At 68.0% G+C, this 57671-nt stretch carries 44 protein-coding genes and 4 tRNA genes (2 of these 48 only partly in view); 28 read left to right on the top strand and 20 right to left on the bottom strand.

Annotation, left to right across the window (positions count from 1 at the left end; translation table 11 throughout):
• The 3 genes from ACFSVL_RS06915 to ACFSVL_RS06905 form a co-directional block, all read left to right on the top strand.
• Positions 1 to 4101, top strand: the 3' portion of a protein-coding gene (locus ACFSVL_RS06915) for a LamG-like jellyroll fold domain-containing protein (RefSeq protein ID WP_378301490.1). The gene continues 111 nt to the left of window position 1, outside the view; only the last 4101 of its 4212 coding nucleotides appear in the window; its start codon lies off the left edge, out of view; its stop codon occupies positions 4099 to 4101.
• A 103-nt stretch (positions 4102 to 4204) separates the two neighbouring features.
• On the top strand, positions 4205 to 10966 hold the full coding sequence (locus tag ACFSVL_RS06910) for an RHS repeat-associated core domain-containing protein (RefSeq protein ID WP_378301488.1): 6762 nt from the start codon (positions 4205 to 4207) through the stop codon (positions 10964 to 10966).
• 1161 nt (positions 10967 to 12127) lie between these two features.
• Positions 12128 to 12418, top strand: coding sequence for a hypothetical protein (locus ACFSVL_RS06905; RefSeq protein ID WP_378301486.1), 291 nt, complete (start codon positions 12128 to 12130; stop codon positions 12416 to 12418).
• Between the two features lie 737 nt (positions 12419 to 13155).
• Here ACFSVL_RS06905 and ACFSVL_RS06900 read toward each other — a convergent pair.
• From ACFSVL_RS06900 to ACFSVL_RS06885, 4 genes are all read right to left on the bottom strand, one after another.
• Positions 13156 to 13231 (bottom strand) — tRNA-Lys (locus ACFSVL_RS06900).
• 134 nt (positions 13232 to 13365) lie between these two features.
• Positions 13366 to 13833 carry a hypothetical protein gene (locus ACFSVL_RS06895; protein ID WP_378301484.1) on the bottom strand — a complete coding sequence of 156 codons (468 nt, stop codon included), beginning with the start codon at positions 13831 to 13833 and terminating at the stop codon, positions 13366 to 13368.
• A 114-nt stretch (positions 13834 to 13947) separates the two neighbouring features.
• A complete protein-coding gene (locus ACFSVL_RS06890; RefSeq protein WP_378301482.1) occupies positions 13948 to 14355 on the bottom strand; it encodes an acyl-CoA thioesterase in 408 nt (135 codons plus the stop codon).
• Positions 14349 to 15629, bottom strand: a complete 1281-nt coding sequence (locus ACFSVL_RS06885; RefSeq protein ID WP_378301480.1) for a hydroxyacid-oxoacid transhydrogenase — start codon at positions 15627 to 15629, stop codon at positions 14349 to 14351. The genes ACFSVL_RS06890 and ACFSVL_RS06885 overlap by 7 nt, the downstream gene beginning before the upstream one ends.
• Positions 15630 to 15753: 124 nt before the next feature.
• On the opposite strand from ACFSVL_RS06885, the gene ACFSVL_RS06880 reads away from it, so the two are divergent.
• The 8 genes from ACFSVL_RS06880 to ACFSVL_RS06845 all read left to right on the top strand — a co-directional run bounded on the left by ACFSVL_RS06880 (position 15754) and on the right by ACFSVL_RS06845 (position 25552).
• Positions 15754 to 17397: a thiamine pyrophosphate-binding protein gene (locus tag ACFSVL_RS06880; RefSeq protein WP_378301478.1), complete on the top strand. Its 1644-nt coding sequence runs from the start codon at positions 15754 to 15756 to the stop codon at positions 17395 to 17397.
• 231 nt (positions 17398 to 17628) lie between these two features.
• A complete protein-coding gene (locus tag ACFSVL_RS06875; RefSeq protein ID WP_378301476.1) occupies positions 17629 to 17961 on the top strand; it encodes a hypothetical protein in 333 nt (110 codons plus the stop codon).
• Between the two features lie 211 nt (positions 17962 to 18172).
• Entirely contained in the window at positions 18173 to 18376 is a 204-nt protein-coding gene (locus ACFSVL_RS06870) for a cold-shock protein (protein WP_009071749.1), read from the top strand.
• 180 nt (positions 18377 to 18556) lie between these two features.
• On the top strand, positions 18557 to 18778 hold the full coding sequence (locus tag ACFSVL_RS06865) for a heavy-metal-associated domain-containing protein (RefSeq protein ID WP_378301474.1): 222 nt from the start codon (positions 18557 to 18559) through the stop codon (positions 18776 to 18778).
• Positions 18779 to 18923: 145 nt separating this feature from the next.
• On the top strand, positions 18924 to 19979 hold the full coding sequence (locus tag ACFSVL_RS06860; protein ID WP_378301472.1) for an ATP-NAD kinase family protein: 1056 nt from the start codon (positions 18924 to 18926) through the stop codon (positions 19977 to 19979).
• Positions 19980 to 20070: 91 nt separating this feature from the next.
• Positions 20071 to 21459: a hypothetical protein gene (locus ACFSVL_RS06855; protein ID WP_378301471.1), complete on the top strand. Its 1389-nt coding sequence runs from the start codon at positions 20071 to 20073 to the stop codon at positions 21457 to 21459.
• Positions 21456 to 22424 (top strand): glutamate ABC transporter substrate-binding protein, encoded by a 969-nt coding sequence (locus ACFSVL_RS06850; protein WP_378301469.1) that lies wholly within the window; start codon positions 21456 to 21458, stop codon positions 22422 to 22424. Before ACFSVL_RS06855 ends, ACFSVL_RS06850 begins: the two co-directional genes overlap by 4 nt.
• An 83-nt stretch (positions 22425 to 22507) precedes the next feature.
• Complete coding sequence (locus tag ACFSVL_RS06845) at positions 22508 to 25552, top strand: tetratricopeptide repeat protein (protein ID WP_449224363.1); 3045 nt, start codon at positions 22508 to 22510, stop codon at positions 25550 to 25552.
• A 379-nt stretch (positions 25553 to 25931) separates the two neighbouring features.
• Here ACFSVL_RS06845 and ACFSVL_RS06840 read toward each other — a convergent pair whose 3' ends face one another.
• Positions 25932 to 26510: a PaaI family thioesterase gene (locus ACFSVL_RS06840; RefSeq protein WP_378301467.1), complete on the bottom strand. Its 579-nt coding sequence runs from the start codon at positions 26508 to 26510 to the stop codon at positions 25932 to 25934.
• A 204-nt stretch (positions 26511 to 26714) separates the two neighbouring features.
• Here ACFSVL_RS06840 and ACFSVL_RS06835 point away from each other — a divergent pair, with 204 nt between their 5' ends.
• Entirely contained in the window at positions 26715 to 28076 is a 1362-nt protein-coding gene (locus ACFSVL_RS06835; RefSeq protein WP_378301465.1) for an MFS transporter, read from the top strand.
• 363 nt (positions 28077 to 28439) lie between these two features.
• On the opposite strand, the gene ACFSVL_RS06830 is transcribed toward ACFSVL_RS06835, so the two are convergent.
• The 4 genes from ACFSVL_RS06830 to ACFSVL_RS06815 form a co-directional block, all read right to left on the bottom strand.
• The gene (locus ACFSVL_RS06830) at positions 28440 to 28952 is read right to left on the bottom strand and encodes a hypothetical protein (RefSeq protein ID WP_378301464.1); all 513 of its coding nucleotides are present in this window, start codon (positions 28950 to 28952) and stop codon (positions 28440 to 28442) included.
• Positions 28953 to 28957: 5 nt separating this feature from the next.
• Entirely contained in the window at positions 28958 to 29503 is a 546-nt protein-coding gene (locus tag ACFSVL_RS06825) for a SigE family RNA polymerase sigma factor (protein ID WP_378301462.1), read from the bottom strand.
• Positions 29504 to 29510: 7 nt separating this feature from the next.
• The gene (locus ACFSVL_RS06820; protein WP_378301460.1) at positions 29511 to 29825 is read right to left on the bottom strand and encodes a hypothetical protein; all 315 of its coding nucleotides are present in this window, start codon (positions 29823 to 29825) and stop codon (positions 29511 to 29513) included.
• A 157-nt stretch (positions 29826 to 29982) separates the two neighbouring features.
• Complete coding sequence (locus ACFSVL_RS06815; RefSeq protein WP_378301458.1) at positions 29983 to 31188, bottom strand: L,D-transpeptidase; 1206 nt, start codon at positions 31186 to 31188, stop codon at positions 29983 to 29985.
• 460 nt (positions 31189 to 31648) lie between these two features.
• Here ACFSVL_RS06815 and ACFSVL_RS06810 point away from each other — a divergent pair, with 460 nt between their 5' ends.
• Positions 31649 to 31852, top strand: coding sequence for a cold-shock protein (locus ACFSVL_RS06810; RefSeq protein WP_003097368.1), 204 nt, complete (start codon positions 31649 to 31651; stop codon positions 31850 to 31852).
• Between the two features lie 1259 nt (positions 31853 to 33111).
• Here the strand turns inward: ACFSVL_RS06810 and ACFSVL_RS06805 are convergent.
• Entirely contained in the window at positions 33112 to 33531 is a 420-nt protein-coding gene (locus ACFSVL_RS06805) for a hypothetical protein (protein WP_378301456.1), read from the bottom strand.
• 451 nt (positions 33532 to 33982) lie between these two features.
• On the opposite strand from ACFSVL_RS06805, the gene ACFSVL_RS06800 reads away from it, so the two are divergent.
• The 5 genes from ACFSVL_RS06800 (at position 33983) to ACFSVL_RS06780 (ending at position 36832) form a co-directional block, all read left to right on the top strand.
• Positions 33983 to 34234 (top strand): hypothetical protein, encoded by a 252-nt coding sequence (locus ACFSVL_RS06800; protein ID WP_037807458.1) that lies wholly within the window; start codon positions 33983 to 33985, stop codon positions 34232 to 34234.
• 341 nt (positions 34235 to 34575) lie between these two features.
• Positions 34576 to 34648 (top strand) — tRNA-Glu (locus ACFSVL_RS06795).
• Positions 34649 to 34662: 14 nt separating this feature from the next.
• Positions 34663 to 34736 (top strand) — tRNA-Asp (locus ACFSVL_RS06790).
• Between the two features lie 31 nt (positions 34737 to 34767).
• Positions 34768 to 34841 (top strand) — tRNA-Phe (locus ACFSVL_RS06785).
• A gap of 251 nt (positions 34842 to 35092) precedes the next feature.
• The gene (locus ACFSVL_RS06780) at positions 35093 to 36832 is read left to right on the top strand and encodes a glycoside hydrolase family 9 protein (protein WP_378301454.1); all 1740 of its coding nucleotides are present in this window, start codon (positions 35093 to 35095) and stop codon (positions 36830 to 36832) included.
• 308 nt (positions 36833 to 37140) lie between these two features.
• Here ACFSVL_RS06780 and ACFSVL_RS06775 read toward each other — a convergent pair whose 3' ends face one another.
• Positions 37141 to 37974, bottom strand: coding sequence for a serine protease (locus ACFSVL_RS06775; protein WP_378301453.1), 834 nt, complete (start codon positions 37972 to 37974; stop codon positions 37141 to 37143).
• A gap of 167 nt (positions 37975 to 38141) precedes the next feature.
• On the opposite strand from ACFSVL_RS06775, the gene ACFSVL_RS06770 reads away from it, so the two are divergent.
• Positions 38142 to 38942 carry an arylamine N-acetyltransferase family protein gene (locus ACFSVL_RS06770; protein ID WP_378301451.1) on the top strand — a complete coding sequence of 267 codons (801 nt, stop codon included), beginning with the start codon at positions 38142 to 38144 and terminating at the stop codon, positions 38940 to 38942.
• Here ACFSVL_RS06770 and ACFSVL_RS06765 read toward each other — a convergent pair.
• Both ACFSVL_RS06765 and ACFSVL_RS06760 read right to left on the bottom strand, forming a co-directional pair.
• Positions 38936 to 41647 carry a sensor domain-containing protein gene (locus ACFSVL_RS06765; protein ID WP_378301449.1) on the bottom strand — a complete coding sequence of 904 codons (2712 nt, stop codon included), beginning with the start codon at positions 41645 to 41647 and terminating at the stop codon, positions 38936 to 38938. The two genes, ACFSVL_RS06770 and ACFSVL_RS06765, sit on opposite strands and share 7 nt — an antisense overlap.
• Before the next feature lie 116 nt (positions 41648 to 41763).
• On the bottom strand, positions 41764 to 42630 hold the full coding sequence (locus ACFSVL_RS06760) for a rhomboid-like protein (protein ID WP_378301447.1): 867 nt from the start codon (positions 42628 to 42630) through the stop codon (positions 41764 to 41766).
• 148 nt (positions 42631 to 42778) lie between these two features.
• Between ACFSVL_RS06760 and ACFSVL_RS06755 the strand changes: the two genes are divergently transcribed.
• Positions 42779 to 43309 carry a hypothetical protein gene (locus ACFSVL_RS06755; protein ID WP_378301445.1) on the top strand — a complete coding sequence of 177 codons (531 nt, stop codon included), beginning with the start codon at positions 42779 to 42781 and terminating at the stop codon, positions 43307 to 43309.
• Positions 43310 to 43361: 52 nt separating this feature from the next.
• Here ACFSVL_RS06755 and ACFSVL_RS06750 read toward each other — a convergent pair whose 3' ends face one another.
• Both ACFSVL_RS06750 and ACFSVL_RS06745 read right to left on the bottom strand, forming a co-directional pair.
• Positions 43362 to 44780, bottom strand: coding sequence for a pyridoxal phosphate-dependent decarboxylase family protein (locus ACFSVL_RS06750; RefSeq protein WP_378301443.1), 1419 nt, complete (start codon positions 44778 to 44780; stop codon positions 43362 to 43364).
• Between the two features lie 243 nt (positions 44781 to 45023).
• Positions 45024 to 45464 (bottom strand): pyridoxamine 5'-phosphate oxidase family protein, encoded by a 441-nt coding sequence (locus ACFSVL_RS06745; RefSeq protein ID WP_378301441.1) that lies wholly within the window; start codon positions 45462 to 45464, stop codon positions 45024 to 45026.
• A gap of 87 nt (positions 45465 to 45551) precedes the next feature.
• On the opposite strand from ACFSVL_RS06745, the gene ACFSVL_RS06740 reads away from it, so the two are divergent.
• Positions 45552 to 46121, top strand: coding sequence for a TetR-like C-terminal domain-containing protein (locus tag ACFSVL_RS06740; protein WP_378301439.1), 570 nt, complete (start codon positions 45552 to 45554; stop codon positions 46119 to 46121).
• Here ACFSVL_RS06740 and ACFSVL_RS06735 read toward each other — a convergent pair.
• On the bottom strand, positions 46078 to 47418 hold the full coding sequence (locus ACFSVL_RS06735; RefSeq protein WP_378301437.1) for a nucleobase:cation symporter-2 family protein: 1341 nt from the start codon (positions 47416 to 47418) through the stop codon (positions 46078 to 46080). The genes ACFSVL_RS06740 and ACFSVL_RS06735 overlap by 44 nt on opposite strands.
• Positions 47419 to 47492: 74 nt before the next feature.
• Here ACFSVL_RS06735 and ACFSVL_RS06730 point away from each other — a divergent pair, with 74 nt between their 5' ends.
• The gene (locus ACFSVL_RS06730) at positions 47493 to 48614 is read left to right on the top strand and encodes a 5-methyltetrahydropteroyltriglutamate--homocysteine S-methyltransferase (protein ID WP_378301435.1); all 1122 of its coding nucleotides are present in this window, start codon (positions 47493 to 47495) and stop codon (positions 48612 to 48614) included.
• The gene (locus ACFSVL_RS06725; RefSeq protein WP_378301433.1) at positions 48611 to 48919 is read left to right on the top strand and encodes an NIPSNAP family protein; all 309 of its coding nucleotides are present in this window, start codon (positions 48611 to 48613) and stop codon (positions 48917 to 48919) included. Before ACFSVL_RS06730 ends, ACFSVL_RS06725 begins: the two co-directional genes overlap by 4 nt.
• Here the strand turns inward: ACFSVL_RS06725 and ACFSVL_RS06720 are convergent, their stop codons facing one another.
• Positions 48920 to 49591: a MerR family transcriptional regulator gene (locus ACFSVL_RS06720; RefSeq protein WP_378301432.1), complete on the bottom strand. Its 672-nt coding sequence runs from the start codon at positions 49589 to 49591 to the stop codon at positions 48920 to 48922. It abuts the gene before it with no gap.
• 87 nt (positions 49592 to 49678) lie between these two features.
• Here ACFSVL_RS06720 and ACFSVL_RS06715 point away from each other — a divergent pair, with 87 nt between their 5' ends.
• The 4 genes from ACFSVL_RS06715 (at position 49679) to ACFSVL_RS06700 (ending at position 54017) form a co-directional block, all read left to right on the top strand.
• Positions 49679 to 50758: an erythromycin esterase family protein gene (locus ACFSVL_RS06715; RefSeq protein ID WP_378301430.1), complete on the top strand. Its 1080-nt coding sequence runs from the start codon at positions 49679 to 49681 to the stop codon at positions 50756 to 50758.
• Between the two features lie 66 nt (positions 50759 to 50824).
• On the top strand, positions 50825 to 52048 hold the full coding sequence (locus ACFSVL_RS06710) for an NAD(P)/FAD-dependent oxidoreductase (RefSeq protein WP_378301428.1): 1224 nt from the start codon (positions 50825 to 50827) through the stop codon (positions 52046 to 52048).
• Between the two features lie 12 nt (positions 52049 to 52060).
• Positions 52061 to 53233, top strand: coding sequence for a 4-hydroxybenzoate 3-monooxygenase (locus ACFSVL_RS06705; protein ID WP_378301427.1), 1173 nt, complete (start codon positions 52061 to 52063; stop codon positions 53231 to 53233).
• 61 nt (positions 53234 to 53294) lie between these two features.
• Complete coding sequence (locus ACFSVL_RS06700; RefSeq protein ID WP_378301425.1) at positions 53295 to 54017, top strand: Clp protease N-terminal domain-containing protein; 723 nt, start codon at positions 53295 to 53297, stop codon at positions 54015 to 54017.
• A 54-nt stretch (positions 54018 to 54071) separates the two neighbouring features.
• Here the strand turns inward: ACFSVL_RS06700 and gndA are convergent, their stop codons facing one another.
• Together gndA and ACFSVL_RS06690 are read right to left on the bottom strand one after the other, a co-directional pair.
• Positions 54072 to 55508 (bottom strand): NADP-dependent phosphogluconate dehydrogenase, encoded by a 1437-nt coding sequence (gndA, locus tag ACFSVL_RS06695; RefSeq protein ID WP_378301423.1) that lies wholly within the window; start codon positions 55506 to 55508, stop codon positions 54072 to 54074.
• A gap of 56 nt (positions 55509 to 55564) precedes the next feature.
• On the bottom strand, positions 55565 to 56482 hold the full coding sequence (locus tag ACFSVL_RS06690) for an MBL fold metallo-hydrolase (protein WP_378301421.1): 918 nt from the start codon (positions 56480 to 56482) through the stop codon (positions 55565 to 55567).
• Between the two features lie 283 nt (positions 56483 to 56765).
• Between ACFSVL_RS06690 and ACFSVL_RS06685 the strand changes: the two genes are divergently transcribed.
• A complete protein-coding gene (locus ACFSVL_RS06685; protein ID WP_037712135.1) occupies positions 56766 to 57620 on the top strand; it encodes a helix-turn-helix domain-containing protein in 855 nt (284 codons plus the stop codon).
• Here ACFSVL_RS06685 and ACFSVL_RS06680 read toward each other — a convergent pair.
• Positions 57580 to 57671: the 3' portion of a glycosyltransferase gene (locus tag ACFSVL_RS06680; protein ID WP_378301419.1), read on the bottom strand. The gene runs 1063 nt beyond the window's last position; only the last 92 of its 1155 coding nucleotides appear in the window; its start codon lies beyond the right edge, outside the window; the stop codon is at positions 57580 to 57582. The two genes, ACFSVL_RS06685 and ACFSVL_RS06680, sit on opposite strands and share 41 nt — an antisense overlap.

Genomic DNA, 57671 nt, shown 5'->3' with positions numbered 1-57671 from the left:
GTCGCCTCCGAGACCACGGAGACCTCCAAGACCGTCGCGAACCCGGACGGTTCGTGGTCGTTGACCCAGTATGTGCATCCCGTGCGGGTCAAGCAGGGGAGCGGCTGGGTTCCGATCGACACGACGCTGGTGCGGAAACCCGACGGTTCGATCGGCCCGAAGGCCGTCACCGTGGACGTCAGCCTCAACCCGGGCGGCAGCGGTTCCGCGGCGAAGCCGATCGTCCAGGCCGGTGAAAAGGACACCGCGGTCGGTCTGAAGTGGACCGCCGACCTCCCGGTCCCCACGCAGTCCGGCGACACCGCCACCTACTCCGAGGTCCTTCCCGGCGTCGACCTGACCGTGAAGGCCGCCACGGAGGGATACACCGAGAACCTCGTCATCAAGACTCCCGAGGCGGCGAAGAACCCGCAGTTGCGGGAAGTGCCGTTCGGGCTGTACACGCACAACGCCACCGTTTCCGTGAAGGAAGGCGACGGCCGCGGCACCCCGGCCCAGGCCGCGCCCACAAACGGGCTTGAGGTCAAGAACTCCAGCGGTGCCGTCGTGTTCGCCGGCGACGCGTCGCGGATGTGGGACTCCTCCGGCGCGGGCTCGGCCGCCGAGCAGCACCTGGGCGAGGGCGGCGGCCGGCGCGAAGCGGTAATGGGCTTCACGCTCACTCCGGACAAGGTGACGATCAGCCCGGACGAAGCGTTTCTCGCCGACCCGAAGACGAAGTACCCGGTGTCCCTTGACCCGGACAACTGGTGCACGTCCTGTGGCATTCAATCGCACGTCGTGGTGCAGTCGGGGTATCCGGACGCGCACAACTGGAACGCGTCGACCGGGGATCTGTCGAACCTGAAGGCCGGGTACGAGGACTACGACAACGCGAGGACGTCGCGGTCGTACATCCAGATGAACACCTCGGTCCTCGGCGGCAAGGTGATCAAGTCCGCGACTCTGAACACCACGATCCAGCACAGCTACAGCTGCAGTCCCCAGCCGACCGGTCTGTGGGTCTCGAACCCCGCCGATCCCGGCACGACCTGGAACCTGCAACCGGGCTGGTCGTACTGGGTGTCGGACATGAACGTCGCGAACTGCCACGACGACTCCAACGTCATCGGCCAGTTCAACGCGCTCCGAGCGGCGCAGGACGCGGCAGCGAACTACTGGCAGAGCACGTGGTTCGTACTCGCGGCACGGGACGAGGGCACCACCGCGGCGTGGCGCCGGTTCGATCTGAACCCGTATTTCCAGGTGGACTACAACTCCCGCCCGAACGCGCCCTGGAACCTGACGATGCAGCACGGCACCTCGAAATGCGTCCAGGGCGAGAACCGGCCGTGGATCGCCACGAAGACGCCGCAGCTGGCCGGGTCGGTGTCCGACCCCGACGGCGGCACGCTCTACGCCGGGTTCGCAGTCGGAGCCGGGACCGCAGGCCACAGCACGAACGTCCACGACAACCGCGGCAACCTCGTGACGGTCGGCACGCCGGGCCCGAATCAGGCGGCGACCGCGCAGTTCGCGGCCGTTCCCGGCGGATGGATCACGGGGGACGGGATCTACAACTGGTCGATGCAGGTCAGTGACGGCGAGCTGGCGTCGGCCTGGGTGGGCAGTTGCGAGTTCACTGTGGACTCGATGGTGCCGCGGGCACCGTCGGTGCGCATGACCGGCACGCTTCCCGAGCACCAGAACGACAGCGTGCATTTCAGCGTCTCGGTGGACATGGCCACTCCCGGGTTCTACGACATCGGCCGTTTCATCTACACCACCGACGGTTCCGAGCCGCAGCCGCAGGGTTCGCCCAGTGTCACTGCCACCCGAGGCACGGATGCGAACGGCAACCCGATTGCGACGGCTGACCTGAACGCGCTGGCCATCAACGGCAACCAGAACTACATCAAGGTCAAGGCGGTAAACAAGGCAGGCACCCCGGGCCCGGACGCCACCTGCTTGGCCAGCGGCAACCTCGAGGCCGCTTCGTGCTCCTTCCACGTGCTGCCCTACACCCCGTCCGTCGGCTTGGCGGGAGCCTGGCCGCTCGACGAGATGGGCGGCCGGGTCCTGGCCGACACCGCGAACACGACACCGGACAACGACGGCCTGGCGGTCCACACCGCGAGCTTGAACGGCGGTGGCGACTGGGTCGCCGGCTACGACCACGGCAACGCCTGGACCCATCCGGACACCGGCGGTTACAGCGAAGGCACCAAGGGCGCGCTGACCCTGGACGGTTCCAGCGGCTACGTCAACACGAACGGCCCGGTGCTGGACACGACGAAGTCGTTCAGCGTGGGTGCGTGGGTCAAGTTGGCCAACACCAACGGTTTCCAGACCGTGGTCTCCCAGGACGGGAACCAGGGCAGCGGGTTTTATCTGCAGTACTCCAAAGCAGACAACGCGTGGGCGTTCAGCATGCTGGCCGCCGACCAGGCCAATGCCGGGCCGATCCGGGCGAAGTCGACGAAGCCGCCGGTGCTGGGCGTGTGGACGCATCTGGCCGGCACTTACGACGCTTCGACGGGAACGATGACCCTTTATGTCGATGGCGTCAAACAAGCCACCAATGTCGCCAGGAGCTGGGCTTCCTCCGGAAACTTCGTGATCGGTGCGGACAAGTACAACGGGGCCCGAATCGAGTTCCTGACGGGGCAGGTGGACGACGTCCAGGCGTGGCAACGGGTGCTGTCCGCACAGGACGCGCACGACCTGGCCAACGCCGCGGCCCCGCTGGCGAAGTACGGTCTGGCGGAAGGCTGCACCGACGTCCTCGGCACGACTGTCCCGTCGCTGCAAGGCAATTGGGCCTTCGATGATGGCACCGGCAGCACTGCCACCGACTCGAGCAAGTTCGGCAACACCATGACCCTCAACGGCGGCTATGGCTGGACGACCGGCAAGACCGCGGGCGCTGTCCACTTCGACGGTTCCACCGGCTACGGCTCCGCCGCTCCGGCGGTGGACACGGCGAAGTCGTTCACCGTGTCCGCATGGGCGAAGCTGGACGACGCGAACGGCTACTACACGCTGTTCACCCAAGGCGGGAAACACGCGGCAGCGTTCCAGTTGCGCTATTCGCCCGACGTCAACCGTTGGGTTTTCGGGATGACCACGGCTGACGACGACACCGTCGACAACTACCACTGGGCATTGGGGAACCAGCCGCCGCAGGTTGGGACCTGGACACTGCTGACCGGGGTCTTCGACCAGTCGTCGATGCGAGTCCGGTTGTACGTCAACGGAAAACTCGAAGGGCAGAACACCCTTCCCACCGCCTGGAGCGCCACGGACGCCTACACGGTCGGATCGAACCTCGGCACCGGGAACTTCTTCAAGGGCTCGGTCGATCAAGTCCAGGCGTGGAGCCAGGTCCTGACCGACGACCAGGTCGCGTCGCTCTACGGCCACCGCTACTTCGACACGATCAGCAGGGCGACCGGAACCGGTTCCGGCGGCGTCAGCCTCGCGTCGAGCGACAACGCGTGCGCCGCGCGGTTCGACGTCTCGGGAACGGGACAGATCGACGCGGGCCGGCCGGCGAACCTGCGCACGGAGAAGTCCTACACCGTCGAGGCGTGGGCCTACCACTCCTGGACCGCCGGTGACGTCGCCGCCCACGGCGCGATCGACACGAGCGGACGCGCGGTGGTCGGAATGGACGACGCGCAGTTTTCCGCGGAACTGCTCGGCTACCACAGCTTGCCCGACGCCAACGGCGTTCAGCATCCTAAGTGGACGATGCTGATCAGTTCGTCAGCAACGGGACCTGGCGCGTGGTGGGCGGTCAGCGACGCCGACGCAGTCGACAACACCTGGGCGCACCTTTCCGCCACGTACGACGCGTCGACCGGAACCATGGCGTTCTACGTCAACGGCGTGAAACAAAACACCTATTTGAACACGAGCGGCGGCCAAGGCGTCGTCAGCCGGCCCAGCACGGGTGATCTGTTCATCGGGCGCGGTGTGTGGAACGGGACGCGGTCCGATCAATGGTACGGCGGTGTGGCCGGAGTGCGCGTGTATCAAGGACTTCGCACGGCCAAGGATCTCCTCGAGGACGCCAAAACTGATGACCCCGGCGTGACTTTCGGCATCCGCAATCTGTAGTCGATCAACAGTCTTCTTCTTTCGTGTTGCACCTGTGCAGACAAGGGTGATGAGCATCATGAGCGGCTCGAGACGGGCTTTTCGGATCAAGACATGGTCGCGCGTGACGGCTGTCGCGATCGCCGCGATCATGCTGGCCTCAAGCCAGGACGCGGTCGCGGCACCGACCGGCTGGCACGGGCTGGGCTGGGATCTGCCCGCCCTGCAAGCCGAACGCTCGGTGAAGGGCACCGACGCCAAGACGCTCTCCGGCAACGCGCCGGCAAAAACCGCGTCGGCACCCGTCCCAGCGGTGCACTGGCCCGCCGCGGGCAAGGCCCAGGTCGATCTCCCGGCCACCGCGCAGGGCGGTAAGTCGCCGAAGAGCATGGCGGCGGGGAACCAGGTGTCGGTGACCCGCGGACACGGCCGCGACAGCCGGACCGGTGCCTACTCCGCGACGGCGGCCAGTTCGCCGCAGAAGCACGACGCGGCCCGGGTCGAGGTCAGCACAGTCGATCACGCGGTGGCCGACAAAGCGGGTATCCGAGGCACCTTGGTGCAGGTCACGCCGGTGTCGGGTGATACGTCCGGGCCGGTCGAGGTCGTCCTGGACTACCGGTCGTTCGCCGGTGCCTACGGTGCTGATTTCGGCCGTCGGCTGCGGTTTGTGCAGTACCCGTCCTGTGTGCTGAGCACGCCCGAGAAACCCGAGTGCCGCAAGGGAACGCCCGTCGATTCGGTCAACGATGCGAAAGCCGGGCAGCTCGCCGGCGAAGTCGCCCTTGCTCCGACGGCGACGGTGCTCGCGGCCACTCCGGACACCTCCAGCGGCGGCGGCGACTTCAAGGTGACGAAGCTGTCCCCGGCCGGGTCGTGGACCGCGGGGGAGCCCTCGGGCGAATTCAACTACTCGTACCCGCTTTCCGCACCGGCGGGCCCGGGCGGGCCGGCTCCGTCGGTGTCGTTGCAGTACTCCTCCGGGGCCGTGGACGGCCTGACGTCGGCGACGAACAACCAGGCGTCGGAAATCGGCGACGGCTGGAGCGTGAGCGGCGGCGGATACGTCGAGCGGTCCTACAAATCATGCTCCGAGGACCTCGGCGGTAACAACGGGCAGACCAAGACCGGCGACCTGTGCTGGGCGACCGACAACGCGCGGCTGTCACTGGCGGGCAAAACCACCGAGCTGGTGAAGGACACCGCCACCGGTGCCTGGCGTCTGCGGACGGACGACGGTTCGCGCGTGGAGAAGGTGAACGGCGCGAGCAACGGCGCTCAAGGCGGCGAGCACTGGAAGGTCACCACGGTCGACGGCACCCAGTACTTCTTCGGCCTCAACCACCTGCCGGGCTGGCAGGCCGGCAATCCCGAAACCCAGTCCACGTGGACCGAGCCGGTTTTCGGCAACAACCCCGGCGAACCCTGCAACGCGGCGACGTTCGCCGCGTCGTGGTGCCAGCAGGCGTGGCGCTGGAATCTCGACTACGTCGTCGATCCGCGCGGAAACGCGATGACGTTCTACTACCAGCCGGAAACCAACTACTACGGGCTGAACCTGAACACCACCAGCCCCGGCACCTCCTACGTCCGCGGCGGCTACCTGCAGCGGATCGAATACGGCTTCAACACCCGCGTCGCGGGAGTGTTCACGCACGCACCCGCGCAGATCGTGTTCGGCACGACCGAACGCTGCCTGCCCGGCGGCGCCATCACCTGCGATCCGGCCCAGCTCACCACCGCCAACGCGGCGTCGTGGCCGGACGTGCCCGCCGACCAGCTGTGCGCGCAAGGCGCGAACTGCACCAACGTGTCGCCCGCGTTCTTCTCCCGCCGCCGCATCACCGCGATCAGCACGCAGGTCACCGACGGCGGTGCCGGCTGGAAGACCGCGAACCAGTGGACGCTGGCCCAGTCCTTCCCCGCCAGTGGCGACGGCTCCAGCCCGGCGATGTGGCTGGACTCGATCACGCAAACCGGCAAGGCAGGCGGCTCGATCAGCCTGCCGCCGGTGAGCTTCCATCCCAAGGCCCTGGCGAACCGGGTCGACGCCAGCAACAACTACACCGCGCTGACCCGCAACCGGATCGACGCCGTCACCAACGAAGAGGGCGGCGTCACCGCGGTCAAGTACGCCGACCCGCAGTGCGTCCCCGGCAAAACCATGCCGGCGAACCCGGAAACGAACACGCTGGCCTGTTACCCGACGTACTGGACACCGGGCGGCGCGACCGAGCCGGTGCTGGACTGGTTCAACAAGTACCTGGTCACCGACGTCACCGAAGACGGCCGCACGACGCTGTCCCAGCAAACCCTGACCCACTACGACTACGTCGGCGGCGGTGCCTGGCACTACGACGAGAACTACCTCGCCGACCCGAAAAACCGCACTTGGTCGCTGTGGCGCGGCTACGGCGCAGTGAAGACCACCGTCGGGCAGGCCACCAGCGATCCGTCCGGTCCTCCGGCGGTCACGCAGACCCTGTACCTGCGCGGCATGGACGGAGACACCCTCCCCGGGGGCGGTAAGCGCAGCGCGTCGATGACCGACAGCCTCGGCGAGTCCATCCCGGACAGCAAGCCAGTGCCTGGTTTCGCCCGGGAATCCCAGACCTACCTCGACGGCAAGGTCATCGCCACCACGATCAACGACCCGTGGATCTCCGCGCCGAGCGCGACCAACACCGACGGCACCCAAGCCTTCTACACCGGCACCGGAACCACCCGCACCCGCACGTGGATCGCCGCGGCCAACACCTGGCGCACCACTCGCACGAGCACCACCTTCGGCAACTACGGTTTGGCCACCCAGGTCGAAAACGACGGCGACATCGCCGATCCGAACCAGGCCACGTGCACCCGCAGCACCTACAGCCAGAACACCGCGGCGTGGCTGATCAACTACGTCAACCAGGTCCAGACGACCGCCGGCACCTGCGCCACCCCCGCCAGCAGTGCCACCATCGTGTCCGACACCCGGTCCTATTTCGACCACCAGCCGTTCGGGGCCGTGCCCACGGCCGGCAACGTCACCCAGACTGACACGGTCGACTCCTGGCCGGCCGACGGCGCGGAACACTTCCTGTCCCCGGCCACCCGCACCGACTTCGACAACTACGGCCGCGCCGTGTCCGTGACCGACGCACTGGGCCTGACCACCACGACGGCCTTCACACCGGCCACCGGCGGCCCCGTCACCCAGGTCGTGACCACCACACCGCAGGTGAGCGCCACCGACACGACCAAGTTCACCTCGACCCGGTACCTCGACCCGATCACCGGAGCCCTCACGGCCGCGGTCGACCACAGCGGACTGCGCACCGACGCGGCGTACGACGCGCTCGGCCGGCTGACCGCGGTCTGGCCACCGGGACACAATAAGAGCGTCAACGCCCCGGCCAAAACCACCTACAACTACACCGTCAGCAACACCGGACCCAGCGTCGTCGCCACGAACACGCTGCTGTCCAGCAGCAAATACGCGACGAGCTACGCACTGGTCGACGGACTCGGCCGCACCGTGCAAACACAGGCCCCGACGTCGTATTCGCAGGGCGGCCGTGTCGTCACGGACTCCTACTACGGCTCGCACGGCCAGGTGTGGAAAACCCACGACGCCTATTGGAACGGCGATTCCGGACCCGTGGGCACCCTGTTGACCGTCAAGGACAACACCGTCCCGAGCACGACAGTGTCCACATTCGACAGTGCCGGCCGCGCGACGGCCTCGGCGTACCAGCTGTACGGCGTCGAACAATGGCGCGGCACCACTGTCTACGACGGCGACCGCACCACCTCGATCCCGCCCCGCGGCGGCACGGCCAGCAGTGTCGTCACCAACGGCCTTGGCCAGAAAGTCCAGCTGGCGCAATACAAAGACCCCGCCCACACCAACCCCGGCGACCCGGCCGACGTCACCAGTTACGCCTACACCCACGCCGGCCTGCTCGCCTCGACCACTGACTCAACCGGGCACAACTCCTGGAAGACCAGCTACGACCTGCTCGGCCGGAAAACGTCCGCCACGGACCCGGACACCGGCCTCAGCCAGTACACCTACGACAACGGCGGACGGATGCTGACCAGCGCCGACGCCAGCGGCCGCACCTTGGCTTACGCCTACGACAACCTCGGCCGCAAAACCGCCGAATACAAGGATTCCCTCAGCGGAACCAAGCTGGCGGCGTGGACGTACGACACGGTGCTGAAGGACAAGCCCACCGCCTCCAGCCGCTACGCCGGCGGCAAGACCTACACCAACACCGTCTTCGCCTATGACAACGCGGGCCGGGTCACCAACTCCCGGTTCACTGTCCCGCTCGGCGAAACCGGATTCGGCGGCAACTACTCGTTCTCCTGGCGCTACGACCCGCTCAGCGACGTCCTGCGGTCCTTCGGCAGCCCGGCGCAGGGCGGTTTGCCCGACGAGTCCATGCTGACCGGCTACGACGCGCTGGACCAGCCCGTCACCTTGCAGGACGCGGCAGACAACGGCACCGGCACCCTGCTGGTCTCCGAGACCGACTACAACCCCTACGGGCAGGTGCTGCGCACCAACTACCAAGACCCGACCCTGCCCAACCAGATCGCCGTCACCCACACCTACGCCGACGGCACCAACCGGCTGGCCACCACCCTGGCCGAACGCGCGACCAAGACGAACTTCATGATCGCCAACCGGTTCTACAGCTACGACCCGGCAGGCAACATCACCTCCATCGCCGACACTCCCCAAGATGCCCAGTCCGACACCCAGTGCTTCAGCTACGACTACCTCCAGCGCCTGACCCAGGCATTCACCCCCTCCGCGGGCAACTGTGCCACCACACCGAGCGCCACGGGCCTGGGCGGAGCCGCGCCGTACTGGACCTCCTGGACGTACGACACCACCGGCAACCGCCTCACCCAAACTCAGCACGGCGCCGCCGGTGACACCACGTCGAAGTCGACCTACCCCAACGCCGGGCAGCCGCAACCGCACGCGATCCAGGCACTGGACACGACCGGCCCCAACGGCAGCAGCCACTCCGCCTACACCTACGACCCCTCCGGCCGCACCCTCACCCAAGGACCCGCGGGTGCGGGCCTGACCTTCACCTACGACGCCGAAGGCCACATCGCCACCGCCACCGACGCCAGCGGCAAGGTCTCCAGCTACACCTACGACGCCGACGGCAACCTCCTGCTCACCAAGGACCCGACTGGCACCACCCTGACCCTCAACGACCTGGAACTGTTCCGCGGCACCGGCACGTCCACCACGGTCGGCACCCGGTTCTACACGTTCAACGGCGCACCCGTCGCCGAACGCGACGCCAACGGCGGCCTGACCTGGTCGATGACCGACACCCAGAACACCGCCTACGCCACCGTCAAGGCCGACAACCTCGCCGTCACCCAACGCTGGCAGGACCCCTACGGCGTGGCCCGCGGCCCGGCTCCCTCCCTATGGCCGGACAAACACGGCTACCTGGGCGGATACCGGAACACGACCGGCCTGACCCACCTCGGCGCCCGAGAGTACGACCCGGCGCTCGGCCGGTTCACCACGGTCGACCCGGTGCTGAAGACCGACGACCCGCAGCAGATGAACGGCTACTCCTACGCCAACGACAACCCGATCGGACTGACCGACCCGTCCGGCCTGTGCCCCGGCGTCCCCGACGGCGCGTGCCGCCGGCCCGACGGCTCGATCGGCGGCGGCGACGCCTGCCGCAACGGCGGCTGGAGCTGCGACAAGAAGGACAACAACACCTGCGGCTGCCGGGCAGCCCAGCAGCACCCTGCCAACCACGGCGCTCCCGCGTCGTCCGGCGGGCACCGCAAGGCCGCGCCGAAACAGCACGGGGCATCAGGCGGCGGTGGGTCCGGCGGAGGTGGCGAGAAGAAGAGCGAGGGGAACTGGTTCACGAATGCATTGAGTGACATCGGGGAAGCCTTTTATGAGGGCTCCGGGTTGAAGGACGTGGTGGACGGCTGCTTCCGCGATCCCGCAGTCGTCGGGTGCATCAAGGGCGTGCTCGAGGTCGGGGTGTGGTTCGTCCCCGGCGGTGCCGCGGCCAGAGGCACCGAACTCGCCGTCTCCGGAGGTGCTCGCTTTCTCGAGGGCGAGGTCGGCGCGGAAGGCCGTGCTGTCGCTGAAGATCTCGCGGCAGGTTGCCGCAACAGCTTCGCCGGATCCACCCCGGTGCTCATGGCCGACGGGACAATGAAGCCGATCGAGCAGGTGAAGGTCGGCGACAAGGTCCGCAACGCACAGCCCGACAATGCCGACACTGAAATTCACACTGTCACTGCTCTGCACATCACCGACACCGATCGCGACTTCGTCGACGTCACCGTCGCCACTCCTGGCGGTCCCGAGAAGATCACCAGCACCGCGCACCACCGATGGTGGGATGTCACCACCCACAGTTGGACCGACGCCACCGACCTCCGGCCCGGTGACCTTCTCGACACCCCCGGCGACGGCCACGCCGCCGTCCAAACCCTCAACCGCTACACCAGCAGCATCCGCACCTACAACCTCACTATCGACACCACCCACACGTACTACGTACTTGCTGGCACGACGGCAGTTCTGGTACATAACACGAACCCGGGTTGCGACTGGCGAGCTGATGACGCTGCCGATATTGCGGGTGGTCACGCAAACAAAAAGCATGGAGGCGAGTTCCCCGGAATGTCAGCTTCCGATCTGGAAAGGCATGTGGAAGACGTCATGACGAACCCGCTCGATACCAAGGACCTCGCGAGAAATAGGAAGGCATACCTTGGTCAGGATGGGGAGACAATCGTAATCCACGACCCGAGTCACAAAGATGGGGGGACCGTCTTTCGCCCTAGCGCGGATAAGGTGGACGGGTATTGGCAGGGATTGCAATGAGCACAGGGAGCCTGGATCCGGGCCCTGCTCCGAAACTGTCCGGGCAGGAGCGCGATCTGCTCCGGCGTGGCCTGCTGGAGTGGAGCGGGCCCGCTCGCGGCACGGAAGAGTTCGCCGTTGCCATGGGGTTCTCGGGTATGGATGACCTCCTTCGAGAAGGTGGGCGAATTCGTGAAAAGCTGGCCGCTGACGAGCCGCTGGAGCCGATAGATTGGGCACGTGCACTCCTGTCAACGGAAATTGCCTTTATTAGCGACGTAGTCGGGTCAGGTCACGACTGGTCAATAACCACGGGATTCTCTGACGAGGAGACAGTCGGGATGCTGCGATCGATTCAGCAGAAGCTGGCCAGTACGGTATTTCCGATAATAGGAAATGTTCTTGGAACCCGATCGGGGGGCCAGTAGAGTTTCAGTTCCGGTGCGAGGTCTACAATCCGTAGTGGTGCCTGATTCCCTGGTTCATTCAGGCGACTACGGCTTTCGCGAGTGTCAGATCAGCTTCGGTACGCTGGTCGCGACCCAGTCGAAAGTAAAAAGTCGACCTTTGGCGACTCGGCGGTCATCAGAGGATACGCTCCGCAGTCAGGTTAGAGATGGAGTGGTCTTCCTTCAGTCGTTGATGAGGGAAGAGCGAGGGCTATGTGGGCATGCCGGTGTTCCATATGGTGGAGCGATGTCGACCTCGAGGGTGGCTATCTGACAGCGTCGCATCAGATCCGGCAGGTCGGCGCGACGGTCGAGGTCGACGTGCCGAAAAGCGACACCAGCAACCGCGTGATCGCTCTCGATCACGGCACCGCCGCACTGCGGCGAGCCTGTCCCTTGCTGCGGGCGCGGACCTCAAGACCGAGGGGCGAGGGAGGGCGAGGCACCGAGCTTCGTTCCTCGCCCGAATGACTACAAGGTTGACCCGGCTACAGGTTTCGTCAAGGAAACGCATGGCGTGCCCGTCTTCGACCACCCGGAAAGCATTTCCGGAAAGGGGTTCGTGCCACATATCATAGACATGAGCAGTGTGTCTGATTCTCTTCGAATTATCCAGCGAGGGAAAGATCCTAGACACTTCGAGATTGTGCCAGCGCCAGGTGCTAACTTAACACCTGAGCGGTATGCTGATGTGCTGTCTCATGTTCGAACCAGGTGAGCGAGGGGTCGCTAGATGATCCAGTACAGGTTGAAATTCCCGGAATACTTCGATGGTTACGAAGTCGAGACTGAAGCTAAAGGCTACTTGGTTGACGTTGTGGTCTCGACAGGGAAGGCGACATTCACCCTAACTATCTATGACCCTGCGCGACTGGCTCAGGAAATCGCTGACGAGTTGTCTTCGGGTGGATATTTTTCACTCTCGAACGTTCTTGTGGTTCCAGCGGTTACTAAGGCGGAGATTTTGCGAGCGGTTGACAGTCTGGCGAGGACTGAATTTAGCGGATTGAATCCCATTCCGTGAACTATGCCTCGTCATGGGGCGATTTCTCGCTGGGCAGGGGAGGTCGAAGTAAACTTCTTACGCTCGACGCCTATATTCAACGGTTGGGAGGGTCGCTGCAAAGCGTTCTGCGCGCGGAATTCGGCAGGCAGTTGCACCAGGTGCATGATAATAGTGCAGGGCAAGAGAATGACCCGGGGTTAAGTATGCTTGGAGGAGTGAATGGATTAGTCGGTCGTGTAACCAACCGCAAGCACAGGAAGCTAGCTGGTTCGTTTGTGTCATGCGAGGATCCTGTTGGCCCCGTCAATGCTGATTATCCAAGAGAGCGATTTTGGTTAAAGTTCCATAGCGAAGAATGTCTGCAGTAAGGCTGGGATCGAGTACGTTGCGGGACTGCATGGCCTTCTGCGGCTGCATCGTCTGTGTTCAGGCCTAGCCTGGGCTGCCACGGGATCGCAGGGAGTCGGGGCTGCCGTCGCGCAATGTGGACGACTTCTCTGGCCGGTTACGGCACACCTCGATCGTTGCAGCCAGGTTGGTCCGCGCGGTCGTCGGCCCGGGTGTCGTCGGCGGCAGCCTCGGCCGCCGTCGGGTGCCGTGGCGCAGGGCACCTACCCGATCGCAAGACCGGAGGGCCTGCTCGCCGCGAGAGTTCTGGAAGGCTCGTTGGAAAGCCCATCCCAGCCCAAAACCGGAGTAAAACCGGGGAGCTGATCTTGACCGCAGGTCCGAGACAAGTCGCTGACCTGGGATTTTGGTGGGCCGCCTGGGGCTCGAACCCAGAACCTACGGATTAAAAGTCCGCAGCTCTACCAATTGAGCTAACGGCCCGTGCCCTCAGTCTAGCGGGCACCGTCCGGCCCCGCGCTCACCGGCCCGGCCCCTGCTCCGGACCTGCGTGCGGACCCTTCTCAGACCCGGCCCGGCCCGGGAGCCCGACCCCGGCCCAGACACCACCACCCGGGTCAGTCCTGCGTGATCACGCTGAAGTGCGCGGACGTGGTCAGGTCGTTGCCGGGCCAGTAGACGCCGATCGGCGTGCGCGACGCGTCGGACGGCAGGTGCATCTCCAGCGCCTTGACCGAGTTCGGGCCGGGCTCGGTGGTGGTCGGGATGACCGGCGCGCCTTCGCTGGAGTCCGAAGTGGTCGGTACGCCCAGCGGCGCATTGGCGTTGTCGTAGAAGACGGTGTTGTAGGGAGCGCCGCTGAGCGTGCAGTGCGTGTTCGGAGTGGCCGCGGAGTAGTGCAGGACGTCGGCGTGGTGTCCGGCTGCGTGGTCGGTGGCCGGGGTCGCGGTGACCGTCACGTCGGCGTCCGTGCAGAACGGCGTTTCGGCTGGTGACGCGTTCGCGGCGGTTGCGGTGAGGGCGGCGGCCCCGCCAGCGATCGCGAGGGCGGCGGTGGCGGCGAGGGTGCGGCGAAGAGCGATCATGGCGAACTCCTGGTGATTGTTTGACCGAACTTTCTACTACTCAGCCAGACGCTCACCATCAGCCGAAGGTGTGCCCGCAGTGCCGTTTCGCACATGCGGGCAACCCCGGCGAGCCTAGGACGTCAAACTTTCCAGTGCTTCCCGCAGCTTCCCGGACACTTCCACCGGCCGCCGGGACCCACGGTCCACGAATACGTGCACGAAATGCCCCTCCGCCACCAAGGTCTCCGCGGCCGTGTACATCCCGATCTCGTACCGCACGCTCGACCGGCCGAGATGTGCCACCCGCAGCCCGATCCGCAGCGTGTCCGGGAAAGAAACCGAAGCGTGGTAAGCACAACGCGACTCCACGCACAGCCCGATCACCGGCCCGGACTCGATGTCCAGGCCGCCGCGTTCGATCAGCCAGGTGTTAATCACCGTGTCCATCAGCGAGTAGTGCACGACGTTGTTCACGTGCCCGTAGACATCATTGTCCTTCCAGCGCAACGGAACCGTCTGCCAATGCGGGTAGCTCACCACAGCTGCACCGAATCACGCAGAATGCCCGCCAAGTCCTGTTCGGACGGGGTGCGCGGTGCGGTCGCGAGCAATCGTTGCTGCTTAAGGGTTCCTTCGACCAGGGCGTCCACATCGGACTCGGTGTAGCCGACGGCGCCGATCCCGGCGGGCAGGCCGATCTCGCGCATCAGCATGGTCAGTACGGCGGGCAGGTGATCGGCGAAGTCGCCGGACCATTCGAAGTCCGGGGCCAGCAGGCGGGCGACTCGCTGGTGGCGTTCCGGGTTCGCGGCGAAGGTGAACCGGAACGCGGCGGGCGCGGTGAGCGAGACGGCCATGCCGTGCGGCACCATCGCTTCGTCGCCGGGGTAGCCGTCGGGGTGGAAATCCCGGACCTGTCCGGCGATCGGGTACGCGTTGGCGTGCGGGATGTGCACGCCGGCGTTGCCGAAGCCGAGTCCGGCGAACGTCGCGGCCAGCGCCATCGCCTCGCGCGCGGGCAGGTCGTCGCCGTCGCGGACCGCGGCCGGCAGGGCCCACGACAGCAGCTGCAGCGACTTTTCCGCGAACATGTCCGCCAGCGGGTTCGCCCCGCAGTACGGGACCCGCTCCTCCGGGCGCTTCCGGCCGAACTCGGTGTAGGGCTTGGCGGTGTAGCTCTCCGCGGCGTGGCACAGGATGTCCATCCCGGCCGCCGCGGTGACCCCGGCGGGCTGGCTGACCGTGAGCCGCGGGTCGACGACGGCCAGCGCCGGCCGCAGTCGCAGGTGGCTGATCCCGCTCTTGACCCGCAGCGACAGCACGTCCAGTACGCACACCGTGGTGCTCTCCGACCCGGTCCCGGTCGTCGTCGGCACCGCGACCAGCGGCTTCAGCGGGTTCGCCGGCGCGCGGCCGCCGCCGACCGGTGCGTTGACGTAGTCCATCAGCTCGCCGTCGTTGCTGGTCAGCAGGTTGGCGGCCTTCGCGGTATCAATACTGGAGCCGCCGCCGACCGCCACGAACGCGTCGTACGGGCCGGTGCCGCGGGCGAAGTCGACCGCCTTCTGGAGGCTGACATCGGTGGGCTCGACGTGTACGCCGTCGAAGATTTCGGCTGCGATCCCGTAGCCGCGGATGCCCTCGGCGATCCGCTCGGGCCAGCCGGTGGCCGCGACGACCGGGTCGGTGACCACGAGCACGCGGCGCGCGCCGTACTGGGTCAGATCGTATCCGATCTCGTCGCTCGCCCCGGTTCCGTATTTGAGCGCGGGGGCTCCATAAGTGAAAACAGTCTCATGTTCGACGGATGTCACGACGGCGTCCTCCCAACTGGTGGGCAGCCCGATCCGGCAATCGGCACAATCCGGCGGCGAGTTGTTCAAGATCACTTGACGCCGGTTCACGGTGCCGCCCTAAGCTCTCCTCATTAGATACCAAGTGGGAACCACCGTCGCGCAAACGGCCGTACGCGTCTTGAACGAGGCCCGGGTCCGCCGGGTGTACGCGGTCGTCGGCGAGTCGTTCCTGGAATTGCTCGACGCGCTTCGCCGCGAGCGCGACGTCACGCTGGTTTCAGCTCGCCACGATTCGGGTGCCGCCTTCATGGCCGAGGCCGAGGGCAAGCTCACCGAACGCCCCGCCGTGCTGCTCGCCAGCCGCGGCCCGAGCGCCGCCGCGCTGGTCATGGGCGTGCAGACGGCGTACCAGGACGAGACGCCGATGGTGGTGCTGCTCGAGACCCCCGCGCTCGACCCGGTGCTCACCGGCGAGGTCCCCGCGTCCGATTCGAGCGGAATGTTCGAAAAGATCGCCAAATGGTGCGTGCGCGCGGACGATCCCGACGACGTGCCGCATCTCCTCGCCGAAGGTCTCGCCCGTTGCCGCGAAGGGCGGCCGGGTCCGGTGGTCATCGGCGTGCCCAGTGACGCGTGGGGCGTGCCGTACGACTCGGCCAAACCGGTGGCGAAGGTCCGCCCGCCGGTCACCGGAACGCTGGGCCGTTCGGCGGAAGCTGTCGCCGGTTTGGTGGACGAAGCGCGCTACCCGGTGGTCATCGTCGGCGGACGCGCGCGGTCGGCGCGGGACGAGCTGATCGCGGTGGCGGACGAGCTGGCGCTTCCGGTGTACAACGCTTTCCGCCGCCAGGACGCTTTCCCGGAGAACCACGCGCGCTACGCCGGCCATCTCGGGCTCGGCATCCCCGCACGCCAGCTTGACGCGCTCGAACGAGCTGACCTAGTACTCGCGCTCGGCACCCAGCTCGACGAAGTCACGACACAGGGCTACCGCTACCCGACGCCACAGCAGACGCTTGTCCTTGTCGGCACTGGCATCGACGAACAGCGCCGCCGCGGCCTCACGTTCCGTGTAGACACTGAAGTGGAGCCGTTCCTGAAGGAGCTGCGCGCGATCGCTTCGCCGCGTACGCGCAGAGCGTCGGCCGCGAACGCCGCCGTGCACACCTTCATGACGCCGCCGAACACAAGCAACAACACGCGCGTACACCCGGTGGACGTGGTGCGCGCGCTGCGAAAGCTCGCGCCCGAGGACACCATCGTCACAAGTGACGCTGGCAACTTCGCGCAGTTCATGCACCGCTACTGGTGCTTCACCGCTCCGCGCAGCCAGCTCGGTCCGAGCAACGCTGCGATGGGGTACGCGGTGCCGGCGGCCGTAGCGGCGAAGCTCGCCGAGCCGCGGCGCGCTGTGGTCGCGATGGTCGGCGACGCGGGCACGCTCATGACAGGGCAAGAGATCGAGACCGCTGTGCGTTACCGCGCGCCTGTGATGGTCGTCGTATTCCAGAACGGCTTGCACGGTCCACTTGCGATGCATCAGGCGCGTACGCACGGACGGCTGTCCGGCGTGACCATTCCGCTGACGGACTTCGCGTCGTGGGCGCGAGGGCTCGGCGCGGCGGGGTACACGGTGGACGATCGCGAGCGGCTCGAACCGATCATCGCGAGCGCGCTCGTACGGCAGCGGCCGTGTGTGATCGATGTCCGGACGGACCCGGACGTGGTGACCCCGGACGTCCGCCTGAGCACGCTTCTCGGAGCCCCGCGTCCTTCCGCGACCTGAAATCTTCCTGAGAACACAAGGAAACGCCGGGAAAGTTCGGTGGCTGGCCGGGGACGGCTCAGGTAGCCTGACGGTGTTCCCGGGGTTCGGCATCCGGACCCGGTTCGCCCAGCGAGGTTCGGCTGGCGTCCGGTTGGGGAAATTCCCGGGCGAACACGTTCCCGGCTCGGTTCGCGGCCATTCGGCCCGTTTCAGGGGTGGGGAACACCCGGTTTCGGCCGGATTTTGTCGGTGCCGGATGGCACCATCGCGGTCATCGCCCCGCTTGCCGCGGGGAAGGAACGAGGGGAGTTCGTCATGGCCGACGAAAAGGACGGGAAATCCCGTACCGCCGCGGCGGCTCGCGGCCGGGCCCGGTCCGCGCGGGCCGGTGCGCTGGTGTCCGTAGTGCGCGAGGAGCCGGAACAGGCCGTCGAGGTGCCCGCGCAGACCCGGTCCGGAGTGGTTCCGGTGCTGTTCAGCGCCAGTGCGGAGGCACACGACGTAGCCGTGGTCGCGCCCGAGCAGGGGGCGGACTGGCGGTCGCCGTTCGGCGCGCCGCTCCGTCACGCCAGCGGGGAGTGACCCGGTCTCGCGAACTGGGGTGAGTCGGCTTGTCCGGGCCCGCGCCGCTGTGCTTTACTTTCGATGGTCTCGATTTTTGTGTTCGTGGTAAAGCACGCTCGCAGAACTCAGCGGGCGTGGGCCTCCTCTTCGAGGAACGCATCTCGCCCGTGTCTGGGCCCAGGACGTCGGTCGGCTTCCTGTTTTGGTGTTATGTATGGAGATTGTTTAGATGACTGAGGGCACCGTGAAGTGGTTCAACTCCGAGAAGGGGTTCGGCTTCATCACTCCCGACAACGGCGGCGGCGACGTCTTCGTGCACTACAGCGAGATCCAGGGCAACGGTTTCCGTACCCTCGAGGAGAACGCTCGCGTGCAGTTCGAGATCGGCCAGGGCCAGAAGGGCCCGCAGGCCACGTCGGTCAGCCTGATCTGACCTGCGTCTATCGCTAAGTCGCCACCACTCCCGGTTCCGGGGGTGGTGGCTTCTTTCGTCTCCGCGGCCTTCCGGCCGTCTCACGATGCGGATCCTGTTGCCCGCCAAGGCTTTCTATGCCTGACCGGCCATTGTGGATCACCCGATCGTGGTCCCCTTCGGCCTCGTAGGCTCGCGGGCATGAGCGAAAACACCTACCTCGTCACCGGGATGTCCTGCGGCCACTGCGCGCAGTCGGTCACCGAGGAACTGACCGGGGTGCCCGGGGTCGAGAACGTCACCGTCGAGGTCGAAACCGGACACGTGACGGTCCGCAGCGCCGAAGCCCTCGACGAGACGGCCGTCCGTGCCGCGGTCGAGGAAGCCGGATACACCTACGAAGGGCTTGCTTCTCTCGTTTGAACGATCGGTAGCCACGCCGGAACCCAGGGTAGGCTCTGGCCCGGCGTGGAGGCACGGCCGATGCAACGTCCGTGCAACCCTTTCCTCCGCGCGGCCGGACGCGTGTGCTGGTCCCCTGGCGGATGCGGACTGAGGGGGATGCTCGATGGGGGAAGTCGTTGCGGGGATCGTGGCGAACCCGGCGTCCGGTCAGGACATCCGAAGACTCGTCACGCAGGCGTCGGCCGTTCCGGTAGAGGAGAAGGCCAACCTGGTGCGCCGGCTGCTGTCGGCGTTCGCGGTGACCGGGGTCGAACGCGTCCTGCTGTCCACCGACCTCGGCGGCATCTCCGCCGCGGTGCTGCGTGACCTCGGCCGCGAGCCGCTGCCCACGGTGGAATTCTGCGACGAGGACACGCTCACCGGCACCGCGCAGGACACGGTCAACGCGGTGCGCCGGATGGTCGACGCCGGGGCCGGCGTCATCGTCTGCCTCGGCGGCGACGGCACCGCGCGGGTCGCCGCGAAGGCGTGCGGCGACGTGCCGCTGCTCGCGTTGCCGACCGGTACCAACAACGCGTTCCCGCAGGCAGGCGAGGCCACTGTGGCCGGGCTCGCGGCCGGGATGGTCGCGAGCGGCCAGGTCGACGCCGACCTTGTGACGCAGCGGGTCAGCATGCTTGAGGTGGTGACGAAGAACCGCCGCGAGATCGCGCTGGTGGACGTCGCGGTCTCGATGAACAAGCACGTCGGCGCGAAGGCGCTCTGGGATCCCACCGCGCTCACCGAGCTGTACTGCACCTTCGCCGAGCCGGACGGCATTGGCCTGTCGAGCATTGCCGGACAACTGTGTCCGAGTTCTCGTTCCAGCGCGGAAGGCGTGGCGCTTCAGCTTGGCCCGGTCGACAGTTCCGCGTACGTGGTGCAGGCCGCCATCGCGCCCGGCGTGGTGCGTCCAGTCGGCGTACGCGGCTGGGGAGTGCTGCGTCCCGGCGTGCGCGTGGACCTTGCCGCAGGTGGCGGCGTTATCGCAGTAGACGGGGAACGTGAGCTAGAGCTGAAGAACGGCGAAGGCGCGTACGTCGAGCTGCGTTCCGATGGGCCATGGTGTGTCGACGTACGCGCCGCGATGGCCGAAGCGGCAACCCAGGGGTTGCTGCGCAGTACCGCCATCAGCGGAACCGGCGAGAAAGGCCGAAGCCACGGTCGCTGCGCTGGCTGAGATCACGTGCAGGTGACACCTTCCGGGTGTCGTTCGCTGCGACTTGCCCGACCGGCTACCTTCTGCGAGTGGCACACGGGGAGGATCGGGGATGAGCAGCACTGCGACGCGGCCGGAAACGACTGCCGAGCCCCCACCGGAGGAACCGGAGGGCCGCAGCGGAATCGCCGGGCTGCTCGACCTGCCCGGCCAGGCGGTGCGGGCGGTCGTGAGATCGACGACCACGACGCCGGGCAAGCTGTCGCTGATCGCGGTCGCGCTGGTGGTGCTGTCGCTGGTGGCCGGGCTCGTCGGCGTGTTGTCCGTGAAGGACAAGGACAACACGATCAACGGCCTGATCGACCACCGCGAACCGCTCGCGGCGGCCGCGCAGCAGGTGTTCCGCTCGCTGTCGGACGCGGACGCGACCGCGGCCAGTGCCTTCCTTTCCGTCGGCACCGAACCGCCCGCGCTGCGGAAGCGGTACGAGCAGGACATCGCGGAAGCGGGATCCGCGCTCGCCCGCGCGGCGTCGGACACCGCCGAGGTCGGTGACGCCGCCCACCAGGTGGACATCCTGAACCAGAAGGTCCCGGTCTACACCGGGATCGTCGAGACCGCCCGCGCGAACAACCGGCAGGGTTTCCCGTCCGGCGCTTCGTACCTGCGCGAGGCTTCGCAGCTGATGCGCTCGACGATCCTGCCCGCCGCGGACTCGCTCTACAAGGCGCACACCCAGAAGCTTTCCGACGAGCAGGACAGCAGCAGCGACGTGCCGTGGGCGGCGGTCGCGCTGGTCCTCGCCGCGCTCGCGGCGCTGGTGGCCGCGCAGATCTACCTGACCCGGCGGACAAACCGCGTGGTGAACATCGGGCTGCTGGTGGCCACCGGCTGCATGGTGCTGTCGCTGCTGTGGGGCGCGGTCGCGCTCGTCGTGCAGGGCAGTCTCGTCGCGACCGGGCGCACTGACGGCACGTCGCAGGTCGACATCCTGGTGCGGGCCCGGATCTACGCGCTGCAGGCACGCGCGGACGAAACCCTCACGCTGGTCGCGCGCGGCGACGGCGGTGCGTACGAGCAGCAGTTCATCAAGCTGGCCGAAAACCTCGTCGGTGCCGACGGCAAGGGCGGCCTGCTCGGCCAGGCGCGCGACCTCGCGTCCGGCACCGCGGGCGAGAAGAAGATCGAAGCGGCGGAACAGGCCGCGCGCGAATGGTCGCTGGCCCACCTTCAGGTGCGCCGCCTCGACGACGGCGGGCAGTACCAGGAGGCGGTGGACTTCGCCACGAGCGTGACCCCGAACAGCGCCGCCGCCGCGTTCGCCCGGCTCGACACGAACCTCCAGGCCGCGATCGACGTCTGCCGCCAGGAATTCCTCGACAGCACCAGATCCGGCGACAACGCGCTCACCGCGCTCGCGGCGGGCGTCGGGGTGCTGTCGGTGCTCGCCGCGGGCGGCGTGACAGTCGGCGTGCGAGAGAGACTGAGGGAGTACCGGTGATCCGGTCGCGGCACTTCGTCCGGACTGCCGTCCTCGCGGTGGTCGCGGTTCTCGCCGCCGCCTGCGGGACGGCGGACCGGCCGATGGAAGCCGCGCCGGTCACCGACGCGGCCTGGCCGACCCCGGCGGGCGTCGGCGGCCCGGATGCCGCGGCCGGCGGCGATTCCGACACCAGCTGCAACCCGCTGGCCAGCCTCGCGCCGAGCGGTCTCGACCCCTCCGGGCCGAGCCTGCAGAAGATCAAGCAGCGCGGGAAGCTCATCGCGGGCGTGGACCAGACCACCTATCTGTTCGGCTTCCGGAATCCGAAGACCGGCAAGCTCGAAGGCTTCGACATCGACCTGGTCAACGAGATCGCCAAGGCGATCTTCGGCACTTCCGACGGACACGTGCAGTACCGGGCGATCACGTCGTCGCAGCGGGAGACGGTGCTCAAGGAACACCAGGTCGACGTGGTGGTCCGGACCTACAGCATCACCTGCGCCCGTCGTCAGCAGGTGCAGTTCTCGTCGGTGTATTACGTGGCGGGGCAGAAGATCCTGGTGCCGAAGTCGTCGAAGGCGCAGTCGCTGACCGACCTCGCCGGGAAACGCGTGTGCGCGGCGGCGAAGTCGACCTCGCTCGCGAAGATCGCCACCGACCCGGCCAAACCGGTCGCGGTGTCGGTGCCGAACTGGTCGGACTGCCTGGTGATGCTGCAGCAGGCGCAGGTCGACGCGGTGTCCACGGACGACACGATCCTGGCGGGCATGGCCGCGCAGGACCCGACGGTGAAGGTCGCGGGCGACCCGATGACCCAGGAGAATTACGGCGTCGGGATCCCGAAGGACGAGGAGGACCTGGTCCGCTTCGTGAACGCGGTGCTGGACAAGATCCGCGGCGACGGCACCTGGGCCAGCAGTTACCAGAACTGGGTGGGCGCACGGCTGGGACCGGCGAATCCGCCGAACCCGCAATACGGATGACCAGGCCGGTCTTGCATCGCGGGCGCGGCGCACGTTGTACTTTTTGAGCGGCAGGCTTGCCGCGGGGAGTTCGGGAGGTAGTTGTGTCGGAGGAGGCGCGCCGTCCTCGGCACGCAGCACCGGACGGGGACGGCGACCAGGCGAAAGCCGGGGACCAGCCGTCCGGGCGGGGCGAGGCCGACGCTTCGTGGACCCCGCCGCCGCCGGTGCGCTGGGACACCCCGGAACCGTCGGTGGCCGGGAGGCTGGAATCGCAGCCGGATCCCGACGCCGAGACGTTGATCAACGCTCCGGTGCAGCGTCCGCAGACGCAGCGGGGGCCGGGTGGGCAGCCCGCTCAGCCGAGCCAGGCGGGACAGTCCGCTCCGCAAGGGCAGGCGCAGCCGGGCCAAGCCGCTCAGCCAGGCCAGTCCGCGCAGCCGGGTCAAGCAGCGCAGCAACCGCGAACGCAAGGCCGTCCAGCTCCGCGCGGCGGACAGCAAATGCCCCCGCAAGCCCGCCCGCAGGGCCAGCAGTACCCGGCTTCCGCACCGGGACAGCCCGCGCCGCCGTCGCAGGGTCAGCCGTATCCGCCGCAGTCGCGCACCGGCCAGCGTCCGGTCCCGCCGACGAACCGTCCGCAGCAGCCGCAGGGGAATCGACCGCCCCGCGCGACCGGTCCGAACTCCGGCCCGATCCCGATGGGCGCGAAGCGTCCGGCTGAAGGCTCCGAAGCCCCGACGCGTCCGCCCGGCGATCTCGCGCCGGTGATCCTGCCGCAGTCGAACCAGCCGGTCGCGCCGGTCGATCCGGCCGCGCCGATGCCGACCAGCGTGCTGGCCAGCCCGACGCCGCACACCCAGAGCATCATGCCGCCGACCCCGCGCGTGGCCCCCGCCGACGGCGGCCCGCTGCCCGATCACGGCACGGACAGCGTCCTGCCGTCCGGCGGCAGCGAAGGGCACGGCACCGGCACGCACGGTTCGCAAGGCTCGCAAGGAACCGGCACCGGAACCGGCTCGTTCCCCGGCACCTCCCGGCGCACCGGCTCGCGCGGCACCCGCCGCTCCCGGCGCGGACGGCTCGGCGCGGGGCTCATCGACGTGCCGCCGGTGCCGTATCGCGATCCGTCGACCGCGGTGCTGGCGAACCCGGTGGTGGCCGAGGACAAACGGTTCTGCGGCAACTGCAGCGCGAAGGTCGGCCGTGGCAAGGACGGTCAGCCGGGCGAACCCGAGGGCACCTGCGAGAAGTGCGGTACGTCGTTCTCGTTCGTCGCGAAGCTGAAGGCCCAGGAACTCGTCGGCGGCCAGTACGAGGTGCTCGGCGCGCTCGCCTACGGCGGTCTCGGCTGGATTTACCTGGCCAAGGACCACAACGTGTCCGACCGCTGGGTCGTGCTGAAGGGCCTCATCGACACCGGTGACTCCACCGCGATGGCCGCCGCGGCGAACGAGCAGCGGTTCCTCGCCGAGGTCGAGCACCCGAATATCGTCAAGATCCACAACTTCGTGCAGCATCCGGACGCGCAGACCGGCAACACCGTCGGCTACATCGTCATGGAGTACGTCGGCGGCCAGTCGCTGCGCCAGCTCGCCCTGCAGCACCACCGGGAAAGCAACCGGCCGGAGCCGCTGCCGATCGGCCAGGTCATCGCGTACGGGCTGGAGATCCTGCCCGCGCTCGGCTACCTGCACGGGCAGGGCCTGCTGTACTGCGACCTCAAGCCGGACAACGTCATCCAGACCCGCGAGCAGCTCAAGCTGATCGACCTCGGCGCGGTGCGGCGGCTCGACGACTACGAGAGCCCGCTGTTCTTCACCACCGGCTACAGCGCGCCCGAACTGGCGTCGCACGGTGCGTCGGTGTCCTCGGACCTGTACACGGTCGGCCGGACGCTGGCCGTGCTGAGCTTCGAGTTCGCCGGCTACACCCGCGAGTACAAGAACACGCTGCCCGGCCCGGACGCCGTGCCGCTGTTCGCGCTTTTCGGCTCGTACTACCGCTTCCTCAAGCGCGCGACGCACGCCGACCCGGACCGCCGGTTCATCGCCGCCGACGACATGGCCGACCAGCTGACCGGCGTCCTGCGCGAGATCATGGCGCTCGGCACCGGCCAGCCGCGCCCGGCCGCGTCGACCGTGTTCGGGCCGGAGAGCCGTACTTTCGGCGTCCACCTGGTGGTGCCGGAGCAGGGCGAGCGCGTGCCGCTGCCGGACGCTGCTGAGGTTGTCGCTGGGCTGCCGATCCCGCAGGTCGACACGGATGACCCTGCCGCTGGTGTGCTTGCGACGACCACGGCGCTTGATCCGCACGAGGCGATTGAGGCCCTTGCTACCGCGCCCCGGGAGTCGATCGAGGTGCGGCTGCGGATTGTGCGGGCGCGGATCGAGTTGGGCGAGTTTGTCGAGGCGCAGCGGCAGTTGCAGGCGGCGCAGTATCTGGCGATCCGGCATGGTTTCCCGCACGACTGGCGGATCGACTGGTATCGCGGGCTGATTGAGCTGGCCGGTGGGCGGCCGCGGGTGGCGCATGTGGCGTTTGACGCGGTGTATGACGACTTGCCGGGGGAGATCGCGCCGAAGCTGGCGTTGGCGGTCAGTGCTGAGGGCGTTGGGGATTACTTCGGTGCTGCTCGGTTCTATGAGCTGGTGTGGCGGACTGATCGCACGTATGTGAGTGCTGCGTTCGGGCTTGCTCGGGTGTATCTGGCTCAGGGGGCTCGGCAGAGTGCGGTGGAGGTCTTGGAGGGGGTGCCTGCGACGTCTACGCATTATGTGGATGCGCAGGTCGCCGCGATCAAGATCAAGACTCGGGCGCAGGGGGTTGGGACCGGGGAGCATCCGACTGTTACCGAGGGCGATCTGGTGGATGCGTCTGGGCGGTTGCAGCGGTTGAACCTTGATGCTGAGCGGCACACGCGGCTTAGTGCGGAGGTGCTGGAGGCGGCTTACGACTGGCTGAAGGTGCCTGGGCAGGCGAAGGCGGCCACGTCGGCGAAGGTGCTGGGGTGTGAGCTGGAGGAGCGTGACGTCCGGTTTGGGCTGGAGCGGTGTTATCGGTCGTTGGCTCGGCTGACTGACAACACGAACGACCGGATCGCGTTGGTGGATCGGGCTAACTCGATTCGGCCTCGGACGTTTACCTGAGGGGGTCGGCTCGTCGCCTGGCGGCGACATTGCTTTGGGCTCTTGCGTGGGGCACCCCGAAGCCCGATTGTGATGACGGACGGCGGGTGCTTGTCAAGGCGGGAAAGATGTCTTGACAAGCACCCGCCGTCCGCATTTCGGCTTCGTATCGGGGTGCGGGGGTGGTGTGGGTGCACTGTTGGTTGGGTGTATCGGCGGCGGTTGCGGTGGGGGCGCTTCGGCGGGCGGTCAAGGTCCGTGAAGGGCACCTTGAGGGAATCTGGTTCCGTGAAGGGGCCCCTCACGGACGTCGCCGGCGGCGGGTCGTGAGGGGAACCCTGAGGGAATCAGGGGCCGTGAAGGTGGCCCTCACGGACGAATGCGCTCGACCCGCGGGTGGTTAGGGGTTAATGTCCCATTCGCGCTTGTTGCGCCGATGCTGCTCGGCCAGCTTCTCCAGCGCCTGCGGATCGCCGTGGGTGCTGAAGTGGTCGAAGCCGACGGCGATGAACACCGCCCGCGCGTTGACCGCGACCGGGCCGTCCGCCGCGTCCAGGTGGCCGTCCGCGCTTACGTAGATCTTCCGTCCGGCGACTCCGTCTAGCCGGGCCTCGATGTACAGCGTGGAGCCGACTGGCACTGGGCGGCGGAAGTCGGTCTCCAGCTTGCCCGTCACTGCGGGGCGGTGCAGCAGGTTTCCGACCGTTGAGCCGAGGGCCTCGTCGAAGGCGCACGCCAGCAGACCGCCGTGTGCGAGTCCGGGGGCGCCCTGGTGTGCCGAGGTCACGGTGAACTTCGAGTGCACCGTGTAGCCGTCGCCGATGGCGGACCGCAGGTGCAGGCCGTCGTCGACCTCGTCGCCGCAGCCGAAGCACTCGGCGAAGTGTGCGCCGAGTTCGGTGCCGGGCGCGGGGGCTTTCGGGTGGATCTCCGGCGGCTCCACCGGCACGGGCGGCCACGGGCCGGAAACAGGACTCATGGGACGACGTTAACCCGGCGGAAGGACCCGCCGGCACCCGCCCTGACCGGCGCGGCAGCATTTCCTGCGCACAGGGTAGTCGGAAAATTCCGCACGGTAGAAATTTGGCGACTCATCCTGCCAGCTCATGCCAACGGGTCAAGACTGGGGAAATGTGCTCCAAGGGATGGACCGGGACGTGTGCAGGAGGAGGTCACCGCCGGGATGAGTGAGCCAAAGACGGGGAAACCCGAGGTCGATCAGAGAACAGTCAAACGCGCGGTGATCGCGTCCGCGATGGGTAATGCGACCGAGTGGTACGACTACGGCGTTTTCACCTCGGGCGCGATCGCGACGAGTATCGGAACACTGTTCTTCCCCGGCGAGGGCAACGCGGTGCTGAAATCGCTTGCCCTGCTGGCCGTCGGTTTCATCGTACGGCCATTCGGCGGGGCCTTCTTCGGCCCATTGGGGGATAAGCTCGGCAGGCAGAAGGTTCTCGCGCTCACCATTCTGCTGATGTCCGGCTGCACCTTCCTGGTCGGCGTGCTGCCGACCTACTCGGGTGCTTACAGCATGGGCATCGCGGCGCCGATCGCGATCTTGCTGCTGCGGCTCATTCAGGGCTTCTCCACCGGCGGCGAGTACGGCGGCGCGGCGACGTTCATCGCCGAATACGCGCCGACCAAACGACGTGGCTTCTTCGGTTCGTTCCTGGAGATGGGCACGCTGGCCGGGTACGTCCTCGGCAACGCGACCGTGCTGATCACGTCGCTGTCGCTGACGACCGAGCAGTTCGACACGTGGGGCTGGCGGATTCCGTTCTTCATCGCGCTTCCGATCGGTGCGATCGGGCTCTACCTGCGGTCGAAGCTCGAGGACACGCCGGAGTTCCGCAGGCTCGAGGCGGCGGGCGAGAAGGCGGAGAAGGCTCCGCTCAAGGAGACCATCCAGCGCAACTGGCGGATGATCCTGAACCTGATCGGGATCGTGCTGCTGGTCAACATCGCCGACTACATGCTGCTGACCACGATGCCGTCGTACTTCACCGACACGCTGAAGATCGGCTCCACCGAATCGAGCCTGATCATCATCGGCGTGGAAATCGTGCAGTTCGCGCTGCTGATCCCGCTGGGCTCGCTGTCCGACCGGATCGGGCGGAAACCGCTGATGCTCACCGCGGCGATCGGGTTCATCGTGCTGAGCTGGCCTACCTTCAAGCTGATGCAGACCGGCAGCCTGGCGTGGCTGATCGTCGGCTTCCTGGTCGTGGCGATCCTGCTGGCGCTGCTGCTCGCGGTGATCGGCTCGACGTTCCCGGCGATGTTCCCGACCCGCGTGCGCTACGGCTCGTTCGCGATCGGCTACAACATCTCGACGTCGCTGTTCGGCGGTACCTGTGGCGTGATCGTCACGGCGCTGATCGACAGCACCGGCAACCCGGACTGGCCGGCGTACTACTTGATCGCCGCCGCGCTCATCGCGCTCGTCCCGATCATCAAGATCCCGGAGACGTCGCAGGTGCCGATCGAGCAGATCGACACCGCGGACACCGGTGGCGGGAAGCTGGCCGGCGTCGGCAAATGAGTACTCGCTGAAAACAACGAAGACCGCCCTCCGTCCATTAAGGACAGAGGGCGGTCTTTCGTTGTGAAGCTTTAAGTTCAGCTGTTCTGCGTCGCCTCGGCCGCCTGGGGAGCGAAGCGCTTACGTGCCCAAGCTGCCAGGCCACCGGCGACCACGACGGCGACAACGGTTTCGATCATCAGTGCGACGAGCACCATGGTGCTTCCTCCTCGGGTTCTCGGGCCGGCCAATGGTGTGCCGGCTGAGCGACGGGTTCGACGGCCGCTCCGGCCGCCACTGAGAACATCGCCCCGGAAGCCCGGGATATTTCGTCGGAAACCCACTTGATCTGGTGACGTGCACCACTCTTGCCGCGAAAGCGTTTCAGCGGGAGGTCTGGCTGGGTAACGCCGTGCTTCCCGCAGGTGAACCCACAGATACCGGGGCTCGATCGCTCGTGGTCGGGTCCGCTCGCGGCGGCGGCGCCGGACGGGACGTACCCGGCCGAGGAACCGTCTGCCGCTCCGTCGGAGGAACCTTGGTCGGAGCGCCCGGCTGGATCCCCGGGTCCGGCAAAGGCGTCCGCGTCGCCTTGGGCGGGTTCTCCGGCGGCCCCGGCGGACTGGACGGGGCGGGCGAGACGGTGGCCAATCCCGGCCCGGCGGGCATGACCGGCGGCGGTTCGGTCCCGCGGCTGCCCACCGCGAGACCGGCCGCCACGATCACCGCGACCGTCGCCGCGGAGCTGCCCACGACCGCCCAGCGCTTGCGCCTGCGCCGGACCGCGGCGCCACGCACGATCACGTCCGCCGCGTCGAGCTGCATGGGCGGACCGTCCGGCGCCTGCGCGAACAAGGCGCGCACGGCTTCGGTGTCGTTGGCGTCGTCGGAAACCATCTCGTTCACCTCCCTCCAGAGACAGGCAGTGCCTCGAAATGCGGACCCAGCCGGGCCCGCAGGGTGGCCAGACCGCGCGCGGCCTGGCTTTTCACGGTGCCGGTCCGGCAGCCGAGCGCCGCGGCGGTCTCCTCGACGGACAGGTCCTCGAAGTACCGCAGCACCAGCACCGCGCGCTGGCGCGGGGCCAACGCGGCGAGTGCCTGCTGGATCAGCTGGTCGTGCTCAGTCTCGGCGGCAGGGGCCGGGACGTCGGGTGGTGCGTCGGTGAGCCGCTCCCGTTTCCAGCGGCTGCGGCGGTTTTCCGCGAGGAAAGTGCGCAGCACGATTTTGCGCGCGTAAGCGTCGAGCGCGTCGTGCCGGGCCAGCCGCGGCCAGGCGAGGTACAGCTTGAGCAGCGCGGCCTGTGCGAGATCCTCGGCCCGGTGCCAGTCCCCGCAGAGCAGGTAGGCGGTGGACCGCAGGCTGTGTGCGCGCTCGCCGAAGTACCGGGCGAACTCGCCGTCCCACGGCGAGTTCTGCCCGGACACCGGACGGGAGCGGGATGGCACCGGGTGATCAGCCCCAGACCGAGGGCAGGTTCAGGTCGCCGGTCGGGCCGGCGGGCACGGCGGTCGGGACGCGCTTGCCGGTGGCCTTCCGCGGCGGCTGGCCCGGAGCGGCGACCTTCGGCGCACCCGGGGTCGGGCTGACCTGACGGTCCGTGGACGGCGCCGGAGCCGGGGCGCCGGTGGGCCGTTCGGCCGGGGCGGTCTGCGTCGGGGCCGGCTGCGCCGCCGGCGGGGCGTCCGCGGCGAAAGCGACCGCGCCGCCGGTCACCGCTCCTCCGACGAGCAGCAGGGAGCCGATGGCCAGAGCGAAGCGAACACGCACGAGTTTCCTCCTGGTTCCACGAGCGCCGGGTGGCGCTTCTCTGCTCTAGTCATGCCGCCGGCCGCCGCCGGGGTTGCATCGGATTTTTCTTTGTTCCGAACAGGCGAACGGCCGGGAGCCTTGGAGGTCTCCCGGCCGTCCGGTGGTGCTTAGGTGCTCAGGCGGACAACGCCGACAGCTTGGTCCACGCAGCCCAGTCGTAGGTCCAGTCGTTGTAGTCGCCGTCCTTCGCGCCCAGCTGCTGGGTGCTGCCGGAGATCTCCACCGGGTCGCCGGGAAGGACGCTGTCGTAGTACGTCTTCGCGTTCTTCGGAGCCAGGTTGAGGCAGCCGTGCGAGATGTTCTTCTTGCCCTGTGCCCAGATCGACGCGGCAAGGCCGTGGATGAACTCGCCGTTGTTGGAGATCCGCACCGCCCACGGCACGTTGACGTCGGTGTAGCCGTAGCGCGGGTTGCTCATCGAGTACGTCGCGTGCTTCGACATGACCACGTGCGTGCCGCTGTGCGTGACGCGTCCGGGGTCGGAGTCGAGGCCGTAGCTCACCGGGAAGTCCATCACCTGCTGGCCGTCGCGGATGACCTGCATGGTGTGCTGCTGGGTGTTGCCTTTGACGATCTGCGAGCGGCCGATGGTGAAGCTCGCCGAGACGTCCTGCTTGCCGTAGGTGCCGTCGCCCATCGAAATGCCGTAGATGTTGGCCGAGACGACGACCTTCGTGTTCGGCTTGAAGTACTCCTTCGGCCGCCAGTGCACCGAAGTGTCGCCGTTGAGCCAGGCCCACGCGCCCTCGGTCTTCGGCGTGGTCTCCACCGACAGCGCGCGCTCGACGGCGGCCTTGTCCTTGACCGCGCTCGGGAACGTGAGCGCGATCGGCATCGCGATGCCGTAGGTCTGCCCGTCGCCGACGTTCAGGCTGCCCTGCATCTGGCGGCGCGGTTTGACCGTGGTGAACGAGCCGTTGATCTGGACCTGCTTGCCGTCCTCGCCAGTCGCCTGGCCGGACCAGGTGTAGGTCTTGCCGTAGCCGAGGTCTTCGGTGGTGCTCCAGCTCTTCTTGTCCGGCGAAGGCTGGCCCTGCACCTGTTTCCCGTCGGCGTTGGTGAGCGTGACCGCTCCGATGGTGCCGTTGGTGACGGTCACCTTCGCCGGTTCGCCCGGAGCCACCTCGCCCGCTCCGCCAGCCGGCGTAATCGCCACGGCCGCCGGTTTCGCCGGAGTGGCGGCCTCTTCGGTCGGCCCTCCGCCCGCGGTCCCGCCCGCGTTCACGCTCGACCCGCCGCTGCACGCCCCGAGCGTGAGCGCGGCGACCAAGCCCAGCACCGCGACGCCGGCCCGGCGGCGTGCGAAGTGTCGGATAGTCACACCGATCCCCAATCTCCCCTTTTGGTACCCCAACCACCCAGACGTCCGGGCCTGGCGTCGCGTTCACCGGAAACGAGGTGACCAGCATCACACTGCACCGAGTGACCATCACGGAAGCGGCTCGACCGACCGCGCACTGTGCATCGCCGAAGTGCGCTGGGTGTACTGGATCAGAGTAGCTTCGGGGCCCGACAGCGGTGCGTAGGCGGCGATACGACGTTCCGGTGATGCGTGCACGTCGGAACCGATCCTTGCGATCAACGGGGTTCAGATTTGGTGAGATCCCGGTAGGCTGCTGACCAGGCCGTCGTTTTGCGTGTTCGTGGCTTCACACTCGCGGAACTTCTGACGCGAGCCGTGGGGCCGAAAAGCTCTTCGCTCGTCTCGTTGGAACCGCCCGGGACGGCCTGGGTGCCGCTTCGGTGGCATTCGAAGCGGATCTGTTACGAGGAGTACAGCGGTGGCGCAAGGCACTGTGAAGTGGTTCAACGCGGAGAAGGGCTTCGGCTTCATCGCGCAGGACGGCGGCGAAGGCGACGTTTTCGTGCACTACTCGGAGATCGAGGGCCGCGGCTTCCGCACCCTTGAGGAGAACCAGCGAGTGGAGTTCGAGGTCGGCCAGGGGCAGAAGGGCCCGCAGGCCCAGAAGGTCCGCGCGATCTGAGTCAGGCCCGCGCGTTTTCTCAGGCCTGAATGAAGGGCCCCGACGGGATTTCCCGTCGGGGCCTTTTTTCATTGCGGGTTCCGTTGTGGGGAATGTTCGAAGCGACGGTTACCGCGGTCGATCACGGTGCGGTGCGGGTTTCGTGGTTCGGGCGGTCCGGGGCGGCTTGGGGTGTGGTGAGCCGGTGGGTGGGATGCGCCACACCTTGATCGTCTCCGGCCGGTCTCGCCGGGGTCCGCCGGGTCAGTGGGGCGCGGCCGCCGGTCCGATGCGGGCGGATTTCCGCTGGGCCGGGCACGTCCGGGCGACGCCGGATCGGTTGATTGCCCGACTGTGAGTGGGTGCACCCGGCTCGACCCGATCGAGTGGCACCGAGCTGCTCGCGACGGCTGGGTGAGTTGGGCTGGTTGCTGACCTCGTGAGTGGCAATCCCGGTTAGAACCGGCATTGGCACTCACGACCCCCGCCGCCCCTGTGCATGGCCGCGCCGGGTTGGAGCCGGTGCCCGGCAGTCGCGAGGCCTCGCCGCCTTGCCTCGCCCGCCGCGCGGCCCCTTGTGCGTGGCCGCGCGGGTTAGCACTGGCAACCGGCAGCACGAGCCCTCGCCGTTTCGCCTCGCCAACGCGCCGCCCTCGTGCGTGGGCTGTGTCGGTTGGAACCAGCGCCCGAGCTCACGAGCCCCAGCCTCGCCCGCCGCCCCTGGCGCGTGGCCGCGCCGGTTAGCACCGGCAATCGGTGCTCACGAGCGCCCGCCGCTCGCTTCGTCCGCCGCGCTGCCCCTTGCGCATGGCTGCGCCGCTTAGCATCAGCGCTCGCGAGACCTCGTGCGCGGCCGTGCGGGTCGGCACCGGCAACCGGCACGCGCGAGCCCCGCCTCTTCGCCCCACCGTGCCGCACCTCGTGAGCGGCAATCCCGGTTAGAACCGGCATTGGCACTCACGACCCCCGCCGCCCCTGTGCATCGCCGCGCCGGGTTGGAGCCGGTGCCCGCCAGTCGCGAGGCCTCGCCGCCTTGCCTCGCCCGCCGCGCGGCCCCTTGAGCATGGCCGCGCCGGTTAGAGCCAGCACTCACGAGCCCGCGCACTGCCCGCCGTGAGACCAGCCCGGGCGCGCTGGCCAGGCTCCGCACCAAGCCGCGCCAGCCCGCAAACGAATCCTTCACCCGTCCCGCCCACCGGGACCCGCCCGTCCCGCGACCCCGGAAAAGGGAAAACCCCCGGCCGTCGGGGGAAGCCGGGGGTTTTCGTTCAGGGGGCGGGTCAGTGTCCGACGAGCGGCTGCTCGAAGGTCTCCGCCGGGAAGTGGAATTCGTCGGTCATCGCGTCGGAGTGGCGGCGCTCCTGGGCGGAGGCGGCCTGGCCCTCCCACGAGAGGCGCTCCAGGATCCATTCCTGCGCCAGCGCCTGCGGGGTCAGGTTCCTGGCGACGGCGATGTCCTTGAGCTGCTGGCTGGCGATGAGGTTCATGCGCAGCTGGTAGACCTGCGCGTCGCCGAAACGGCTGCCGGTCCCGGTGCTCTCCGGGTCGGAGTCCGGGGCGAGCGCGGCGAGGTAGCTGGTGAGTTCCTTGTCCTCGACGACTTCGTCGCCGGCGACCTTGGCGGCATTGCGATGCCGCCCGCTCGAGACGGCTTTGAGGTTCGTGCGGCTGCTCAGGCGGCCGAGGGAGGGAAGAGGCACTCGGCCACGATAACGGTCCGGTCTCGGCAAACAAACCACTGTGAGCCACGACACACGCATTTCCGTGCTCGGCAAGCCTAATTCGATCACCTGAACAGCTCAGTCGGTAAACGCATTTCGCGACTGTCTGTTGATCAGTAGTACGGAGAGTAGATCCGCAGGTCAGTGCCGATGTGCAGAAATGGAGAGACCCCCGCGCCAGGGGGAGGAACGCGGGGGTCGGAGGGGATCTCCACAGGCGCTGACCGGGGGTGTGTCAGCAACACCGATTGTTGCACGAGTTCCGGGGATCGGCGAGGGGAAGCCGGGAGAAATCGTTCTGCGCGATCTTGGAATGCGTTACCAGGGCCGCTGCGGAGAGTGTTCCCAGGTTCACTCTCCGGGGGGCTGCCGGTGGTGCTCGCCGCTGGCTAGCCTCGCGGCCAGTTGTTGCGAACCGCATGGAGGGGCCATGAGCGGATCGGTCGAAGTTCGTCAGTTCCTCCTTCGGTACGAAGGTGCCGACGGGGGAAGCACGTCGCTGTCCGGCGGCGTGCCGGCCCAGCGCGGGTCGTCAGAGGGCCAGCGGGTCTCGGACGACCAAGTCCGTCGCGCTCGCCTGGCCGTCGCGGCCGGCGCGCTCGACGTGGAGGACTGTGCGCAGTTGCTGGAGATGCTCGGGCTAAGTCCGGGTGACGACGGTCAGGCGCCTGTGCAGCGCTGATCTGGGCCGTCTGCTCCCGGCCGAACACGCGCGAAGTCGTGTCTCGATGGCTGGGAAACGCGGATCGGGCCGCCTGCCGGGAGGTCTGGATTTCGGCGTGCGGGACCGGTGTCGGCGTAGAGTGGCCTGGAGCACACCGATCGTCCGGCGCGGGTTCGGGCGGGGCGATCGGCGGGAAGCTGTGCCGTCGGAGTGGCGGCGCGAGTGTTGTCGCAGGTCGGAGGCTCGTCGAGCGGTTAAGGAACCCCCGGTGCAAAGCCCTTGGAACGTGCCCTATGCTTGTAATCGCTCCCAGGGGAACACCTGAGAGCGCGGTCGGTCGGTCCACCGAAACCGATCGGGCTCCCATCGTTCAGTGGCCTAGGACTCCGCCCTTTCAAGGCGGCAACGCGGGTTCGAATCCCGTTGGGAGTACGCAGTACCAGTAAGGCCCTGTGGCGCAGTTGGTTAGCGCGTCGCCCTGTCACGGCGAAGGTCGCGGGTTCGAGTCCCGTCAGGGTCGCAAGATCGTTCGGCTCCTTGCCGGCGTTCCCGGCCAGGTAGCTCAGTTGGTACGAGCGTCCGCCTGAAAAGCGGAAGGTCGCCGGTTCGACCCCGGCCCTGGCCACAGAGAATTCTCGGTGGAAGCCCTCATCCAGACGGATGGGGGCTTTTTCTTGTGCCCTGGCGAGGCCGTCACCGCGGACCGGGCGGGGGTCCGTTCGGATTTGCCATTCGGAAGCAGTCTTGTCAAAGCCTCCAACGGCTACTTAGCCTAGGTAACGTCTCAGAGGTCTGGACCACTGGAGGTCGAGAATGCCGGGAGATGTGGGACGTCGCAGTTTTCTTGCCGGATCGGCGATCGTGGGGGTTGGGGCGATGACGCCGTTCGGAGCCGAGGCCGCGGCCGCCGGAGGACCGTCCGGGGTAGCGATCTACGCCAACAACGTCGGTTACGCGCCCGGCGCGCCCAAGCGGGCGGTGCTCGCGGTCGAGTCGCCGCGGGCGGTTCCCCGGTTCACCGTCGCGGACGTCGCCACTGGAAAGACCGTCTTCACCGGGACCCCGCGGCCGGCGGCCCAGGTTCCGGGCTGGGACGACCGGCATTACTGGACCGCGGACTTCTCCGCGCTGAAGACCGAGGGCGAGTACGTCCTGCTCGCCGCGGACGGTCGATCCCAGCCGTTCCGCGTCGGCCAGCAGGTGCTTGAGCGCTACACGCTCTCCCACGTCGTGCACTACTTCAAGGGCACCCGCAGCTCGGACCGGTTCGATCGCCAGGACCGGAAAGCGCCGATCGGCGCCAAGGGCACGCAGGTCATGGACGCGCACGGCGGCTGGTACGACGCGACCGGCGACTTCGGCAAGCACTTCACACAGCTGTCCGACCGCAGCTACTTCAACACTCTCCAGATCCCGCTCACCGCATGGGTGCTGGCCAAGGCCTACCAGCGGCTCACCGCGCGGGGCGACGCCAACTTCACCCAGTTGCGCACCTGGCTGGCTGATGAAGCGCTGTTCGGCGCCGACTACCTGCGCCGCGTGAAGCTGGAGGGCGGCACGTTCGTCACGTCCGTCATCCAGCCGGGGCCGCCGAAGGATCCGAAGCTGCGGTACGTCCAGGCCAACGGCGATGGCGAACCTGTTCAGGTGAATTACCGCGAGGGCGGCGGCGTCGCGATCGCCGCACTGGCTGCCGCGACGACGCTGGACACGTCGGGCGACTACTCCCACGAGGAGTATCTGGCCACGGCCGAGGCGGCGTTCGATTTCCTGGAGCAGCACAACGTCGAGATGACCAATGACGGCAAGGAAAATATCCAGGACGACTACGGTGCGTTGCTGGCGGCGGTCGAGCTGTACCAGGTGACCAAAAAGCCAGTGTACCGCGAGGCGGCGGATCGCCGGGCCCGCAATCTGTTGCGGCGCTTGGTTTCCTGGAAGTCCTACCGCGACTACTGGCGCGCGGACGACGGCGACCGGCCGTACTTCCACCCGTCGGACGCCGGCCTGCCGGTGATCAGCCTGCTCGCCTATGCGGAGATCGCTGATGCCGCAACGGTTTCGGAGGTGCTGAAGGCGGTGCGGCGGTCGCTGGAGTTCGAGCTCGCGGTGACCGCTGAGGTGCCTAACCCGTTTGGGTATGCGCGGAATCTTGTGCAAGATGGGGAGGGTAAGAGGTACAGCTCATTCTTTTTCCCGCACAACGTCACGCCACGAGCGAAAGATCAGTGGTGGCAGGGCGAGAACGCGCGGATCGCGTCACTGGCGACCGCGGCTCGCCTTGCCGCGCAACGCTTTTCCGGCGAGTTCGCCGCACGGTTGCGGTCGTATGCGGCTGACCAGTTGAACTGGATCTGCGGCAGCAACCCGTACGGCGTCTGCATGCTGGACGGCAGCGGCCACGCCAACCCGCAGTACAGCTGGCTCGGCTCATGGCAGTTCCTGCCGACGGCGGGCGGGATCGTCAACGGCATCACCGGCTTGAACGAGGACGGCAGCGGGATCGCCTGGGACCGCGGTTATGTCGTCACCGGCAAGGACGATGACTGGCGGTGGGATGAACAGTGGTTGCCGCACTCGACGTGGTACCTGTACGCGGTCGTGGTGGGGGACTGACCCGGGTTTGTCGACGATCGGGAATTGGGGCGGTCGGGGCTGCGGTTGATCCTGCGCTGCCGTGACGGTGATCCTGCGCCGCCGTGCCGGGTTCGTGGTGGGGCTTGACCGTCGTCCCGGAGCGGCGGGTGATCGGGAGTCGCCTGTGGGGCAACGGATAGCTCGGCGTGAACGCCCTGTTCGGCGATGTCCGGTGAAGGCTTCTCGCGGGTGCCGGATAGGTGCCAGGTCAGCAGGCCGACGGGGTTGGTCGGGCTCGGCGCGAGTTGCGTCGCGCCGAGCCCAACCGTGCATCCGCTAGATCGACGCTAGATCAGTGGCCCGCGGAACTTCGCCGTGCCAGGAACGAGCTGCACGGACCCGAGCCCGCCATGGGCGCTTGCGTACGCCAGCTCATGCGACAGATCGCCGACGCCGTTCGTGCCGGGCTGGGGCAGCAGGTTCAGGGTGCTCAGCACCCCGAGTGCGTTGCCGTCGCGGTCGAGGAAGCCGCTGCCGGAGTCGCCGGGGATGCCGGGCGTTACCGTCAGCACTGTGTGGCTCCAGCCGCCGCCGGTGTCGCCAAGGCTGGTGCCCTGTTTGGGGGACAGCTGGGTGATTCCGCCGCGCAGCTCGGAGTTGCCGTAGCTGAGCACGGTGCCGAGTTGCTTCGTGCCGGCTGTGTTCATGCCGGTCGGCCCGCCCCAGAACGGCAGGCTCGGGTTGACCTTCGACACGTCCGCCGGGTCGATCTTCACGAGCGCGAGATCGTTGTACTGGCAGGTGTTCGCGTCGGTTTCGTGTCGGGACTGCATGGTCAGCCACGAGTTGTAGACGAGCGTTCCCGGCTTGCTCGCCCCGGTGATCGAGACCGGGGTGCCGATCGGGAGCGAACCGGCGGAGCAGCCGTTGGTTTCGGTCGAGCCGCCGGTGCCGGAGCAGTGCGCGGCCTGGCCGAGGAACACGTCGGTTCCGTTGCTGAACACGAAGTTCGAGGTGCATTGCGCCCCGTTGGTGTGCGTCTGCACGCCGGGGTGCACGGCGGCGGTGTCCGCCGGGGCCCACGTCGGGGCGTCCGCCCACGCGGTCGCGGGCAGCAACGCGGCGGCGGTGGCCAGCGCCGTCACCGCACTGGCCCGGGCCAGTGGTCGAGGGGTCTTCATCGGGCTCCCTTCGAGGGCGTCCACGTCACTCGGACGTGTGCTACTGACTGGTAGGCGTCGGGGGTACATCACACCAGAGAGTGGTGCCAGTCACAACCGTTGTGACCGTGGGTGACTGCCGTCGGCAGGTTGACTTAGAGCTAGGTGGAGGTTGCAGACTGAGCCCTATGACTGGGGCATGGAACACCGAGGCCGTGGACGTCGACGCTTACCTCGCGCGAGTGGGGCAGCGGCGGGAGAAGCCGTCCGCGGCGGCGCTCGGGCGGTTGGCACAGGCGCATGTCGAGGCGATTCCGTTCGAGAACGTCGACGTCGTGATTGGCCGGCATCGCGGGATCGAGCTGGACGTCGTCAGCGAGAAGCTTGTCGGGCGGCGGCGGGGCGGGTACTGCTACGAGCAGGCTGGGTTGTTCGCGGCCGTCGCTGAGCAGTTGGGTTACGAGGTGCAGCGCACGGTCGCGCGGGTGCAGCCGCACAAGAGCGGGCCCTACACGCATATGACGCTCGTGATTACCGTTGAGGGGCAACAGTTTCTCGTGGACGTCGGGTTCGGGGCCGGGATTCTGGTGCCGATGCCGTTGATCGACGGGGCCGAGGTGGACCAGGCCGGCTGGACGCACCGGATGATTCTGCGCGACGGCTGGTGGGTGCTGCAGAAGCAGGACGGCGACGGGTGGGAGGACCTGCACGAGGTGCTTCCGCAGGTGCGCAGCCGTCCGATCGACTACCAGGTGTTCCATCACTACACGTCCACGCATCCGAAGTCGCCGTTCACCGGGCGGATCGTGGTGATGCGGCTGGAGCCGGGACGGTTCCGGCGGCTGCTCGGGCGCGAGTATCAGGAGAGCCACCCGGACGGCACGGTGGAGACACGCACGATCGAGCCGGTCGATCTTGGCAAGACGTTGGAGGACCTCGACGTCTTTGTCACCGAGGACGAGCTGGCGGCGCTGCTCGAGACCTACTGAAACAGCTCCGCGGCGGCGAGCGGCCGGCCGAGGTGGTAGCCCTGGGCCTGGTCGCAGCCGAGTTCTCGCAGTAGCGCCAGCTCTTCCGCGGTTTCGACGCCTTCCGCGACCACGGTCAGATCGACCGCGTGCGCCATCGCGATGATGCTCGTGACGATCGCGGCCGCGTCGCGGGATTCGGCGATTCCGGTGATGAAGGAGCGGTCGATCTTGAGGGTGTCCAGGGTCAAGCGGCGCAGCTGGGCCAGTGACGAATAGCCGGTGCCGAAGTCGTCGATGGCCAGCAGGACGCCAAGGGAACGCAAGGCGGACAACACTTCCGCGGCCGCCGACGTATCGCGCATGAGAGCGCTTTCGGTGACTTCCAAGGTCAGCGAGCCGGGTGGCAGGCCGGTGGTGGCCAGTGCGTCGCGGACCGCGGGGACCAGGTGCGGGTCGTCCAGCTGCCGGACGGAGAGGTTGACTTTCAGGCTGAGGTCGAGGCCCCGGCCGGTGCGCAGGGCGGCTAGTTCGCGGGTCGTGTCGCGCAGGACGTACTTGCCCAGCACGTTGATCAGTTCGCTTTCCTCGGCCAGCGGGATGAACTCCGCGGGCGAGATCGCGCCGTGTTTCGGGTGGGTCCAGCGCAGCAAAGCCTCGACGCCGACCATTTCGCCGGTGCGCAGGTCCACCACTGGCTGGTAGGCGGGCCATAGCTGTCCACTGTGGACGGCGTCGCGGAGGTCCTGTTCCATCCGCAGCCGGCGCTGCATGCGTTCGCGCAGGGCGACGTCGAAGAACTCGAATCGGCCCCGGCCGCGGGATTTCGCTTGGTACATGGCGACATCGGCGTCGCGCAGCAGGTCCTCGGCGCTGCGGCGGTCGTCCGGTTCGACGAGGACGATGCCCATGCTCGCGTCCAGGTGCAGCTGCCTGCCGTGCACGGAGACCGGTTCGGACAGGACGGAACGCAGGTGCGCGGCGAATACGCCGACCTGCGCTTGGCCGGTCGTGGCGGAGGTGACGACCACGAACTCGTCGCCGCCGAGCCTGCCGACGACGTCGTCGGGGCCGGTGGCTCGGCGCAGGCGCTCGCCGGCGATGCGCAGGACCTGGTCGCCGACTGGGTGGCCGAGGGAATCGTTGATCAGCTTGAACTTGTCCAGGTCGAGGAACAGGACGGCGGCCGGCTCGGTGCCGTCGCGGCGGTCCAGCCGGTCAAGGACAAGAGTGCGGTTGGCGAGCCGGGTCAGCGGGTCGTGGGTTGCCTCGTGGGCCAGCCGGGCGCTGATCGCGCGCCGCTCGGTGATGTCGGTGAAGGACGTGACCACCGAGACGCCGTTCGGGTCGTCCGTGTCGAGCAGCCGCGAGGTCAGCGACACCCACACGTCGCGGCCGTCGGGCCGGCGCAGGCGTACGACCAGGCCGTTGTGCGTAATGCCGGTGCGGCGGGTGTGGATGGTCGGCAGCTCGTCGTCCGGGATGCGGTTACCGTCCTCGTCGAAGAGCACGAGCGTCGTGCACGGGACGCCGAGCAGCTTCGCTTCCGGGACGCCGAGAATGCGGCAGGCGGACGGGTTCGCCGACTGGATCAGCCCGGTCGGGCCGACCACCAGCACGCCCTCGTCGAGTGCGGCGACGACCGTCGCGTAGTGCTGTTCGACGCGGCGACGTGCGGTTTCGTCCGTGCAGACCAGGAGGAAGCCGTCGACGGTCTCGGTCTCGGTCGCGGACACCCGGACCAGCCGTGGTGAGCCGTCCCGGCCGCGGTGGGTTTGCTCGGCGACGCCGTCCCGGATCGCGACCGGGTCCGGGTCGATGCCGAGCACCTCGTGCACCCGCCTGCCGATCGCCTCGGCCGACGGCCAGCCGTAGACGGTTTCGGCGGCCGGGTTCCAGCCGGTGACGATGCCCTCGCCGGTGATCGTGACGATGGCGTCGCTGACGTGCGTGACCAGCGCTTCCTGCGCGCGGACGGCGGCCGCGGCGGCGTGCTTCACGGTGCTGTCGCGGATCACGACTTGGAACGACGGAGGGTTCGAGTCGCTGGTGCGCACCGACACGGTTTCCGCCACGAATTTGCTCCCGTCCAGCCGTTTCAGTACCGCTTCGCTGGGTTCCGCGCTGGGATTCTCCACCAGGTGCGCGGATTCGGCAGCTACAAAGCTCGCGAATTCCTGGCTGACCACCTCGTGCGCCGCGCGCGCCGCGAAGAGGTCGAGCGCGGCTTGGTTGGCGTAGGTGACGACGCCGCCCGAGTGCACGCAGATCGCGTCCGGGCTCTGCTCCATCAGCAGCTGGTAGCGGTCGGACAGCTCCGCGAGGGCGGATTTCGCCGTCCCGGTTTCCGCGACCGCCGAGGCGACGCCGAGCAGGCCGGTCGTGTGGTCCTGCTCGCCGACGGTCCGCGCGCGCAGCCGGATGCGGCGAGGGGTCCCATCGGCGCCGTCCTGGGGTTGTTCGAGTTCGAAATCGCGCCCGGGCGGGGTCCGGCGGAGGTCCGCGGTGAGCGGACGGAGCAGCTCGGTGAGCCGGTCGCACAGCTCCTTGCCGCTCGCGCCGGGGAGGCCGAGGACCGCGTCGAGGCCGGGCAGCCAGGTGAGGGTGGCCGGATCGGAGGCATGCAGGGAGAACAGGACCCCCGCGCCGTCAGTCGGCCGCAGGCCCGCGAGCTGGGCGCGCCGGGTGATTCCACCCGGTTCACCGGCCAGGGCGTCAGCCTCCATGGTGCTTCCGATCCCCCTTGTCGGCGTATGGCCCGTCGATTACACCACCGAGTGAAGCCTGTGTATATCCGCACAGCGAGCCGCTTGCATCACTCGTCCGGACGCCGACGTCGGTGCTATCGGGCGATGCGGGGCACGCTGCGCAGTCGCGGACCCCATCCGAGCAGGCCGAAGTGGGCCGCACAGGCGTGTCCGAGGACGGTCACGACGGAGGCGAGACTGGCCGGATCGTCGGTCACGTAGACGCCGATAACGAATAGCTCAAGGGCCGCGATTCCGGCGATCCGGGCCCGTCCGCTGAGCAGCGCGACGAGCGCGCCCGCCGTGGTGAGGAAGCCGTAGCTCACGCCGATGTCGAGCCAGTGGCCCGCGGAATGCGGCAGGACGTCGGTGTGGATCAGGGCCATGACCGGCAGTTCGGTGGCGATCGTGGCGAGCACGTGGCCGGTGAAGAAGACGACCGCCGTCCGGAGCCCGCCGAAGCGGCGCTCGAGCGGGGCGACGGCGATCGCGAAGATCACCGCGTACGGCAGCCAGCCGCCGTCCGCGATCCAGAACGCGCTGGTCAGGAGGGCGGTGAGGGGGTGGCGCGCCATGTTGTGCGCGTCGGTGCTGGAGACGGCGAGGAGCTTGTCGGTGAACGTGGGGCTGCCGAAACGGATGAGCAGCGAGGTGCCGAGGAGGAGGACGAGGTAGCCGAAGGTGAACGGCGTGGACCGCGGGGTGGGAATGAGACCGAGCCAGGCCCGTTTTGGTCGCCAAGCGGAGAGGAAAGCGCTGGCGGGGGTTGGCTCGGCCTTGGTCAATACGGCCGTCGAGGCACCGGTGATGCCCGCCGACGGGGTCCCGCTTGCGGCTGGTTCGAGGACCTGTTCGCGCGGCCATGGGAAGGATCGCCACTTCCGGGGGGTGGCAGCGTCGCGGGCCGGGCGGGGCTCCGGATCCGGTTCGCGCGGCGACATGCGTCCAGAGTGGCTGGGCATGCTGGGATTTTGGCCAAGAGCAGCTGTGAATGCGCTGTGATTCACACCCGCTAGAGTGAGCACTCTGGGTAGAAGGTTTCGCTCTTTGTCACCCGTTCGGTGGGCTCATCCGGTAGGAATAGACCACTCCTGGTGAAAGGTCTCCCTGGTGAACGACGAGGTTTCGGTCGCCGAGCTGTTGGTGCGCGAAGGACACGAACGACGGATCCCGCCGCCGTCCCGGTCCCGGTGGCGGATGGTTTCCGTGATGCTCGCGGTGATCGTCGGATGCGGGGCGGCGGCCATGCTCGTCTCGTACGGGACCACGGCGAACGACGGGGCCGCTCGGATCACCGAGATGCGCGTGATCGAGATGCCGGATCGCACCGGCGGGGCTGGCGGGGTCGACGAGACCAACCCGCCGACGCCCACCGGCGAGGAGACCGAAGAGGGCACCGCGAACGCCGGTGACGCGCCTTCGAGCAAGGCGAACGTCAACCCGTTCGGCGAGCACAGCACTACGGAGCACCCGGCCGATTCCGCTCCGGCGCATCCGTCGTCGAGCAACCGGCCGGAGACCACCGGTCCGACCGGGCCGGCGCAGCCGTCGTCGAGCCCTTCGCAGCCGTCGAATTCGAGCCAGCCGTCGTCGCCGAGCAGCCATGAGCCGCCGTGCGTCCTGAACATCATTTGCCTCTGAAGCCCGGCGGACCGGACCGGGCGCGCGCGACGCGGCCGTTGGTGCGCGTGGGTTAACGCTTCGCCAGGGCGATCAGACGTTCGGCGAGCAGGTCGATGTCGGCTTCGGTGGTGCGGTGGTTGGTCACGCAGGCGCGGACGCAGGCCTGTTCGTGAACGCGTGCGGGGCCGAGCATCGCGGTGCCTTCCTCGTGCAGCCTGGTGAGAAGCTCCGCGTGTGCTTCGGCGTTGCGGCCGGGCATGTGGAGGCAGACCGCGGTGAGCGTGACCGGGTTCATCAGCTCCAGGCCGGGTGCGTCGGCGATGTGCTCGCCGAGCCGGGCGGCCAGGCTGAGGCAGCGTTCGGTGACTGTCCGGAAAGCGCCGACGCCGAACGTGCGCAGGGCGGCCCAGACCTTCAATGCCTTGAAGCTGCGGGAAAGCTGCGGCCCGTGGTCCATGTAGTCGAGCAGGTGGGCGTCGTCGATCGCGGTGAGGTACGACGACGTGGACGAGAAGGCGAACGCCGCGCGTAGCTTCGCCATGTCCTTGACCAGCAGGGCTCCCGCTTCGAGCGGGGCGTACAGCAGTTTGTGCGGGTCGAGCGTGATGGAGTCCGCTCGGGACAACGGGAGCAGTGCGTCCCGGGCCGAATCGGCGAGGATGAACAATGCGCCATATGCGCCGTCTACGTGCAGCCAAAGGTCTTCTTTCGCGCACAGGTCGGCGATTGGGCCGATCGGATCTATCGAACCGGTGGTAACTGTGCCTGCGGTGGCGACGACGCAGAATGGTTCTTTTCCGGCGGCCCGGTCTTCGGCGATCGCATGCATTAGCAGATCTACGCGAAGCTGGAAACGGTCGTCGGTCGGAATTGTGCGGACGTTGTGCAGGCCGATCCCGAGAAGGGCGGCGGCTTTCACGACGCTGCGGTGTGCCTCGTCGGAGGTGTAAAGCACCAGCGGGGCGTGGTTTTCCTGCAAGCCGCGCTCGCGAAAATCGGTTCTGCGGTCGGCGATCGCGGCGGTGATCGCGTCCTTGGTGGCCCCGGAACCGCCGCTGGTCAGTAGTCCGCCGGAGTGCGGGCCGAGTCGGAAGAGGCCGGTCAGCCAGTCCATGATGGAACGCTCGATCACGTTGGCAGCGGGGGAGATCTGCCACAGATTGCAGTTCTGGTTCAGCACCGCGGCGATCGCCTCGGCGTACGGGCCGATCCCGTTGGGCGGGCCCTGGACGTAGGCGAGAAACCGCGGATGGGCGATCGTGGTGGTGTACGGCACGATCCGGTCGACGACGTCGGCGAAGAACGCGTCCACGCCAAGACCTTCTTCGGGAAATGGTTCGGCGAGCAGTTTAGCGAGCGTTTCCCGGTCCTCGTCAGGAGCGATCGGGCGACGAGTGAGCGAATTTTCGTAGCTGTCGGTGAACCGGGCCAAAAGCCGCGCCGCTCTGGTCCGTTCGGCGGAAGTGAGAATGAGGGGAGTGCCGTCCATGCGCCCTCTTCTGTCCGAAGGTCTTTTCCGGAGGTCTTTTCCGGCACAAGGTGCCATGGCCGAGATCAGCGGCGCAATGGGCAAAATCCGGCTTTCCGCGTTTCGGGATGCGGCGGCGAAAGAACTGCCCTAACGGCCGGGAAGCCGAGTGTGGCGGGGCAGGATCGGAGCGCTGCGGCCGAATGGCGGTGTGGCACAAGGGGTTGGTCGGCTTCGCGCGGGAGCGGAGCCGACCGGGGCGGGTCAGGAAAGCTCGTCGGTCAGGTCGCTGAAGTCCGCGGTGTTCCACCGTTCCGGTCGCATCGAGATGACGATGTTGTTGTCCTGTTCCGGAGTGGCCTTGAGGTAGGCGAGCGCTGCCTCCTCGGGGAGGTAGCGCCGAGCCATCGCGAGCCGGTCCTCTTCGGTGACCGCGCGGACGCCGGTGACCGGGCCTTCCGCGGTCGCGTACCGGATCGTTTTCGGGTCCTGCACGCACAGCGCGAACCGGCCGGCGGCTTCGATCAGTTTCGTCTTGCGGGCTCCCGGCGAGGTGAGGACGGTGATCTCGCCGCCGGGCGTGTACTGGTGCCAGATCGGGGTGGTGAGCGGCGCGCGGCCGGGCTCCGCGGCCACGCTCAGCACGCTGATCAGCGGTTCGGCGAGCAGGGCCTCGCGCTCGGCGGGCGGGATCTTGCTGACCATCTCGGACTCCTTAAGGCCAATGGATTTGCCTTTAACCTACTCGCACTCCGGTCGTTAAGGCCACCCTCTTTGCTTTAGGATGACGGGATGACTCGGCCGGGCGGACGCAGCGCGCGGGTGCGCGAAGCGGTGCACCGCGCGGTGATCGAGCTGCTCGCCGAGGGCGAGACGACTGCGGGCGTCCCGCAGATCGCCGAGCGGGCCGGGGTGAATCCGACCAGCATTTACCGTCGCTGGGGCAGCTGCGCGAGCGTTCTTCTCGACGCCGCGGTCGCCCGGCTGAGCCTTACGTCGCCGATCCCGGACACCGGTTCGCTGCGCGGCGACGTCGAAGAGTGGGCGACCGCGGTCGAGCGTGCGCTTGCTGATCCGGACGGCGCGGTGCTGGTTCGGGCGTTGATCACCTTCATCGGGACCAACGCCGACCCGATCGAGCATCTGCTGTCGCGCGGGGAGGACCTGGAGCAGATGCTGACCGCGGCCGCGGCGCGCGGCGAGCCCGCGCTGGAGCTGCAGGACCTGCTGGATTACGTGCTCGCCCCGCTGTACCTGCGGGTGTTGCTGAGCAGGCCGGTCGAACCCGGCATCGGCGTGCGGCTCGCGGACCGGCTGCTCACGGCAGCAGGTCTCCCTCCCGCCGCCGGCCAAGGTGGTTGAACAGCAGGTTCAGCACGAAGACCAGCACGGCGGCGACGGTGATCGGGCTGCCGCAGATCGTCCGCAGCCAGGCCGGGAAGTGCTGGAAGAACACCGAGTTGCCGAACCGGTCGAGCCCGAACGCGGGCAGCAGCCCGACCCCGATCGCCACCGAGGCCACGAAACCGTTGTGGTTGCCGGAAAACTCGACCTTCTTGAGCGTCTGCACGCCGACCACCGCGACCATCGCGAACATCACCACCGCGACGCCGCCGACGACCGGTTCCGGGATCGCGGCGATGAACGCGCCGATCTTCGGCACCAGCCCCATCACGACGAGCATGCCGCCGGTCGTCGCGACCACCCAGCGGCTGCGCACGCCGGTCATCTGCACCAGCCCGACGTTCTGCGCGAACGCGGTGTCCGGGAACGAGTTCATGAAGCCGCCGAAGATCGCCGACAGCCCGTCGGTCGCCAGGCCGCGAGAGAGGTCGGCCGGGGTGACCGGACGGCCGGTGATCTCGCCGACCGCGATCAGGTCGGCGGTGGTTTCGGTGAACGACACCAGCATCACCACGCACATCGACACCACCGCGGCGACCGGGAACGTCGGCGCTCCGAAGTGGAACGGCGAGGCGAGGCCGAACCAGCTCGCCTCGCCGACGCCGGAGAAGTGCGCGCGGCCGAGCGGAATCGCGATCAGCACGCCGGCGACCAGCGCGACCAGCGGCCCGATCTGGCCGAGGAACCCGCGCAGCACCCGGGTGAACAGCACCACCAGCGCGATCACGCCGAACGCCAGCCCGAGGTTCGCCGGATCGCCGTAGGACGGGTCGCCGGTGTCGTGCCCGCCGATCATCGCGGTGCCGGGGCCGAGCAGCGAGATGCCGATGACCAGCAGGAGCGTCCCGGACACCAGCGGCGGGAAGAACCGGATCAGCGCGGCGAACGGCCGGGCGATCAGCAGTCCGAAGACGCCGGACGCGATCATCGCGCCGTACACCGCGGTGAGGCCGTACTGCGCGGCGATCAGGATCATCGGGTTGACCACGGTGAAGGTCGCGCCCGCGACTACCGGAAGCCGGACGCCGAACAGCCGCCCGATGCCGACCGACTGGACCAAAGTGGCCAGTCCGGCGACGAACAGGTCCGCGTTCACCAGCAGCGCGACCGACGCGCTGTCCAGGTGCAGCGCGCTGCCGATGACCAGCGGCACGGCGATGCAGCCGGTGTACATGATCGCCATGTGCTGCAGTCCGAGCAGAAGCAGCCGCCCGGCGGGAAGGCCCCGGTCGACCGGGTGCGCGGCGTTGGTCATGAGCGGCTCCTTCGCTGTGGTCCCGCCAGATTATGGATGCACATACCGCCGGTTTGTGTGTGACCATGCCAGACATGACTGCACGACCTCCGTTCCGTGCCGATCATGTCGGGAGCCTGCTGCGGCCGGCGGTGCTGCGCGAGGCGCGGCGCGACCACGAGGCGGGGGAGATCTCCGCCGAACAGCTGCGGGCCGTCGAGGACGACGCGATCCGCGACGTCGTGAAGATGCAGAAGGCGGCCGGGCTGGAGTCGGCGACCGACGGCGAGTTCCGCCGGTCCTCCTGGCACATGGACTTCATCCACGCGCTCGGCGGCGTCTCGCGCGGCGACGAGCGGCTGCACGTGAAATTCCACAACCTCGCGGGCGATCTGGAGTTCAGCCCGCCGGGCCTGCAGGTCGACGGCAAGGTGCGGCTGGACGCGCCGATCTTCGCCGGCCACTTCGAGTTCCTGAAGGCGCACACCGATCCGGGCATCACTCCGAAGCTCACCATCCCGTCGCCGAGCATGGTCTATTACCGCGGTGGCCGGGCGGCGGTGAGCGAGACGGTGTACCCGGAGCTGGACGAGTTCTTCACCGACCTCAGCGCGGCGTACGCGGAGCAGGTGCGCGCGATGAGTGCGCTGGGCTGCACGTATCTGCAGCTGGACGACACCAGCCTGGCCTACCTCAACGACCCGGAGCAGCGTGAACTGGTCGCGCGTATGGGCAGCGATCCGGACACCATGCACCTGCGCAACATTTCGACCATCAACGCCGCGCTCGCCGGAAAACCGGCGGGCCTGACGGTGACGACGCACTTGTGCCGCGGCAATTTCCGCTCGTCGTGGGTGGCGTCGGGGAGCTACGAGTTCGTCGCCGAGGCGTTGTTCGGCGAGCTGGCGGTGGACGGGTTTTTCCTGGAATACGATGACGAACGCTCCGGCGGTTTCGAGCCGTTGCGGTTCGTGCCGAAGGGAAAACGGGTCGTGCTCGGGCTCGTGACCAGCAAGCGGCCGGAGCTGGAGGACCCCGACGCGCTCGTGCGGCGGATCGAGGAAGCGTCGCGGTATGTGGACGTGGACCAGCTGTGCCTGTCGCCGCAGTGCGGGTTTTCGTCCACTGAGGAGGGTAACGACCTGACCGCCAGTGAGCAGCTGCGGAAGCTGGAGCTGATCGTCTCGACGGCGGAGCGGGTTTGGGGGCGTGCGTGATCACCTGCGTCGTCGACTACGTGATCGACCCGGAGAAGATCGCCGACTTCGAACGGTTCGCCGCCGAGTGGATGCGGCTGGTGCGCCGCGAGGGCGGGGTGCACCACGGGTATTTCCTGCCCGCGGAAGGGGCGAGCGACGAGGCGCGGGCGTTGTTCAGCTTTGAAAGCCTTGCCGCGTATGAGCAGTACCGGACACTGTTCGGAGTGGACCCGGAGTTCGTGGCGGCGGACCGGATCCGGGACGAGAGCGGGTGCGTGATCCGGTATCGGCGCACGTTCATGCGGCCGTTGCTGCCGGAGTGATCATCCGAGATAACGCGACAGCTGAGCAGCCCCGTCCAGCATCGCGTGCGCCCGGGCGGTGAGCCGGGAACGCCAGGTGCGCAAGGCTTCCTCCAGCGGCGCGACCCCGCCCGCCTGCCGGACCTGCTCCAGTACCGCCGCGATCCGGGCGAGGGGGTAGCCGCCGCGGCGTAGTTGGTGGGCGAGGCGGGCGTCGCGCACCGCGGCCGGGGGATAGCGGCGGTTTCCGGCCCGGTCGCGCTCCGGCTGGAGGATCCCGGCGGCCTCCCATTTGCGCAGCGTGGCGGGATGCACGGACAGCTGGTGCGCGAGCGCGCCGATCGACGGCACCGTCTGGCGCACATCCGGCTCCCGCGTCAGGTTGCGCAGGGCGTGTTCGACCTCGGTAAGGGTGACGCGGTCGCGGAGCAGTTCGGCGTGGCCCTCGTCGATGAGCTGGAACGCGGTGTCTTCCGAACGCTCGTTGACCGCGCGCAGAATCGCGGCCGCGCGGGCGTGGCCGAAGCCGGGGCGCAGCGTGAGGAACGCGCGCAACGCTTGCGCGTGGCGTTCGGTGTACGTCCGATAACCCTGCGGCCCGCGCTCGGCCGGCGGGAGGATGCCGTCCTCCTCGTAGTTGCGCACGGCCTGGGTCGACAGGCCGTGCTCGCGGGCGAGGTCTTTCGGTCGCATCTCACCTCCGGTTGAGGGTTTTCCGCTATTCAACCAGGTGATCCGCGGAGAAGTGCCAACCAAAAGTTCAACGATACGGTCAAAGCAATGCAGACCTTTGACGACTTCCTGGCACCCCGTTCCCCGGCCCTGCTCGGACTGGGCGAGCCCACGCACTGGACTGAGGCGTTCCCGTTGTTCCGCAACGAAATCTTCCAGCACCTCGTCCTCGAACACGGCTACCGGTCGATCGCGCTGGAGTCCGATTGCCTGGCCGGGCGGCTGGTCGACCGCTACGTGACCACCGGCGAAGGCGACCTCGACCAGGTGCTGGCCACCGGGTTCAGCCACGGCTTCGGAGCGTTCCCGTCGAACCGCGCGCTGGTCGAGTGGCTGCGCGACCACAACGCTGGCCGCGAGCCCGAAGACCAGGTCCACTTCCACGGCTTCGACGCTCCGCTGGAGATGGCCAGCGCGCCCAGCCCGCGCGGCGTGCTCACCGAACTGCACGGGTTCCTGTCCGCGCATCTCGACGACGTACCGCACGACGTCGCGACCATCGAACGGCTGGCTGGCGACGACGCGGCGTGGGCGGACGAAGCGGCTATGTGGGACGGGTCGAAGTCCAAAGGGGACAGTCCGGAGGCCCGTGAGCTGCGGTTAGTCGCCGACGACCTGGTCAGTCAGTTCGAGCGGGCGCGGCCGGCGCTGCCCGAGGGCGGTGCGCTGCTCGCCCGGTGCGCGGTCGGGCTCTGCCGCTACCACTCGCTGATGGCCGACACCTCGCCGGAACGGATGAGCCGGCTCGGGGCGCAGCGCGACGCGATGATGGCGGACAACCTGCTCGCCCTGCCGCGCACCTTCGTCTCCGCGCACAACCAGCACCTGCAGCGGCACGGGATCTCGATGATGGGCGGGCAATGGTGGAGCGCGGGCGCGCAGGTGGCGCACCGCCTTGGCGACCGGTATGTGTTCATTGCCACCGATTTCGGCTTCTCCGATGGGGTAGGGGAACCGGCCCCGGGGACGCTGCAGGCGTATCTCGCCGCGACGGTGCAGGACCGTGAACTGGTCGAAACCGCCGGAATCGACCCCGAACTGCCGGCGCGGACCGGCGACGGACGCGGATATCTCCCGTTCGACGCGGTCGGCGCGGCGGACGCGATCGCGTTCCTGCAGCGGGTGTGAGGGCCGCTCCTCGACGATCTTGGCCGAGTTGTGCTCAGATGGAGCTGAGTTGTCGGGAGGAGCGAAATGAGCACCGAAACCGTTCTCGTCGTCGGCGGTGGGCAAAGCGGGTTCCAGGCCGCCGCGTCCTTGCGGGACAAGGGGTTCGCCGGACGCGTGGTTCTCGTCGGCGACGAGCCGGGGGTGCCGTATCAGCGCCCGCCGCTGTCGAAGGCGTATCTGGAGGGCAGCGCGGGCGTCGAGCAGCTGGTCCTGCGGCCGGAGGACTACTTCGCCGAGAAGGACATCGAGCTGGTCCGCGGCCGGGTCGCCGCGATCGACCGTGCTGCGGCGAAGGTCCGGCTTGAGAACGGTACGGAGCTGGGGTACGACCATTTGGTGCTGGCCACCGGCGCGCGCAACCGTGCGCTGCCGGTGCCCGGCGCCGACCTCGAAGGCGTCCTGACGCTGCGCACTCGCGCGGACGCCGACCGGTTGCGGGCTTCGCTGGACGCGGCGGGCGACGTCGTGGTGATCGGCGGCGGGTTCATCGGGCTGGAGTTCGCCGCGCACGCCGGCCGTCCGGTCACCGTGGTGGAGGCGCAGGACCGGCTGCTGGCGCGGGTCGCGTCGCCGGAGATCTCGGAGTTCTTCGCCGAGCACCACCGCACGGCCGGGCACACGCTGTTGCTGGGCGTCGGGGTCACCGCGCTGCACGGGTCGGGTCATGTGGAGTCCGTCGAACTCTCCGACGGACGACGGCTGCCCGCGGATCTCGTGGTCGTCGCGGTCGGCGTCCTGCCGGAGACGGCGCTCGCCGAGGCGGCTGGGCTTGAGGTGCGCAACGGCGTCGTCGTGGACGAGCACCTGCGCACCGAGGACCCGAAGATCTTCGCGATCGGTGACTGCGCGTGCTTCCCGTGCGTGCAGGCCGGTGCCGCGACCCGGCTGGAATCCGTGCAGAACGCCGTGGACCAGGCCCGTTCGGTGGCCGCCGCGATCGCCGGGGAACCAGCGCGCTACGACAGCCTGCCGTGGTTCTGGACCGACCAGACCGGCGCGAAACTGCAGATCGCGGGCATCCTCGGCGCCGCGGACCGCACCGTGGTGACCGGTGATCGGTCCGTCGGGAAGTTCTCCGTGCTGTCTTTCCGCGACGGGGTGCTGATCGCCGTCGAATCGGTCAACCGCGCGCCGGACCACATCGCCGCGCGCCGGCTTTTCGCGGCTGAGCCGCACCCGGCGTACGCGGATCTGGAAGCCAGTTCGTTCGACCTGAAAGCACACCTGAAGTCGCGCACCGCGGCTTGATCGGAGGTTCCGTTGCGCACGCAGGTCGCCGTGATCGGCGCTGGCCCGGCCGGATTGCTGCTGTCGTATTTGCTGCACCAGGCGGGTGTCGAGGCCGTGGTGCTCGAAGCCCGCGACCGCGAGTACGTGCGGCAACGCGTGCGCGCCGGAGTCTGCGAACAGCCGACGGTCGACCTGCTGACCGAGATCGGTCTCGGCGGCCGGTTGGCCGCGGAAGGCTTGCCGCACGAGGGTTTCTCGCTTCGCTTCGACGGTGCCGACCACCGCATCGCGCTCACCGAGCTGACCGGCAAGGCGATCACGGTTTATGGGCAGCAGGAGATCGTGAAGGATCTCGTGGACGCCCATGAGGCTGCGGATCTTCCGCTGCACTTCGAGGTTTCGGAGGTCTCTCTGTCCTCAGTGGACACCTCGCGACCGGTGGTGCGCTACCGGGACTCCGCGGGTGCCTTGCAGACCTTGGAATGCGACGCGATCGCTGGCTGCGATGGTTTCCACGGCGTCTCGCGTCCGTCCATTCCGGACGGTGTGCTGACGACTTTCGAACGCGAGTACCCGTTCGCCTGGCTGGGGGTGCTGGCGCAGACGCCGCCGTCGCACGAGGAGCTGATCTACACGCATCACCCGCGTGGATTCGCCTTGCACAGCATGCGATCCCCCGACGTCACGCGGCTTTACCTGCAGGTGGATCCGGCGGAGGAGCTGGCCGCCTGGTCGGACGACCGGATCTGGACGGAACTGTCGACGCGCCTGGCGGTCGAGGGGGAGTTCACGCTGCAGGAGGGGCCGATCCTGGACAAGGGCATCACGCCGATGCGCAGCTTCGTAACCGAGCCCATGCGCCACGGCCGCCTGTTTTTGGCCGGCGACGCGGCGCACATCGTGCCGCCGACCGGGGCTAAGGGGATGAACCTGGCGGTCGCGGATGTCGTGGTGCTCTCGCGGGCGTTGACTGCGTTGCTGCAAGGGGATTCGTCGCTGGCGGAGTCCTATTCGGACACTTGCCTGCGCCGGGTGTGGCGGGCGGAGCACTTCTCGTGGTTCATGACGACGATGCTGCACGTGGACCCAGGCGCGGACGCTTTCGCCCGGCGGTTGCAGCTGTCGCAGCTGCGGTACACGGCTTCGTCTAGGGCGGCGGCGACGAGTTTGGCGGAGAACTACGTGGGGTTGCCGTTCGCCTGAGCCCGCCAACCTGGTCAACCCAAGGTTGACGCAGCTCCATCGTCAACCTACAGTTGACGACATGACCGACTCAGTGAAGCTCGACGACCTCATCAACGCCATCAAGGCCAACAACGAAACAGACGCCCTCGCCCAGCTCACCGACGCCGTCTACGTCGGCCAGCATCTCGGTGACGTGGCTGACCACCTGATCGGCCACTTCGTCGACCAGGCGCGCCGCAGCGGGGCTTCCTGGACCGATATCGGGGCCAGTATGGGCGTGTCCAAACAAGCCGCGCAGAAGAGATTCGTGCCGAAGGGCGACGATCCATCCGGCGGGATCCAGCGGATGTTCGGCCGCTACACCGACCGGGCCCGGCACGTCGTCGTCGCGGCTCAGCAGGCCGCCATCGACGCCAAGAGTGCCGACATCGACACCGTTCACCTGCTGCTCGGGCTGCTCACCGAACCGGATGCGCTGGCCGCTGGCGCGATCCTCGCCCAAGGGGTGTCGCTGGCGGCGGTCAAGGAGGCTGCGGAGGCGAAGCTGCCGGAACCGCTCGACGAGGCCCCGGAGAAGGTGCCGTTCGCCGCCGCGGGCAAGAAGACCCTGGAACTGACTCTGCGCGAAGGGCTGCGGCTCGGGCACAACTACATCGGCACCGAGCACATCCTGCTCGCCCTGCTCGAACAGGGCGAGGGCGCGGGGTACGAAGTCCTTGCCGCACTGGGGGTCGACAAGGACCGGGCCGAAACGAAGATCAAGGAGTTCCTCGCGGAAATCCTGGGCACGCTGGAGAAATGACAGCGAGAAGGGCTCTCCCCAAACCACGGGGAGAGCCCTTCCACAGCAGCAAAATCAGGCTTCGACCTCGGCACCGTCCCCGGCCCACAGCGTGTGGAACGAGCCCGGACGGTCCACCCGCCGGTAGGTGTGCGCGCCGAAGAAGTCGCGCTGTCCCTGCACCAGCGCGGCCGGCAGCCGGTCCGCGCGCAGGCCGTCGTAGTACGCCAGTGCGGTCGAGAAGCCGGGCGTCGGGATGCCCAGCCGGACCGCCGTGGAGATGACCGAACGCCACGAGTCCTGCGCGTTTTCGACTGCTGCCCGGAAGCCGCCGGACGTGAGCAGCGTCGGGAGACCCGGCTCCGCGGCGTAGGCCGACGTGATGTCGTTCAGGAACTTCGCCCGGATGATGCACCCGCCGCGCCAGATCGAGGCGACGCGGCCGAGGTCGATGTCCCAGCCGTACTCGGCGGCACCGGCCTGGATCTGGTTGAAGCCCTGCGCGTACGCGACGACCTTCGACGCGTACAGCGCCTGCTCGACGTCGTCCGCGAAGGTCTCCAGGGCCGACCCGGTGAGCGGCGTGCGCGTCGGCCCGCCCAGCCCGCGGGCCGACGAACGCAGCCCGGTGGACCCGGACAGCGACCGCGCGAACACCGCTTCCGCGATGCCGCTGATCGGCACGCCGAGGTCGAGCCCGATCTGCACGGTCCAGCGGCCGGTGCCCTTCTGCTCCGCCGCGTCCTCGACCACGTCCACGAACGGCTTGCCGGACGCCGCGTCCACGTGCTTGAGCACCTGCGCGGTGATCTCGATCAAGTACGAGTCGAGCCGCCCGGTGTTCCAGGTGCCGAAGACGTCGGCGATCTCGGCCGGGGAGTAGCCCGCCGCGCCGCGCAGAAGGTCGAACGACTCGGCGATCAGCTGCATGTCGGCGTACTCGATGCCGTTGTGCACCATTTTCACGAAATGCCCGGCGCCGTCCGCGCCGACGTGCGTGCAGCACGGTTCGCCGTCGACCTTCGCCGAGATGTCCTCGAACAGCGGGCCGAGCGACTCGTAGGACTCCTTCGACCCGCCGGGCATGATGCTCGGCCCGTGCAGCGCGCCTTCCTCGCCGCCGGACACACCGGTGCCGACGAAGTGCAGGCCGCGTTCGCGCAGCGCCTGCTCGCGGCGGCGGGTGTCCGCGAAGTGCGCGTTGCCCGCGTCCACGATCACGTCGCCCGGCTCCAGCAGCGGCGCGAACTCCTCGATGACGGCGTCGGTCGGGCCACCCGCCTTCACCATGATCACGATCTGCCGCGGCCGCTCCAGCGCGTCGACGAACTCCTGCGCGGAGTACGCCGGGATGAAGTCGCCTTCGTCGCCGAACTGCTCGACGAGCGAGCGGGTCCGCTCCTCGGAGCGGTTGTGCAGAGCGACCGTGTGCCCGTGCCGGGCCAGGTTCCGCGCCAGGTTGCGGCCCATGACCGCGAGGCCGGTGACCCCGATGCTCGCCTTCTTGCTCATCCGAAACCTTTCCGAAAACCTCTGCCGGATTCCGAGCCTAGTCACAAAACCAGTGCTCACGAGAAGCAGCGGATCGGGCCCCCGTTCCAGGCCAGCATGTCCTTCAGCGGAGCCACCAGATCGAGTGGCGCACCCCACTGCCCGCCGTCGAGTTCGGCGTACGCCCGGTGCAGGTTCCCGGCCAGCCGCTCCTGCTCGGTCAGCTCGGCGAACCGGCCGGGGTCGGTCGCCTTCGCCTGTTCCAGCGGCGAGCGCCCGGCCGCCTTGCCGGTCTCCGCGGCGCGCTGGACGAACTCCAGGTAGTCGTCCACAGTGTCCACCGCTTCGAGCCCGCACACCGGGCCGTGCCCGGGCAGGATGACCGCCGGGTCCAGCTCGCGGATCACGTTCAGCGCGGCGCGCCAGCCGGCGACCGAGCCCATCAGCGCGAACGGGCTGCCGCCGTTGAACACCAGGTCGCCGGCGTAGAGCAGGCGCTGCTCGGGCAGCCAGACCAGGATGTCGTTGGTGGTGTGCGCGGCGTGCCCGGGGTGGATGAGGTCGATCCGGGTCTGCCCGGCGTAGATCGTGACGGTGTCGTCGAAGACGAGGTCGGGCACGCGCAGTTCGAGCTTGCCCCAGTCGCTGTCGCTGAAGACGCCCTCGTACCGCTGGATCCCGTCGGCCAGCAGCGCTTCGCGGGTCTTGCGGTGGCCGACGACGGTGGCTCCGGCGACCAGATAGTTGCCGTTGGTGTGGTCGCCGTGGTGATGGGTGTTGATGAGGGTCGTAACCGGGCCGGCGGTGTCGCCGACGGCCGACAGGAGGGCGCGAGTACGCCGCTCGGTCGCGCATGTGTCGATAAGCACAGCGTGCCCGTCGGCGTCGAGGAAACCGCAGTTGTTGATGAACCAGGAACCGTCCGGCTGGACGTAGCCGAATGCGCCGTCTGCCAGCTGTTTGACGTGCGCCGCGTGGGGGGATCGATCGATCACGCCGACACTATGCCGCCCGGATCGCCAGCGTGGGGCCCTCGTGGCGCAGCTGTGCCCGTAAGTCTCCGCTTAGTCCGAATGGAGTAGCTGGGATGTCCATGGCGCCGGGAATAGACTGCTCCGCCAGGGTGACATGCCGGGTGACTGGCGTTCTCGTGCATTTCCTGAAACGCTGCCGGGTGTCATCATCGAACTCCGTTGGGTCGCAGTGGCCTGGGTGGTTCGTAGTTCGCGGTCCGGCGGAAAGCCCGTCGGCAGGAGTGGTCCAGGAGAGCAAGGGGAGATGGCGAGCACCGTCACCTCGCGCCGCAAGCAGCTCGGCAACGAGCTTCGGCATGCTCGAAACGCCGCGAAGATGACGCAGCAGCAAGTCGCCGAGGTACTCGGCTGCACCCAGGGCAAGGTCAACAAGATCGAGTCCGGTGCGGTGGGGGTCAAGCTCGGAGATGTGCGGACCATGCTGAACGCGTTCGGGATCAACGGCGAAGAAGCCGACACTCTGATGAACCTGGCCCGGGCCGCGGCCGGGCAGCGCGGCCATTGGTCGGGCTACCGGTCGGTGGTGCCGCACTGGTTCCGCACCTTCACCGACCTCGAGCCCGCCGCCGCGGAGATTCTCACCTGGCACGGCGAGCGCGTGCCGGGGCCGCTGCAGTCCGAGCACTACATGCTCAAGCAGTTCACCGAGGCGGGCGCCACCGACGTCACGTCGCTGGTGCGCAACCGGCTCGACCGCAAGGCGGTGTTCGACCAGCAGCAGCCGCCGTACTACCGGTTCATCATCAGCGAGGGCGCGCTGCGCCGCGCACCCGGCGGGTTCGCGCCCGCGGTGATGCTGGACCAGGTGGAGCACCTGCTGGCGCTCGACCGGCATCCGCGCGTGTACGTGCACGTGCTGCCGTTCAGCGCGAAGCTCGCCGCGGTGCCCAACGACTTCACGATCATGCGGTTCCCGGACCGCACCCGCGACTTCGTCTACATCGAACACTCCGCGGGCGGGCTGTACCTCGACGACGTGAAGGACTTCAACATCTTCGTGGACTCGTGGGACCGGCTGCGCGGGGCCGCCCTGGAGCGGGGCGAGACGCGGCAGTTCCTCAAGGAGCTGGCGGAAAGCTACCGCTCGCAGATGATGTGACCAGTGCTTCCAGCACGGGCACGGTTTCCTCGGCAGCGGGCAGGGCGTTGA

Source organism: Amycolatopsis silviterrae (genome assembly GCF_042684085.1).
GTDB classification, from domain to species: Bacteria; Actinomycetota; Actinomycetes; order Mycobacteriales; family Pseudonocardiaceae; genus Amycolatopsis; species Amycolatopsis silviterrae.
The sequence above is the reverse complement of the archived record's forward strand: the minus strand, read 5'-3'. Positions and strand labels throughout refer to the sequence as shown.

Bases quoted from the DNA above. Each gene is read 5' to 3' on its own strand.
- ACFSVL_RS06905 (WP_378301486.1), top strand. From the start codon at position 12,128: ATGATCCAGTACAGGTTGAAATTCCCGGAATACTTCGATGGTTACGAA.
- ACFSVL_RS06895 (WP_378301484.1), bottom strand. From the start codon at position 13,833: ATGATCGCTCTTCGCCGCACCCTCGCCGCCACCGCCGCCCTCGCGATC.
- ACFSVL_RS06870 (WP_009071749.1), top strand. From the start codon at position 18,173: ATGACTGAGGGCACCGTGAAGTGGTTCAACTCCGAGAAGGGGTTCGGC.
- ACFSVL_RS06865 (WP_378301474.1), top strand. From the start codon at position 18,557: ATGAGCGAAAACACCTACCTCGTCACCGGGATGTCCTGCGGCCACTGC.
- ACFSVL_RS06860 (WP_378301472.1), top strand. From the start codon at position 18,924: ATGGGGGAAGTCGTTGCGGGGATCGTGGCGAACCCGGCGTCCGGTCAG.
- ACFSVL_RS06855 (WP_378301471.1), top strand. From the start codon at position 20,071: ATGAGCAGCACTGCGACGCGGCCGGAAACGACTGCCGAGCCCCCACCG.
- ACFSVL_RS06840 (WP_378301467.1), bottom strand. From the start codon at position 26,510: ATGAGTCCTGTTTCCGGCCCGTGGCCGCCCGTGCCGGTGGAGCCGCCG.
- ACFSVL_RS06835 (WP_378301465.1), top strand. From the start codon at position 26,715: ATGAGTGAGCCAAAGACGGGGAAACCCGAGGTCGATCAGAGAACAGTC.
- ACFSVL_RS06830 (WP_378301464.1), bottom strand. From the start codon at position 28,952: ATGGTTTCCGACGACGCCAACGACACCGAAGCCGTGCGCGCCTTGTTC.
- ACFSVL_RS06800 (WP_037807458.1), top strand. From the start codon at position 33,983: ATGAGCGGATCGGTCGAAGTTCGTCAGTTCCTCCTTCGGTACGAAGGT.
- ACFSVL_RS06780 (WP_378301454.1), top strand. From the start codon at position 35,093: ATGACGCCGTTCGGAGCCGAGGCCGCGGCCGCCGGAGGACCGTCCGGG.
- ACFSVL_RS06775 (WP_378301453.1), bottom strand. From the start codon at position 37,974: ATGAAGACCCCTCGACCACTGGCCCGGGCCAGTGCGGTGACGGCGCTG.
- ACFSVL_RS06770 (WP_378301451.1), top strand. From the start codon at position 38,142: ATGACTGGGGCATGGAACACCGAGGCCGTGGACGTCGACGCTTACCTC.
- ACFSVL_RS06765 (WP_378301449.1), bottom strand. From the start codon at position 41,647: ATGGAGGCTGACGCCCTGGCCGGTGAACCGGGTGGAATCACCCGGCGC.
- ACFSVL_RS06760 (WP_378301447.1), bottom strand. From the start codon at position 42,630: ATGCCCAGCCACTCTGGACGCATGTCGCCGCGCGAACCGGATCCGGAG.
- ACFSVL_RS06750 (WP_378301443.1), bottom strand. From the start codon at position 44,780: ATGGACGGCACTCCCCTCATTCTCACTTCCGCCGAACGGACCAGAGCG.
- ACFSVL_RS06745 (WP_378301441.1), bottom strand. From the start codon at position 45,464: ATGGTCAGCAAGATCCCGCCCGCCGAGCGCGAGGCCCTGCTCGCCGAA.
- ACFSVL_RS06740 (WP_378301439.1), top strand. From the start codon at position 45,552: ATGACTCGGCCGGGCGGACGCAGCGCGCGGGTGCGCGAAGCGGTGCAC.
- ACFSVL_RS06735 (WP_378301437.1), bottom strand. From the start codon at position 47,418: ATGACCAACGCCGCGCACCCGGTCGACCGGGGCCTTCCCGCCGGGCGG.
- ACFSVL_RS06730 (WP_378301435.1), top strand. From the start codon at position 47,493: ATGACTGCACGACCTCCGTTCCGTGCCGATCATGTCGGGAGCCTGCTG.
- ACFSVL_RS06720 (WP_378301432.1), bottom strand. From the start codon at position 49,591: ATGCGACCGAAAGACCTCGCCCGCGAGCACGGCCTGTCGACCCAGGCC.
- ACFSVL_RS06715 (WP_378301430.1), top strand. From the start codon at position 49,679: ATGCAGACCTTTGACGACTTCCTGGCACCCCGTTCCCCGGCCCTGCTC.
- ACFSVL_RS06710 (WP_378301428.1), top strand. From the start codon at position 50,825: ATGAGCACCGAAACCGTTCTCGTCGTCGGCGGTGGGCAAAGCGGGTTC.
- ACFSVL_RS06700 (WP_378301425.1), top strand. From the start codon at position 53,295: ATGACCGACTCAGTGAAGCTCGACGACCTCATCAACGCCATCAAGGCC.
- gndA (WP_378301423.1), bottom strand. From the start codon at position 55,508: ATGAGCAAGAAGGCGAGCATCGGGGTCACCGGCCTCGCGGTCATGGGC.
- ACFSVL_RS06685 (WP_037712135.1), top strand. From the start codon at position 56,766: ATGGCGAGCACCGTCACCTCGCGCCGCAAGCAGCTCGGCAACGAGCTT.